At 55.6% G+C, this 57,199-nt stretch carries 54 protein-coding genes, 2 pseudogenes and 2 riboswitches (2 of these 58 only partly in view); of the genes and pseudogenes, 16 read left to right on the top strand and 40 right to left on the bottom strand.

The window, feature by feature from the left end:
* Window positions 1-157 carry the beginning of a 3'-5' exoribonuclease gene (locus tag KZX66_RS22440; RefSeq protein WP_181643153.1) on the bottom strand. It extends 308 nt beyond the left edge of the window, so the window shows 157 of its 465 coding nt (coding positions 1-157); its start codon is at window positions 155-157; its stop codon lies off the left edge, out of view.
* A gap of 466 nt (window positions 158-623) precedes the next feature.
* On the opposite strand from KZX66_RS22440, the gene KZX66_RS22435 reads away from it, so the two are divergent.
* Window positions 624-956: a hypothetical protein gene (locus tag KZX66_RS22435; protein ID WP_181643152.1), complete on the top strand. Its 333-nt coding sequence runs from the start codon at window positions 624-626 to the stop codon at window positions 954-956.
* 204 nt (window positions 957-1,160) lie between these two features.
* Here KZX66_RS22435 and KZX66_RS22430 read toward each other — a convergent pair whose 3' ends face one another.
* The 6 genes and pseudogenes from KZX66_RS22430 to KZX66_RS22400 form a co-directional block, all read right to left on the bottom strand.
* The gene (locus KZX66_RS22430; RefSeq protein WP_248083431.1) at window positions 1,161-1,523 is read right to left on the bottom strand and encodes a response regulator; all 363 of its coding nucleotides are present in this window, start codon (window positions 1,521-1,523) and stop codon (window positions 1,161-1,163) included.
* Window positions 1,524-1,547: 24 nt separating this feature from the next.
* Window positions 1,548-1,925, bottom strand: a pseudogene (locus KZX66_RS22425) (ATPase domain-containing protein); the annotation flags it as partial.
* Between the two features lie 37 nt (window positions 1,926-1,962).
* A complete protein-coding gene (locus KZX66_RS22420; RefSeq protein ID WP_181643150.1) occupies window positions 1,963-3,093 on the bottom strand; it encodes a HAMP domain-containing sensor histidine kinase in 1,131 nt (376 codons plus the stop codon).
* A gap of 388 nt (window positions 3,094-3,481) precedes the next feature.
* Window positions 3,482-4,342, bottom strand: a complete 861-nt coding sequence (locus KZX66_RS22410) for an SMP-30/gluconolactonase/LRE family protein (RefSeq protein ID WP_248083430.1) — start codon at window positions 4,340-4,342, stop codon at window positions 3,482-3,484.
* Between the two features lie 39 nt (window positions 4,343-4,381).
* Window positions 4,382-4,855, bottom strand: coding sequence for a DMT family transporter (locus KZX66_RS22405; RefSeq protein ID WP_248083429.1), 474 nt, complete (start codon window positions 4,853-4,855; stop codon window positions 4,382-4,384).
* Between the two features lie 11 nt (window positions 4,856-4,866).
* Complete coding sequence (locus tag KZX66_RS22400; protein WP_248083428.1) at window positions 4,867-6,264, bottom strand: amidohydrolase family protein; 1,398 nt, start codon at window positions 6,262-6,264, stop codon at window positions 4,867-4,869.
* 143 nt (window positions 6,265-6,407) lie between these two features.
* Between KZX66_RS22400 and KZX66_RS22395 the strand changes: the two genes are divergently transcribed.
* Window positions 6,408-7,319 carry a LysR family transcriptional regulator gene (locus KZX66_RS22395; RefSeq protein ID WP_248083427.1) on the top strand — a complete coding sequence of 304 codons (912 nt, stop codon included), beginning with the start codon at window positions 6,408-6,410 and terminating at the stop codon, window positions 7,317-7,319.
* Here the strand turns inward: KZX66_RS22395 and KZX66_RS22390 are convergent.
* Window positions 7,232-8,479, bottom strand: a complete 1,248-nt coding sequence (locus KZX66_RS22390; protein WP_248083426.1) for a CynX/NimT family MFS transporter — start codon at window positions 8,477-8,479, stop codon at window positions 7,232-7,234. The genes KZX66_RS22395 and KZX66_RS22390 overlap by 88 nt on opposite strands.
* Window positions 8,480-8,567: 88 nt before the next feature.
* Here KZX66_RS22390 and KZX66_RS22385 point away from each other — a divergent pair, with 88 nt between their 5' ends.
* From KZX66_RS22385 to KZX66_RS22375, 3 genes are all read left to right on the top strand, one after another.
* Window positions 8,568-9,362: a helix-turn-helix transcriptional regulator gene (locus KZX66_RS22385; RefSeq protein WP_248083425.1), complete on the top strand. Its 795-nt coding sequence runs from the start codon at window positions 8,568-8,570 to the stop codon at window positions 9,360-9,362.
* Window positions 9,363-9,821: 459 nt separating this feature from the next.
* A complete protein-coding gene (locus KZX66_RS22380; RefSeq protein WP_248083424.1) occupies window positions 9,822-10,016 on the top strand; it encodes a hypothetical protein in 195 nt (64 codons plus the stop codon).
* Window positions 10,013-10,339, top strand: coding sequence for a phosphotyrosine protein phosphatase (locus tag KZX66_RS22375; RefSeq protein ID WP_110625432.1), 327 nt, complete (start codon window positions 10,013-10,015; stop codon window positions 10,337-10,339). Before KZX66_RS22380 ends, KZX66_RS22375 begins: the two co-directional genes overlap by 4 nt.
* 169 nt (window positions 10,340-10,508) lie before the next feature.
* On the opposite strand, the gene KZX66_RS22370 is transcribed toward KZX66_RS22375, so the two are convergent.
* Window positions 10,509-10,703 carry a hypothetical protein gene (locus KZX66_RS22370; RefSeq protein ID WP_248083423.1) on the bottom strand — a complete coding sequence of 65 codons (195 nt, stop codon included), beginning with the start codon at window positions 10,701-10,703 and terminating at the stop codon, window positions 10,509-10,511.
* A gap of 27 nt (window positions 10,704-10,730) precedes the next feature.
* Window positions 10,731-11,810 (bottom strand): ArsO family NAD(P)H-dependent flavin-containing monooxygenase, encoded by a 1,080-nt coding sequence (locus KZX66_RS22365; protein WP_248083422.1) that lies wholly within the window; start codon window positions 11,808-11,810, stop codon window positions 10,731-10,733.
* Between the two features lie 196 nt (window positions 11,811-12,006).
* A riboswitch (Fluoride riboswitch) is annotated at window positions 12,007-12,068 on the top strand.
* A 43-nt stretch (window positions 12,069-12,111) separates the two neighbouring features.
* Here KZX66_RS22365 and KZX66_RS22360 point away from each other — a divergent pair.
* Window positions 12,112-12,516: a hypothetical protein gene (locus KZX66_RS22360; RefSeq protein ID WP_248083421.1), complete on the top strand. Its 405-nt coding sequence runs from the start codon at window positions 12,112-12,114 to the stop codon at window positions 12,514-12,516.
* Window positions 12,517-12,930: 414 nt separating this feature from the next.
* Here the strand turns inward: KZX66_RS22360 and KZX66_RS22355 are convergent, their stop codons facing one another.
* Both KZX66_RS22355 and KZX66_RS22350 read right to left on the bottom strand, forming a co-directional pair.
* Window positions 12,931-14,277 carry an MFS transporter gene (locus KZX66_RS22355; RefSeq protein WP_248083420.1) on the bottom strand — a complete coding sequence of 449 codons (1,347 nt, stop codon included), beginning with the start codon at window positions 14,275-14,277 and terminating at the stop codon, window positions 12,931-12,933.
* A 186-nt stretch (window positions 14,278-14,463) separates the two neighbouring features.
* Window positions 14,464-15,117 carry a GntR family transcriptional regulator gene (locus KZX66_RS22350; protein WP_248083419.1) on the bottom strand — a complete coding sequence of 218 codons (654 nt, stop codon included), beginning with the start codon at window positions 15,115-15,117 and terminating at the stop codon, window positions 14,464-14,466.
* A gap of 172 nt (window positions 15,118-15,289) precedes the next feature.
* Here KZX66_RS22350 and KZX66_RS22345 point away from each other — a divergent pair, with 172 nt between their 5' ends.
* The 3 genes from KZX66_RS22345 to KZX66_RS22335 all read left to right on the top strand — a co-directional run bounded on the left by KZX66_RS22345 (window position 15,290) and on the right by KZX66_RS22335 (window position 18,138).
* Window positions 15,290-16,159, top strand: coding sequence for an NAD(P)-dependent oxidoreductase (locus tag KZX66_RS22345; RefSeq protein ID WP_248083418.1), 870 nt, complete (start codon window positions 15,290-15,292; stop codon window positions 16,157-16,159).
* 32 nt (window positions 16,160-16,191) lie between these two features.
* A complete protein-coding gene (locus tag KZX66_RS22340; RefSeq protein ID WP_248083417.1) occupies window positions 16,192-16,833 on the top strand; it encodes a 4-carboxy-4-hydroxy-2-oxoadipate aldolase/oxaloacetate decarboxylase in 642 nt (213 codons plus the stop codon).
* 102 nt (window positions 16,834-16,935) lie between these two features.
* Window positions 16,936-18,138, top strand: a complete 1,203-nt coding sequence (locus KZX66_RS22335) for an alpha-hydroxy acid oxidase (RefSeq protein WP_248083416.1) — start codon at window positions 16,936-16,938, stop codon at window positions 18,136-18,138.
* A 133-nt stretch (window positions 18,139-18,271) separates the two neighbouring features.
* On the opposite strand, the gene KZX66_RS22330 is transcribed toward KZX66_RS22335, so the two are convergent.
* The 5 genes and pseudogenes from KZX66_RS22330 to KZX66_RS22310 form a co-directional block, all read right to left on the bottom strand.
* Complete coding sequence (locus KZX66_RS22330) at window positions 18,272-19,123, bottom strand: universal stress protein (RefSeq protein WP_248083415.1); 852 nt, start codon at window positions 19,121-19,123, stop codon at window positions 18,272-18,274.
* 11 nt (window positions 19,124-19,134) lie between these two features.
* Window positions 19,135-20,622, bottom strand: a complete 1,488-nt coding sequence (locus KZX66_RS22325; protein ID WP_181643202.1) for a SulP family inorganic anion transporter — start codon at window positions 20,620-20,622, stop codon at window positions 19,135-19,137.
* A gap of 400 nt (window positions 20,623-21,022) precedes the next feature.
* Window positions 21,023-22,663, bottom strand: a pseudogene (locus KZX66_RS22320) (methyl-accepting chemotaxis protein).
* Between the two features lie 667 nt (window positions 22,664-23,330).
* On the bottom strand, window positions 23,331-24,113 hold the full coding sequence (locus KZX66_RS22315) for a DUF4253 domain-containing protein (protein ID WP_242461404.1): 783 nt from the start codon (window positions 24,111-24,113) through the stop codon (window positions 23,331-23,333).
* A gap of 136 nt (window positions 24,114-24,249) precedes the next feature.
* Window positions 24,250-24,549 (bottom strand): hypothetical protein, encoded by a 300-nt coding sequence (locus tag KZX66_RS22310; protein ID WP_181643142.1) that lies wholly within the window; start codon window positions 24,547-24,549, stop codon window positions 24,250-24,252.
* Between the two features lie 203 nt (window positions 24,550-24,752).
* Window positions 24,753-24,814, top strand: a riboswitch (Fluoride riboswitch).
* Between the two features lie 143 nt (window positions 24,815-24,957).
* Between KZX66_RS22310 and crcB the strand changes: the two genes are divergently transcribed.
* The 3 genes from crcB to ppa are packed head-to-tail and all read left to right on the top strand — an operon-like array spanning window position 24,958 to window position 26,238.
* Window positions 24,958-25,341 (top strand): fluoride efflux transporter CrcB, encoded by a 384-nt coding sequence (crcB, locus tag KZX66_RS22305; protein ID WP_181643141.1) that lies wholly within the window; start codon window positions 24,958-24,960, stop codon window positions 25,339-25,341.
* A gap of 10 nt (window positions 25,342-25,351) precedes the next feature.
* On the top strand, window positions 25,352-25,705 hold the full coding sequence (locus KZX66_RS22300) for a DUF190 domain-containing protein (RefSeq protein ID WP_181643140.1): 354 nt from the start codon (window positions 25,352-25,354) through the stop codon (window positions 25,703-25,705).
* Between the two features lie 2 nt (window positions 25,706-25,707).
* Window positions 25,708-26,238 (top strand): inorganic diphosphatase, encoded by a 531-nt coding sequence (gene ppa, locus KZX66_RS22295; protein WP_181643139.1) that lies wholly within the window; start codon window positions 25,708-25,710, stop codon window positions 26,236-26,238.
* Between the two features lie 227 nt (window positions 26,239-26,465).
* On the opposite strand, the gene KZX66_RS22290 is transcribed toward ppa, so the two are convergent.
* Window positions 26,466-28,094, bottom strand: coding sequence for a methyl-accepting chemotaxis protein (locus KZX66_RS22290; RefSeq protein ID WP_248083414.1), 1,629 nt, complete (start codon window positions 28,092-28,094; stop codon window positions 26,466-26,468).
* A gap of 625 nt (window positions 28,095-28,719) precedes the next feature.
* On the opposite strand from KZX66_RS22290, the gene KZX66_RS22285 reads away from it, so the two are divergent.
* Entirely contained in the window at window positions 28,720-29,220 is a 501-nt protein-coding gene (locus KZX66_RS22285) for an LA2681 family HEPN domain-containing protein (protein WP_242461403.1), read from the top strand.
* A gap of 173 nt (window positions 29,221-29,393) precedes the next feature.
* Here the strand turns inward: KZX66_RS22285 and KZX66_RS22280 are convergent, their stop codons facing one another.
* The 14 genes from KZX66_RS22280 to KZX66_RS22215 all read right to left on the bottom strand — a co-directional run bounded on the left by KZX66_RS22280 (window position 29,394) and on the right by KZX66_RS22215 (window position 43,980).
* Complete coding sequence (locus KZX66_RS22280; RefSeq protein ID WP_181643137.1) at window positions 29,394-30,683, bottom strand: site-specific integrase; 1,290 nt, start codon at window positions 30,681-30,683, stop codon at window positions 29,394-29,396.
* Window position 30,684: 1 nt separating this feature from the next.
* On the bottom strand, window positions 30,685-31,662 hold the full coding sequence (locus KZX66_RS22275) for a hypothetical protein (protein ID WP_181643136.1): 978 nt from the start codon (window positions 31,660-31,662) through the stop codon (window positions 30,685-30,687).
* A gap of 43 nt (window positions 31,663-31,705) precedes the next feature.
* The gene (locus KZX66_RS26450; protein ID WP_248083413.1) at window positions 31,706-33,766 is read right to left on the bottom strand and encodes a tyrosine-type recombinase/integrase; all 2,061 of its coding nucleotides are present in this window, start codon (window positions 33,764-33,766) and stop codon (window positions 31,706-31,708) included.
* Window positions 33,767-33,769: 3 nt separating this feature from the next.
* Complete coding sequence (locus tag KZX66_RS22265) at window positions 33,770-35,761, bottom strand: hypothetical protein (protein ID WP_248083412.1); 1,992 nt, start codon at window positions 35,759-35,761, stop codon at window positions 33,770-33,772.
* Window positions 35,762-35,774: 13 nt separating this feature from the next.
* A complete protein-coding gene (gene tmk, locus KZX66_RS22260) occupies window positions 35,775-36,410 on the bottom strand; it encodes a dTMP kinase (RefSeq protein ID WP_110624300.1) in 636 nt (211 codons plus the stop codon).
* A 257-nt stretch (window positions 36,411-36,667) separates the two neighbouring features.
* Window positions 36,668-37,789, bottom strand: coding sequence for an endolytic transglycosylase MltG (mltG, locus tag KZX66_RS22255; RefSeq protein ID WP_248083411.1), 1,122 nt, complete (start codon window positions 37,787-37,789; stop codon window positions 36,668-36,670).
* A 1-nt stretch (window position 37,790) separates the two neighbouring features.
* On the bottom strand, window positions 37,791-38,606 hold the full coding sequence (gene pabC / locus KZX66_RS22250; RefSeq protein ID WP_248083410.1) for an aminodeoxychorismate lyase: 816 nt from the start codon (window positions 38,604-38,606) through the stop codon (window positions 37,791-37,793).
* Window positions 38,606-39,850, bottom strand: coding sequence for a beta-ketoacyl-ACP synthase II (gene fabF / locus KZX66_RS22245; RefSeq protein ID WP_248083409.1), 1,245 nt, complete (start codon window positions 39,848-39,850; stop codon window positions 38,606-38,608). Before fabF ends, pabC begins: the two co-directional genes overlap by 1 nt.
* 127 nt (window positions 39,851-39,977) lie before the next feature.
* On the bottom strand, window positions 39,978-40,214 hold the full coding sequence (acpP, locus tag KZX66_RS22240) for an acyl carrier protein (RefSeq protein ID WP_003175607.1): 237 nt from the start codon (window positions 40,212-40,214) through the stop codon (window positions 39,978-39,980).
* 191 nt (window positions 40,215-40,405) lie between these two features.
* Window positions 40,406-41,149, bottom strand: a complete 744-nt coding sequence (gene fabG, locus KZX66_RS22235; protein WP_094066820.1) for a 3-oxoacyl-ACP reductase FabG — start codon at window positions 41,147-41,149, stop codon at window positions 40,406-40,408.
* Window positions 41,150-41,173: 24 nt separating this feature from the next.
* Window positions 41,174-42,112, bottom strand: a complete 939-nt coding sequence (fabD, locus tag KZX66_RS22230; RefSeq protein WP_248083408.1) for an ACP S-malonyltransferase — start codon at window positions 42,110-42,112, stop codon at window positions 41,174-41,176.
* A gap of 126 nt (window positions 42,113-42,238) precedes the next feature.
* A complete protein-coding gene (plsX, locus tag KZX66_RS22225; protein WP_248083407.1) occupies window positions 42,239-43,249 on the bottom strand; it encodes a phosphate acyltransferase PlsX in 1,011 nt (336 codons plus the stop codon).
* A gap of 4 nt (window positions 43,250-43,253) precedes the next feature.
* Entirely contained in the window at window positions 43,254-43,436 is a 183-nt protein-coding gene (gene rpmF, locus KZX66_RS22220; RefSeq protein WP_008152339.1) for a 50S ribosomal protein L32, read from the bottom strand.
* 13 nt (window positions 43,437-43,449) lie between these two features.
* Entirely contained in the window at window positions 43,450-43,980 is a 531-nt protein-coding gene (locus tag KZX66_RS22215; protein ID WP_034120803.1) for a YceD family protein, read from the bottom strand.
* Window positions 43,981-44,085: 105 nt separating this feature from the next.
* Between KZX66_RS22215 and KZX66_RS22210 the strand changes: the two genes are divergently transcribed.
* The gene (locus tag KZX66_RS22210) at window positions 44,086-44,664 is read left to right on the top strand and encodes a nucleoside triphosphate pyrophosphatase (protein ID WP_248083406.1); all 579 of its coding nucleotides are present in this window, start codon (window positions 44,086-44,088) and stop codon (window positions 44,662-44,664) included.
* A gap of 72 nt (window positions 44,665-44,736) precedes the next feature.
* On the opposite strand, the gene KZX66_RS22205 is transcribed toward KZX66_RS22210, so the two are convergent.
* Genes KZX66_RS22205 through rluC form a run of 3 tightly spaced genes read right to left on the bottom strand, consistent with a single transcriptional unit; the run spans window position 44,737 to window position 47,352 of the window.
* Window positions 44,737-45,720, bottom strand: coding sequence for a S49 family peptidase (locus KZX66_RS22205; protein WP_248083405.1), 984 nt, complete (start codon window positions 45,718-45,720; stop codon window positions 44,737-44,739).
* A 23-nt stretch (window positions 45,721-45,743) separates the two neighbouring features.
* The gene (locus KZX66_RS22200; protein ID WP_248083404.1) at window positions 45,744-46,406 is read right to left on the bottom strand and encodes an HAD-IA family hydrolase; all 663 of its coding nucleotides are present in this window, start codon (window positions 46,404-46,406) and stop codon (window positions 45,744-45,746) included.
* Window positions 46,393-47,352, bottom strand: a complete 960-nt coding sequence (gene rluC / locus KZX66_RS22195; RefSeq protein ID WP_248083403.1) for a 23S rRNA pseudouridine(955/2504/2580) synthase RluC — start codon at window positions 47,350-47,352, stop codon at window positions 46,393-46,395. The genes KZX66_RS22200 and rluC overlap by 14 nt, the downstream gene beginning before the upstream one ends.
* 758 nt (window positions 47,353-48,110) lie before the next feature.
* Between rluC and rne the strand changes: the two genes are divergently transcribed.
* Window positions 48,111-51,323 (top strand): ribonuclease E, encoded by a 3,213-nt coding sequence (gene rne / locus KZX66_RS22190; protein ID WP_248083402.1) that lies wholly within the window; start codon window positions 48,111-48,113, stop codon window positions 51,321-51,323.
* Between the two features lie 63 nt (window positions 51,324-51,386).
* Here the strand turns inward: rne and KZX66_RS22185 are convergent, their stop codons facing one another.
* The 3 genes from KZX66_RS22185 to KZX66_RS22175 form a co-directional block, all read right to left on the bottom strand.
* A complete protein-coding gene (locus KZX66_RS22185; protein WP_248083401.1) occupies window positions 51,387-51,965 on the bottom strand; it encodes a nucleotidyltransferase family protein in 579 nt (192 codons plus the stop codon).
* Complete coding sequence (locus KZX66_RS22180) at window positions 51,962-52,948, bottom strand: XdhC family protein (protein ID WP_248083400.1); 987 nt, start codon at window positions 52,946-52,948, stop codon at window positions 51,962-51,964. The genes KZX66_RS22185 and KZX66_RS22180 overlap by 4 nt, the downstream gene beginning before the upstream one ends.
* A gap of 145 nt (window positions 52,949-53,093) precedes the next feature.
* On the bottom strand, window positions 53,094-54,425 hold the full coding sequence (locus KZX66_RS22175; protein ID WP_248083399.1) for a dicarboxylate/amino acid:cation symporter: 1,332 nt from the start codon (window positions 54,423-54,425) through the stop codon (window positions 53,094-53,096).
* Between the two features lie 338 nt (window positions 54,426-54,763).
* On the opposite strand from KZX66_RS22175, the gene KZX66_RS22170 reads away from it, so the two are divergent.
* On the top strand, window positions 54,764-55,762 hold the full coding sequence (locus KZX66_RS22170; protein ID WP_248083398.1) for an AraC family transcriptional regulator: 999 nt from the start codon (window positions 54,764-54,766) through the stop codon (window positions 55,760-55,762).
* Here KZX66_RS22170 and KZX66_RS22165 read toward each other — a convergent pair.
* Window positions 55,759-57,105, bottom strand: coding sequence for an ATP-binding protein (locus KZX66_RS22165; protein ID WP_248083397.1), 1,347 nt, complete (start codon window positions 57,103-57,105; stop codon window positions 55,759-55,761). The genes KZX66_RS22170 and KZX66_RS22165 overlap by 4 nt on opposite strands.
* Window positions 57,102-57,199 carry the end of a response regulator gene (locus KZX66_RS22160; protein ID WP_248083396.1) on the bottom strand. Its footprint extends 580 nt past the window's final position, so 98 of the gene's 678 nt are visible here — the last part of the coding sequence; its start codon lies beyond the right edge, outside the window; the stop codon is at window positions 57,102-57,104. The genes KZX66_RS22165 and KZX66_RS22160 overlap by 4 nt, the downstream gene beginning before the upstream one ends.

Here is a 57,199-nt window from a genome sequence, read left to right as displayed (position 1 = left end):
GCACGATTTTCTTTACGAAATCACTGCAGTCTTCTTCTTGCCAAGTATCGAGCAATTCGACGTAGAATTCGCGCCCGTCCTCGGCCACCAATGCGAGTGATATCAGCTCCGCTGCTGCTGAGAGCTTGGTAAACTCGCAATCAAGAAAGACCCTCACCTTGTTAGAACTCCGTAATGACTAGGGCTCGCTCGAATATGGCGCAGGAGGGGCAGCTATGGGAAATGGCCCTTGAGCATCTTGGCTCAGACGGACTCCTCCAAGCGGTCATAGAAATGTGGAGCCGCGCCGCCCCTCCACCCAGACCACTGGTTGAACACCTGTCCACCAATGAGGTGAGTCAGGACGTCTTGAGCATACTGAAAATTGCCCAGCAGCGGGTAGGTGCCATCGTGCCAGGTCGAACGCCTGATGCAGGCACAGTCACGCTGTACGCTCGTCACGCTAGCAACTTAGTTGATGGAATCATTACACTGCTGCCAAAGGCACAGCTTTCGCGAGCCTTGCGAGGCTCTTGTATTGAAATCGAATTGGGGATTTGACGTCCCAGCAGGCTCCCCGAACACCGGTCAGCAACAATCCTATTAGAACTTGCCCAGCGAAATGCGTCCCTTTGAGATGTTCTATGAACTCTGAATTAACTGAAGAAGAAATGCGTCGTGCTCTATTCGGGACGCCTCAGCCCGAAGAGCATGTGTCTGCCCCTCAAGTACAGGAGCATGTGCCAGAAGTATTGCCTACAAAGCCAGCACCTCCCCAGGTGAAGAAGAAAGCGGAAAAAGCTTTTACGCCTAGGCTGAAGGTCACTCTCAGGGTTGGAAACGAATTTGAGGGAAAAATGCACGAGTTGATTCACGAGGCTGATACGTTGAGCTCGTTGCTTGCTGAGCAAGAGGCCGTGAAAGCCGCTAGGAAGAAGTACAAGTATGTGGACGTAGTCTCGGTAAAGTCGATGTAGCCACGCCCAGGTTCGCACTCCCTCCAAGGCTCTTATAAGTGGCTTCAACGCTGCGGGTATCTAAATCGTTTGACGGTCGCACCATCACACTCACGCCGCTTATGTTGCAGATGAGCTATTGCGCTCATCCCAGTCGCTAAGCTGCCGCCGGGCTAGAGGGGAGCCCGGCTTGAGATTGCTATGGGTATGCACATGGGGCACTTACTAATCAGAGGCTAGTAGTTTTTTAACTTCGGCAATGATCAAGTCGATGTTGAATGGCTTTGCCAAAACTGCATCAAACCGATCCGATCTCTCCATACCGATGTGGGCCTGAGCTCCGCTCATCAGGATTATCGGCAATTGATTCGCCGAAGGCAGCGCTCGAACGGCAGTGGCGAACTCAAGGCCGTCCATGACCGGCATCATAAAGTCAGTAATGATCAAGGCAGGCCGCTCTCTATCCAGCACCTCGAGCCCTTTCTGACCGTTGATGGCCGTCACCACCATGAACCCCTCGTCCTCCAGCGCGAAACTGAGAATATCAGCGATCAAATACTCGTCGTCGACGACCAGGATGGTGGTCATGTTAAATTCAACCCGCACAAAAGCTTAAGATTTTGAACCGGGCGATGTCTCAGTCGAGACTGAAGGTTCATGTCTTGAAGCCTTTTTCAGGAAAACATCTTGATCACGGATGACGACCTCAAAACGCGAAGGGTCGTAAGAGCTGTCTCGTACTTTAAGAATGGAAAGCGTCCTGCTTAGTTCAGAGTGATTCTCATAGAATCGCATCAGCATCAGGTTGTCGACGATGCTGGACAGGTCAGAGTTTGGTGCGCTGACTTCTGAACCAAACAGATCGCGCATTTCCCAGGATGCAAATACCGTAACGCCCCTGGATCGCAGCTCGTTCATCAGAGCTCTGAAGAAGTCAGTAATGCGCGCCGGATTTGTCGAGACTCGTGTCATACCGCGAAGTCTATCGATGAGCAGCCATAGTGAAGCCTGGCTACCAAACACAAATTCAGCGTTTACCGGCAGGTACTTTTACCAGAAAAGTGGTTCCGTGCAGTTTGTCGGAGGTCACATCTATAGAGCCGGAGTGTGCGGCAACGATTTCGGAAGCGATGTAGAGTCCCAATCCCAAGCCAGCGCTATGGCGGGCATCAAACGTAGTTTTCTGAGAAAAGCGGCCCATGGGACTGAAGATAAACGGTAAAACATGCTCTGGTATTGGTTCGCCGCGATTGTGGACGACGAATACAACGCTCCCATCAGAACTATCGAGCGATACTTTGATAGGAAATTCATGGTCGCCATGTTGCACAGCATTGCTTAGTAGGTTGGAAAAAACTTGCTCCATTCGAGCGCCATCAAACTCACCTAGAGCTGACGCTTCTGCTTTAAATATGATGTCCGCGCTTGGGTGAAAGGTGCGGATCTCTTCTACTATGCGTATGCATAGCGGCTTTAAGTCAATCTCGACCTTCTTGACAGGAATTCCAGGGCCCATTTGGCAACGTGTTAGATCCAACAAGTCGCTAACAATTCGGCTGGCTCGCTTTACGCTGGTGAATATTCCCAGTGCAACTTTAGCCTCTCGCCCCTCAAAATTTTTCGAGCGCCGCAACACGTCTGCTCCCAGTAAAATAGCTCCCAGTGGGGTACGCAAATCGTGTCCCAGAATGCCTAAAAAAACGTTACGAGAGGCTTCCACTGCACGCGAATAACTAGCGATAGACTCGGCCAGCGCTTGATCAATTGCTCCGTTGAAGCGGATCATATCGTCCACATCCAAAAACGTTCCAGCCCTCATCTGCCCCAGCCATTGACTGAGCACGCTAGCCCTCAAGGCCCGATACTCCGATACCATCTGATCCAGTGTGAAACCTACCAGTAAGCGCGTTACCGCATGGACTTCGGCAGCCGTTTCCAACTGCTCCACAGGATCATTGTCTTGGGATTGGGAAATTCGCTCTTGCGGGGGCGGGGTTGTGCGAAGGTCTAGGGCAATTGCGCGCAACATCTGTTCTGCGTGATCACGCAGACCCTTTGAGTCCAATTCTTGGCCTGGCACCTCAATGGTTCTGGCGAAGTCTTCCCAAGACTGCAGAATGGGCTCCAGGTTTTTAATTATGAAGTCTGACAAGCGCATGCCGATGATCCTGATTGTAAATTCGTAGTCGAGCTCGAAAACGGAAATGAAACAGCATGGGCAGGATTAGACCACCGATTCAGTCATTTAGCATGCGCTCTAAGTAGATGCCCAATGGCGCAGGTCACTCAGATCGAGACACTGATCAATGCTGCGCAGAAGATGATTGGCTGGGATGTGATCTTCAAGGTTGAACGAGTAAAACAGTCGCTCCTGCCCACTCGATAACTGTTCCATCATGCTATGTGATCCCCCGCCGACCAATGAAGCAATTTTGCCGCAGGTCAAACAGGGGAGCTACTTTTACAACAGAATCGGCCAAACGCGGTCATTCACTGAAGTCTACCAAATTGGCATTAGAAAGGCCCTACAGGTCAGAACTCGCTATTCAGTTCAGTCGCCCAGTAAATCGCTCCTCTGGAAGCCCCGCAGCGACTACGGCTTCGGCTTTTATCAGCGCACCATCGGAATCTGTCGGCTTATCCATCCCCACCCGGGCGCTGGTGCTGTAAAGCGTTTCATAACCGGGGCCCGCTAAAATCGGGCAAGTGGTCTGTACGCATGGGGAGTCGATCACGCGGTCAATTTTTCCGTCGGGTGCGTAACGAACCAGTCGGCTACCGCCCCATTCCGCATTCCAGAGAAAACCCTGCGCATCAATACAAGAGCCGTCTGGAGCACCCTGACCATTGACTGTAGTGAATACACGCTGGTTTTCTAGCGACGGGTAATCGCAGCAGAAAATGCATCCTTGCAGGGAGTCCGCGTAATACATGGTGGAACCGTCCGGGCTGAAACAGATGCTGTTCGGGATCGCCACTGCGGGAAGGTCTAGAGTTTCTGTCTCGAGCGCTGCCGCGTTGAGCCGATGAAATCTGCCTATGGTTTGCACCTGCTCACCGGCGTCCATTGTGCTGAATACAAAGTTGCCCATACGATCGCAGCGGCCATCATTGATCCGGGTTGCGGCCACTCCAGGCGTGGCCGTAATTTTAGTGAAATGACAGGTAATCAGGTTGTAGTAGCCCAGGCAGGATGCCAGCCCCATCAGCAATACGTCTTCATCTGCCGTGAGGGCAAATGACCCCAATGGCTCCGGCTGTGGCCAGCGTTGCACTTCGCCGTTTACGGGATCCAGAGCAAGCAACTCGCAGGCCGGGATGTCAGTCCAGAACAGACGCTCCGTTCTTTCACACCAGACAGGGCACTCGCCAAGAAGGCTGGTGGTGTTGGTTAGGGTTTTAAACATGGTGGCGTCCTACGAAAAAGGATGGGGTAAACAAGGCTGTCAGTTGGAGAAAAGCGCTGACCACCTGTCACCGAACAGGGCGATGACCAGGCCTGTGAGCATCACCATCGACCCGGCCAACTTGACGAGAGATACCGGCCTTTCCGATGCCCCCATCAATCCGAAATGATCGATAACCAGTGACGAAATAATCTGCCCTGCGATAGCGAGGCCCAGCAGGGCTGATAGACCGATTTTTGGCGCAAGCACCACATAACTAAGCAAGGCACCGGCACCCAGCAGACCGCCCAGCAGGCTCCACCAGGGCTGGGCAGGTATAGCCGCCAGTGAGGCCACTATCCCGCCACGCATCAATGAAAATACGCCCAGGCATACCGCTCCGGCAGTAAATGAGAACAGCGCCGCCGCTACGGAATCTCCACCCACACCTTTAGCGAGTTGCCCATTCAGCGTGGTCTGCAGGGTTATGCCAAGTCCCGCGAAGACGGCCAGCAGGTAGTAAGCTGCGTTCATTTCGCGCCTCCTTACTTGGCTGACTCAAGCGGCATGAATGTCTCGGCAAAAATATCCGGCTGGTAGCCTGCGGCAGCAAACAGATGCTCACGGGATTCGTCGATTGCTGCACGCAGCCTTTCGCTGTCCACGCCCAGCACCTTGCCGCCGCGCTTGACGATGCGACCGCCAATGATGACCGTGTCGACATTGCTGCGTTCGGCCGCGTGTACAACGGTGCCGAATGCGTTGCCTGACGGGTAAAGGTTGATGTCCTGCGCGTTTATAAGGATCAGGTCGGCCTGTTTGCCGGGGGCCAGGCTGCCGACTTTGTCCTGCAATCCGGCACAGGTAGCGCCGTCGAGAGTGGCGGCTTTGAGCAGGCCATGAGCAGGTAGGGTCACCGGATGATGTTCTGCGCCGCAGCAGCGCTGCTGGTGCATGCCCATGACGCGCTGCAGGTAGAACGCCACCCGCATCTCCATGAACATGTCACCGCTGTAGGAGGTTTCGTTATCGACACTCAGCCCCGGGCTGATGCCGTGGCGCTGGGCCGACTGCATGGCGAACATTCCATCTTCAATGCCGTAGTGGGCATCTGAACGCGGGCATACGTTGACCCGAACGCCAGCCTCGCGAAGGATTTTCCAGCCGGCGTCCGGCAGCGCTGTGCAGTGGTTGAAGATGTTATCGGGGCGCAGCAGGCCCTCGCGATGCAAACCCTCCAACTCAGCTGCCATGTCCCCGCCAAAAAATTCGGTGATGATCGGCAGCCCCAGACGCCGGGCTTCAGCCCATAGCTCAGGCTCCAGCTGCGCCATCACGGCCAGCGAGAGCAGTGGGTTGTCGCCGTTCTTGACGTATTTTTCCTTCAGGCGCTCCAGGTTGCCGGGCCAGTGGGCTTTGTCCCACTCACCGGAAACTGGCGCACCGGAGGCGTGTACAGATCGGATACCAGCATCAAGTAGCGCCTCTACGGCAGCATCGGAGTGCGCGCCGGTGCGGCTGTTGTGCGAGTTATCGACCACGGTGGTGATACCGGCATCGATGCAACCCAACGCAGTCAGCAGGTTGCCGATATACATGTCAGCCGGGCGATAGTATTTGGCGAAAGAGAAGTGCGTAGCGTTGCAGTAGTCTTCCAGGGTTTCGGCATTCGGATTGATTCGACGCAGTTGCCCTTCCCAAGAGTGACGGTGCGTATCGACCATGCCCGGCATGGCAATCATGCCGGATGCCTCGATAACCATAGCGTCGCCGGCCTCGAGGTTTTCACCTATGGCCGTGATGGTGCTTCCTTCTATAAGGATATCGCCGCGCGCCAGATTACCGATATCGCCGTCCATGCTCAGCACAGTGGCGTTGCGAATAAGTGTGCTAGCGGCCGGAGCGGCCAGGGCCTGCACGATGCTGCGGTTGTATTCAGCCATTTCGGTACACCTCTTCAAATTTCGTTGGAAGAACTGTACGCAAGACGATACTGCGGGAAAAAGATGGTAAAACTGTTTTTATTGTTCAATTTATACGAATAATGAAGCCTTTCCCAATCACTGCTTTGAGGTCGATGACAGTCATGGATCGTATTCAATCAATGCAGATTTTCGTCCGTGTGGCTGAGGCTGCAAGCTTCATCCAAGCGGCGCAGACGCTCTCTTTGCCAGCCTCGACAGTTACCAGCAGCGTTAAGAATCTTGAGAAGTACCTGCAGGTGCGCCTGCTGAACAGAACCACTCGGCGAGTCAGCCTGACGTCTGAGGGGTCACAATATCTGGCGCAATGTCGGGAAATATTGGAGCTAATCGAACACACGGAAACCAGTCTGTCGGATTCCGTAAAACGACCGCAGGGGCGTTTGCGGGTCGATATACCGGGTGGCATTGCACACTTCATCGTCATGCCAAACCTGCAAGACTTTTACAGGCGCTACCCGGATATCTACCTGATGATAGGCGTCAACGATCGGCAGGTTGATCTGGTTCAAGAGGGTGTCGATTGCGTTATTCGTACAGGCGAGCTCGATGACTCAACGCTCGTTGCGCGCCCACTCGGCCGGTTTCGCTGGGTGACCTGTGCGTCTGTAGCCTATCTCGAAAAAAACGGTATTCCGCAAACACCGCAAGATTTGTCTCACCACCGGGCCATCCATTACTTCTCGGGCCGCGCAAGACAAGCAGGTGAAATGCGCTTCGCCCGTGGCACCGAAAAGATCTCAGTCCCGATGAACGGCACAGCGGCTGTCAACGAGACTGGGCTTTACATCAAAATGTGCCTTGAAGGCTTCGGGCTGGTACAGCTCGCTGAGAACGTGGTCAGCGAGCATCTACGAGAAGGGCGGCTGATCGAAGTGCTTGCTGACTGGCAGCCCGCATCGGTTCCTGTGCACCTGCTATACCCGCATCAGCGCTTCCTATCGCCAGCTGTGAGCGTATTCGCTGACTGGATTGCTGGGCTTGTTCGCGACGATGATTCAGCAGGTTCAAGTTGAACGTTGCGCCCGGCCAGCATGCCGGTGAATGCGCCGGCTAAGGAGATTGCGGCTATGATCAGCAGCGGTGCTGTCCAGCCACCAATCCAGTCGTGCATTTGGCCCAGCAGCAAGGGGCCTGCGGCTGCCATCAGGTAGCCGACGCACTGGGCCATTCCTGAAAGTGCCGCCGTGTCACCGGCATTTTTTGTGCGCAAGCCGATGAAGGTCAGGCCGAGCATCATGCTGGCGCCAGAGCCGAAGCCCAGGAGCGCGGCCCACAACATGGCGTAGCCTGGCGCATAAATGAGCCCGATCAGGGATAAGGCGGTTAACAGGCTGACGGTAGCGGCTGCAAGTCTCTGGTCTTTGAGACGGCGAAGTGTGGCCGCCAGAATCAAGCCGGGAATGGCTGTGGTTAGTTGAAGCGTGCCGTGTACCGTACCTGCTTGCTCGGAGGATATTCCATGGTCTATCAAAATGGTCGGCAGCCAGCCGACAGCGACATAAAAAGGCATCGCGTTTAGCCCCATGAACAGCGTGACCTGCCATGCCAGCGGCGAACGCCAGACGGCCACGGTTGGCGCTTCTTTCGAACCGGACAGATTTACGTGTTTGTGTTTTTTCAACTGCGGCAGCCACACCACCAGCGCCAACAACGGGGCTGCGACCAACAAACTCAGTGCAATCGGCCATCCCCATGATTGGGTCAGCGGAATTATCACGGCTGAACCGACAGCGCCTGCTGCGCCCATCGTGATGGAGTAAGCGCCGGTCATGGACGCCATTTTCGTTGAGAAGTCGCGTTTGATCAGGCCGGGCAGCAGCACGTTGCCCAGTGCGATCCCGGTGCCTATCAATATTGTACCGGCGTACAACGCCCAGGCACTGCCTGCGGAGCGGAGCAGAATGCCCGATGAAATGACCAACAGTGCACCAAAAAGCGTGCGCTCGATTCCGTACCTGCGGGCGACCGACGCGCTGAGCGGAGAGAAGGCGGCGAAGGCAAATAATGGAAGTGAAGTAAGCAGGCCTAGAGCTGAGGCGCTCAAGCCAAAAGCATTCTGGATCAGCGGCAAAACGGGCGCGATGCTGGTAAAGGGAACGCGCAGGTTCACTGCGATAAGCAGAATGCCTGCGACGAGCGCGATGGCATGCCACTTGTTTTTTGTATCTGACATATTCTTTATCTGTCCTCTTAAAAGAAGACAACTGTAGAGAACTTCAGAACCGTATAATATAGACATTAAGACACCTAACACCTAAATTATGCCAAGCTCAAAAAATGTCGTTACCTCGCCGGAAGATTTCGATTCAGATCTTTTCGCTCAGGCAGCGATTGCCCTAAAGATTGCGCCCGAATTGAGTTACTCAGGTGTCAGCTCGCATGACCACCGTAAAGGTCAGTTGATCCTGTCTTTGCACGGTGCGGTGAGCTGTAAGGTACAAGATGCACTTTGGCTTGTGCCTCCTCAACATGCGGTATGGATCCCAGGCGGCACGCCGCACAGCTGCCGCGTAACCGAGAGCGCCCGTACCTGCTTTCTGTTTGTTGAGCCAGGCGCGGCAGCCATGCCTGAAGCGTGTTGTACTGTTGCAATCACTCCCCTGGTACGGGAGATGATTCTGCATCTCGCTGAACAGGAACCTGCTTACCGTGACGAGAGCAAGACAGCGCGACTGGTTGCAGTGCTGCTTGAGCAGCTTTCCGATGCCCCGCTGAAAGAGTTGCATTTGCCGATATCAGACCACCCCAAGATCAAACAAATCGCGGATACGCTCTTTGCAGATCCTGGAGACAGAACCACTTTGCGCGAGTGGGCTACTCGGCTTGCAACCAGCGAACGAACACTGGCGAGATTGGTAGAAAGTGCGACGGGGCTGAGCTTCGGACGTTGGCGCCAGCAACTGCACTTGATGATCGCACTGAGTCATTTGGCAGAGGGTGTCTCCGTGCAGCGTGTGGCGGGCATTCTGGGCTATGACTCTGTTAATGCCTTCATAACGATGTTCAAGAAAGCCTTGGGTAAACCGCCTACACAGTATTTTTCCTCGCTGCGTTAATGCTCCGGTGGCTGAGACAGAGCACCGAGGTTGTAGAGTGATCACTCTATGTCCGCTTCTGGCCGATTCTGTTGAAAAAGTCGGCCATGGTTTGCGCATCAGAAAAGTACGCGTCCGAGATTGAAATCTTTACTTTTGGCAGAGGCTTCCGGACTCGGATTTCACGTAGCAGCGTGCAAAAAAGGTGTTTTCGCCAGTCAATGATCAGGCAGTTTGGGCAGACCGACTTTTTCAACAGAATCGGCCGATTGCTGCCCCTCACGACAGGCAGCAATCGACCCAGGGCAGCCTTTCGGCACCGGCAGAAGTCGGCCGTTTGGCGCTGAGACTGCCTACAGTCATTAGCTGCTGCTAGTATCCAGCGCTCAACCTATCTAGCCCCTGCACCGATTCACGTTTACTATATTTCCAACTCGTATTACTGCGGCTGCTGAACCCGGTACTCACGAGGATATAACGATGAAAAGAACCCGCGCCTGGAGACGTATGCAGGCCCGTAAATGCAGAGGCGACAATACGGTTCGTCCGATGGAGTTCAAGCCAGAAAAGAATTGGAAACTGATGTGCACCCGTGCAGCCAAACTGTACAGAGCACACCAACTCGGGATGAGCTATCCCATCCGCACAACCCGCCAACTACTGGATCAAGAGTGACTAACCTCCTGTTCGTCTGTAGCCGTAACCAATGGCGTAGTCCTACTGCGGAAGCGATCTGGCGCCGTCGTCCCGGCTTTAATGCCCGTTCAGCAGGAACCAGTCCAAATGCACGTAAACCTATCAGCCCAGCGGATATTCGCTGGGCTGATGTGATCTTTGTCATGGAACGCAAACACCTTAATCGTCTTCAGGCTGAATACGCCCGCCTTCTTGAACACAAAAGGCTCCACTCTCTCGATATTCCAGATGATTACCGCTACATGGATCCTGAACTGGTGGGCATGCTTGAAGACATTGTTACGTCATACCTCACCACGTAGGCTTCATGCGGAACGACTCTCGCAGGAATGGTCGCGGATAAACACACCGAGCGACGCCGCCATGACATTGGCCGTTCCATCGCTTCGCCCTGCCAATATTGCGCGGGTGCGTTCAGGCGTGAAATGGGAGTTGAGCATGCCCATCAAGAACAAGATGCCGTCAACAGCATCAACACTTTGGACGTGTCGTAGAAAAAAACTGTAAGGCGCCTCCAAGGTGGCTATTCCGATCAACTGGAGGCGCTGCGACCAAAGCCTCTGAAACAGAAATAAGGGCTTCGTACAATCCGAACCAGGCAAGCGCTGCTGCCGCTAAAAACAGGCGGGGATTTCGCGCAGGCCAGCGCACGATCATTTCGTTCATGCCCTCTACTCCTGAGGCTTAGGCGCGCTAGGCCATGGATGGATCGCCAAGACAGGTCGCGATCTCATTGACGGTGCTGCGTGCGGTGCGTGTGACACCAATCAGCGTCGCGGAAGCCGAGCCTGTCCATTCGCCATAGCCCACCAGCCATAGTCTTGGCTCGTGGATCGAATGAGTGCCTTCGACCTCGACACGGCCTTCGGTGTTGATCACCCCCAGCGGCTCCAAGTGCTGAAGTGCGGGCCTGAATCCGGTACACCAGATGACAACATCCACGGCAGTTTCAGATCCGTCGGCCCAAATAACGCCTTCACGAGTGAAACGTTCAAATGGGCGTACAGATTTTAAAGCTTCGCGTTCACGGGCTTCTATAACGGGCGGTACCATGACAATGTCGCCCAACCCGCCGATGGGCTGGTCAATGACGCGCCCCTCCTGTTGAGCTTTCAAGCGCTGAGTAGCCCGTTCGAACAGCACCCGTCCATCCACTTCATCAGGCAAAAACACAGGTTCAGTAAGCGTTACCCAAGTAGTCTCAGCGACTTTGGAGACTTCCGCCAAAATCTGCGCGCCTGAATTACCACCCCCCACCACCAGAACCTTCTTGCCAGCAAACGCTTGCGCTTCAACATAGTGCGCGGAGTGAAGCTGACGACCGGCGAATAGCTCGGCATTAGGATAGTGAGGGATATACGGATTGCTCCAAGTACCGGTAGCGCTGATTACAATCTTGGCATCCCAATACTTGGCGTCAGAACGTACTCGTAAGCCAGACTCTATACGCTCTACAGAAATAGCCCGAACCGGGCGTTCAATCGGGAATTGGTAGCGCTGCTCATATTGGCTGAGATAGTCGATCACATGATTTCGTGTTGGGTAGCCTTCCTGCGCTGGAGGCATCATCCAGCCAGGCATCGAACTCCAGGTGGAGGGTGAGAATAAACGCAGTGAGTTCCAGCCATGCCGCCAGGCACCACCGGGCTCTTCCTCTGCGTCGAGGATGACAAACGACAGTTGCGTTCGGCGCAGAAAATACGCCACTGCCAAAGCAGACTGCCCCCCGCCGATAATGACTACGTCTAGTTTGTCACGGGCCGAATGAGTCATGGGGGGAAACCTTAAGTCGATGCTGAACTGTCGCCAGTATAGAGACCCAAGAACGAATCCAACCTGATCTCGATCATCTGTTGAACATGCTAAAGCTGCCGTAGGTCAGGTCACTATGACAATAGAGGCAGCGTCTCTATAGGCCGTACTGATTTCGGTGCGTGGAGGTTGAAGTTATCGGTACTGTTGCTATAGGATCCTCTCAGGAGATGGCATTCCTCCTTTAACCGCCTTCGTGCTGATGATGCCTACGTGAACCCTTGACTCCTGGCCACAGCCAAGTACGTCGCGCGAACCCATCGTGTTTGCCACGGACACGCAGCTATGTTTACGGTATTGCACCGCTGGGGAAGAAATAGCTGTAATCCATTTTCCCCTAGTTAAAAAAATTCAGTTCGGCTCACCAAACGACGAGGCTTTGGGTGGTCATCCGCTTATTGGACTTGGCCTAAAGCATTACCAAATTCATCGAATAGATAATTCGACTTGGCTAGCAGAGCTTGAGCAGAGAAACGCCATTCATCCGCGACACGATAGACAGCGGTTTCTAAAAGATGCCAACCACTATGTCTTCACTTTTCAGGACTCTACCCTGGAATGCATCGTAATTGAGGGGCAGTTCTGGCATCCAAAAGTACAAGTCTTTACCTCGGAGCAGAAGGCAAGGGATGCCTGGCGCGAACTGAAAAATGACGTGGGCCCATGATCCCAGTGAGCGCATGATCCCAATAGTTACAAGTGGATGCCCGCTTTGGGCCGATTTCCGCCCCTTACGACGGACAGAAATCGGCCAGAAGCAGCCTGTCACGATGGGCTGCAATTGGCCAACAAGCTCAGCGCAAGATCACCTCTGCGCATCAACGCCATCGCTGCCAAGCTCAAGCGCCTTCCCCTCAGCCTGTGCACCAACTCTGGCTAACTCTGCAACGCGCCCAACTTGCTGTCTTGAGCCACAGGCGAAGGCTGGGATCGGGTTGTGCTGCATCTGCTCGATGAAAGTTTGATCGCCTCTGTTGAAGTGGTGATGGTGCAGTTGGAGAGTGAAGACATTCGCGGTGGTGGCAAGGGGATGTGGTGAGGGAGCCCGCATCCGCGATGCCATGACTTGGTAACCCAAGCCCTACGATTGTGCAGAGCCCGTCACCACCGGCACTGGCTCAGGCTCAGCAATGGTCAGCAGCACCAGGAAGCTGGCGAACGAGCCGATGGCCATAAACAGGAACACCTGCGACCAGCCATAACTGTCGAGCAGCAAGCCCACCAGAAACGGCGCCGCTGCGCCGCCCAACTGCCCGCCCATGTTGACGATGGAGCTGGCAATCGGGAAAGTCTTCTTGGTCGCCAGGCCCATCGGGTAAACCATGTAGGACGAGTAGCCAATGCTGATCAGAGTGCCGGTAAGGAACAGCAGTGCAGCGTAAAGCGTCGGGTCATTCGGCGAGTTGATCAGTGCATACATGGTGCCCACCGTCGCCAGTGCTGAGAGCATCATCCCGGGCTTGCGCCGCTTGCCAAGCACGCGGTCGGACAGAATCCCACCGAGCAGGTTGCCGCAGATCGCGCCCACCCATGGCGCAGCGGAGACAAAGCCCATGTTCATGATCGAGAACTGCTTGACCGTCATCAGGTAGGTCGGGATCCACGACAACAGCACCATGGTGATCCCCACCTGGAAGCTGTAGCTCAGGGCGCAACCGACGACGTTCCAGGAACGAAACAACTGGCGACTGGTGTCGATGGGCTCCACCTGCCGGACGCGGATAAAGGCATCCAGACGTTTGAATTGCCGCTGGGCCCCTTCGGTTTTCTGGGTGATGACGTTATTGGTTTCATCGGTGATATGCGCCAGCTCGGCGGCGTTCACAAAACGGCTCTGCGCCGGCTGGTTGGCGACGAGGAAGTACCAGGCGATGGACAGCACAATGCCCGGCACGGCGAAGATGTAGAAGATCTCGCGCCAGCCCCACATCGCCACGATGGCGACGCACAACGGCGGCACGATCACCGGCCCGAATTTCACCGCTGCGAGAAAAATACCGGTAGCGGTGCCCTTCTCTTTTGCCGGGAACCATTGGTTGATGGTCGAGGCGATACCAATCGGCAGCGGCCCTTCGGCAATGCCCAGGGCAAAACGATAAATCTTCAAGGCCAGTACCGAATTGACCGTACCCATCAAGGCGGTGAACACCGAGGTGGCAATCATCGAAAACGAAAAGATCTTGCGCACCCCGAACCGGCTGGAGGCAAAGCCCGAGGGGATTTGCGCCAGGGCATAGGCCAGCAGGAACACACTCAATAACGCGCCGGCTTCGGCGTTGGTCATCGGGTATTCCTTGCGAATAAACGGCAAGGCTACGCCCAGGTTGGCGCGGTCGGCCGAGGCCACGGTGTACACGAGAAAAAACAACCCTGCGACGACCCAACGAAAGCGCGAGGGTTTTTCGGTGGTGGAGTCCTGATTACTCATACGGGATACCTGATTTTATTATTGGAATGTGCCGTGTGTGCCGAATCCGGGGTACAGGCTCCCGCCGAGGCTTGAGTGAAGCCTCGCGTGGTGTGTTTCTTCGCGTCCTTGTGAAGGTCAGGCAGGAGTCATTGCCCGGTCTCGTGGCGCCGACTCTAACGCATATTGTTTTAGTTTTGTATTTTTTTATCGACGGACTAGCGACTCGCTGCGCCGCGCCATAAAGCGCAGGTAGGCCATGCGAATGTGGGCTTGCATGGCAAGCCTGGCCAACTCGCCGTCGTTTTGCTCGATGGCGTAGGTGATGTCCAGGTGCTGCTGCAGGCTGCGCTCAAGATCTGCCGGGCGGTAGAGGAAAAACGAGCGGGTAATGACCGGCATGTCGATCAGGGTGGAGAGCATCGACTTGAGCCGCTGCGAGCGGGCGATTTCCACGACCTGACCATGAAATGCACGGTTGGCTTCCTGAACACGCAGGGTCACATCCGCACCTTTACCGGCGATGGCGGCGGCCATTTGCGCGTTGATCCGATGCAGCTCGGCCACGTCTTCAGGAGTCGCGCGCTGGGCGGCCAACATGGCGGCATGGGGTTCGAGCAGCTCGCGAAAGCTGAACATCTCTTCCAAGTCCCATTGAGTCCAGCCCGCCACGAAGACCCCGCGGTTGGCCTCAATCACTGCCAACCCATCATCCACCAGTTTTTTCAAGGCGGCCCGAACCGGCGTGCGGCTCAATCCGAACTCCTTGCCCAGCGGCTCTTCCTTGAGTTGTGTGCCGGGCTCGTACTGGCCGGCGATGATGCGGTTTCGCAGGGTCTCGTAGATGAGATCGTTGGCCATTGTGCCCTTCTGATCAATTGGATTTCAGGGGTTCTACCTCGGACGCTTACGCCATGCAAGCAGTCGATTTCACAGCTGCCCCTCATCTACCACTCAGGTACTTTGTACAAAAATCGTTTGCAATCGGGCAAATTGTATTTTAATTGTATTGCCACCTGAATGCGGAGGCGACATGAAAATAACAATCGTAGGGCTAGGCGAAGTGGGTCGCTGCTACGCCCAGGCCTTGGCAAACAACACCACCCTGGAACTGTCGTTCTGTGAGCAGCGCATTGCTCCGGCGGCGCAAAGGCTGGCCGACGAGTTGGGTATCTCGATTCACCCTAAGGTGGGTGCATGGCTGGGCGAGTCCGACTGCGTGCTGTCCTGCGTGGTCGGCACCCAGTCCCTGGAAGTCACCCGCGAATGCCTGGCCCACCTCAAGCCCGGCGCACTGTTTGCCGACTTCACAACCGCCGCTCCCGAACGCAAGCGCACCGCCGCTCACGAAGCGGTGCAGCAGCAGGTCGACTATGTGGACGTCGCAATCATGGGTGCCATCGCCTACCTGCGGGAAAAAACCCCGTTGCTGTGTGCCGGTGCCAAGGCCGATGCCTTTGTCGAACTGTTTCTCGCCGCTGGGGCCACTGCACGCGCCCTGCCGGCCAGCCAACCCGGTGACGCCATCACCCTCAAGATCCTGCGCAGCGTATTCACCAAAGGCATGGAAGCACTGGCCGTAGAAGTGCTGCTGGCTGCCGAACGCCAACAACTGCGCCCCGCCCTCTACGAGGTGCTGGCCGATATTGACCAGGCGCCCTTGCCCGATTTCCTCGAAATGCTCGTGTCCACCCATGTGGTGCACGCCACGCGGCGGCTGCACGAAGTCGAGGACGCCGAGCGCCAGCTGGCCCTGCTGGGCATTGGCAGCAGCGTGCTGGACGGCGTGCGCCAGCGCTTCAGCCATAGCAGTGAAGGCTTGGCCGTAGAGCCGATTACCGAAGAACGACCGAGCCTCAGCCAAGCGCTGGATTGGCTGGCTCGCCACACCCCTGCCGCCTGACATCGACCCTCAATAAAAAAACGGAACCCACAATGCCTATCACCCAAGACCAACTCGACGCCCTCAAACAACTGGGCACTGCCACTATCCACGAAGCACAGGGCCAGACAGGCGCACTGGACAGCGGCCTGCGCCCGGTAGACCCCAGCGTGCGCATGGCGGGCCCGGCCCTTACGGTCGACTGCCGTCCCGACGACAACCTGGCCATCCACTACGCCCTGACCAAAGCCAAACCCGGTGATGTGCTGGTGGTGGACGCCAAGGGGTTTATGGAGGCCGGCCCCTGGGGTGACCTGCTGACCCTGGCTTCACAAAAGCTCGGGATCGTCGGCCTGGTGATGAACGGCGCCGTACGCGATGCCAATGCGATCATTGACATGGGCTTCCCGACCTTCTCGCGCGGCCTGAGTATCAAGGGCACCAACAAGTGCCAGCCGGGCAAGGTTAATGTCCCAATCGTGATCGGCGGTGTCGCCATCAACCCGGGCGACATCATCGTCGGCGACCGTGACGGCTTGGTGGTGGTGGCACAGGATCGCGTCGACGAAGTGATTCGTTTGAGCCGCAGCCGCGAGGACAAGGAAGACGGGATTCGTGCAGGACTTGAGGCAGGTAAAAGCACGGTCGATCTACTTGGCCTAGCGCCGACCCTGGAAAAATTCGGCATGCGTTGATACCTGGTGAATAAGCCGGAGCCGCCCACGCAGCGGCGCCGGTCGATGTGCATAATAAAAAGCGTCACCTGGAGTGACCTGACACGCCAACGGAAACTCATCATGTCCAAACGACTGCGAGATTGCCTTTCCCTCCACGATTTTGAAGAAGCCGCCCGCAAAGTCCTGCCCCGCCCTCTGTTCGCCTATGTATCCGGTGCCGTAGAAGATGGCCTGTCCCTCAGTGCCAATCGCGCATCGTTCGCCCGCTATGGGTTCAAGCCGGATGTACTGGTGGATGTATCCAAACGAGACATGTCCGTCGAGCTGTTCGGCCAGCGCTTCACTGCGCCCGTGGGCATCGCACCAATGGGGCTTGCGGCCCTCACGGGTTATCGCGGTGATGTGGTACTGGCCCAGGCAGCCGCCGAGGCGAAAGTGCCCTGCATCATGAGCGGCTCCTCGCTGATTAGCCTGGAGGAGGTCATGGAAGCCGCGCCAGGCACGTGGTTCCAGGCTTATCTGCCCGGCGCCCAAGACCAGATCGATGCACTGATCGCACGAGTGCAACAGGCCAAGGTGCAAACCTTGATCATCACCGTCGATACCCCCGTGGCCGCCAACCGTGAGAACAACGTACGCGCCGGATTCTCTACGCCGCTTAGGCCGAGCCTGGGCCTGATGTACCAAGGCATTAGCCACCCACGCTGGCTGTTCGCGACATTCTTGCGCACTTTGCGACAGCATGGCATGCCGCATTTCGAGAACAACTACGCTACCCGCGGCGCGCCGATTTTGTCCTCCAGCGTGCTGCGGGACTTCTCCGATCGCGGGCATTTGAATTGGGATCACATCACGCAAATCCGAAAGCAATGGCGCGGCGCGATGATTATCAAAGGTGTCTTGAATGCCAGCGATGCCGCGCGCTGCCAACGCCTGGGCATGGACGGGATCATCGTTTCCAACCACGGCGGGCGCCAACTCGATGGCAGCGTTGCGCCGTTGCAGGTATTGCCGGAGATCTTAGCTGCCGCGGGTGAAATCGTCGTGATGCTCGACAGTGGTATTCGTCGCGGCACCGACGTGCTCAAGGCATTGGCGCTGGGGGCGAAGGCCACATTTATCGGGCGACCGTTCAACTACGCCAATGCGGTAGCCGGTAGACAGGGGGTCGATCATGCCCTGGGACTGATCGTTGAAGAGATCCGGCGGGACATGGGGCTACTCGGTGTGACCCGCCTGGATGGGATTCGGCTCGACCATTTGGTGGTCAACGGAGACAGCCAGTGCTTTGGGCCGCTAATGAATAGAGCGAGCGATGCGTGACGGAGATTGCTTGAGCCCTGTGGGTTAACGTGCGTTAGCAGCCAGGTTAGTTGACGTGGCCCACCACCAGCGTTTCGTAGCCTAACCGCAGTGTTTCCAGAGTGTTGGAAACACTGCGGTTAGGCGTGTCACTTCAGCGGAGCAGCAATACAGGCATGGTAGCTGTGCGGAGCATCGTCGTAGTTGTGCTACCGACCAGAAATTGTTTGATGCGCGAGTGCCCATAAGCGCCCATGACTAGCAGATCAATTCCATGCTCGGCTTGATAAACGTGCAACGCTGCTTCCACTTCTCCTTGCACGATCTGAGCTTGGACGACAAAGCCAGCACTAATGAGCGTGCTCTGGGCTTTCTCCAACGCTTCTCGGTTGGCTTCCGAGCCAGCGCCAACCATAACGAGATGAATCGGTAGATTTGTGCAGAGCGGGCTCGCGGAAAGCAGTTCAACGGTTTTGTGGGCTGTGGGGCTGCCGTCAAAAGCGAGCATTACTTTTTCTGGCTTTTTATAGCCGTTGCTCGTGATCAAAATTGCACGGTGAATTGTGCGCACGACAGATTCAATCTGGCTGCCAAGGCTGTGCACTCCACGTGTGCTGTCTTCACCCACTCGTCCAATGACCAAGAGTCGAATATCGTCCTGAAGGTCAACTAGGCTTTCTATCAAGTGTCCGTGGCGCTGCTTTAGCTCAGGAAATGCAGCTCCGCAAATGACCGTTCGCTCCCTGGCCTTTTCAAGCATGTGTTGACCTTGCTCCAGAGCAAGCCTGGCGCGCCGGGCATCCAATGTAGCCAGCTCCTCCAGCAGATGCTCTCGACTGCCAAGGCCGATATTGCCGCTCAGGTCTGCAGATGCAGGGTATTTCTCCTCATCCAATACGTGCAGCAAGGTAAGGGGCGCGTTAAGTTGTAGCGACGCCCATGCTGCGTAATCGCAGACCGACAATGAGGATTGTGAGTTGTCGATGCAGGCCATTACGTGGGTCATTGTCGTTCTCCTTAGTGGCTCATGAGCTTGTCGATGGCACCGGGTTTGTCATGCACGCCGAAGCGCTCAACGATTGTGGCGCTGGCCTCATTGAGACCGAGCACTTCTACCTCGGCGCCCTCGCGGCGGAACTTAATAACCACCTTATCCAGCGCTGCGACGGCGGTGATATCCCAGAAATGCGCCTGCGTGAGATCGATGGTGATCTTGTTGAGCGCTTCCTTGAAGTCAAAAACTTCAGTGAACTTGTCTGCAGAGCTAAAGAACACCTCGCCCATGACGTGGTAAGTCCGATGCGACTCCGTCTCTTCCAGAGTGGTCTTGATATCCAGGTAGTGCCCGACCTTATTAGCAAAGAACAGCGAAGCCAGCAGCACACCTACCATTACGCCGTAGGCCAGGTTGTGAGTGGCCACGACGACCACGACAGTCGCCACCATGACGAGGTTGGTCGACAGCGGATGCTCTTTCAGATTGCGCAGGGAATCCCAGCTAAAGGTACCGATTGACACCATGATCATGACTGCTACGAGTGCGGCCATAGGGATTTTTGAGAGCCATTCTCCAAGAAATACCACCATCAGCAGCAGGAAAACGCCGGCACACAATGTCGAGAGACGGGTGCGGCCACCCGATTTCACGTTGATGATTGACTGGCCGATCATCGCGCAACCCGCCATGCCGCCAAGCATGCCGGCAGCGATGTTGGACACACCCTGGCCTTTGCACTCGCGTTTTTTGTTGCTGGTGGTATCGGTCAGATCGTCGACAATGGTCGCGGTCATCATTGACTCGAGTAAACCCACTACAGCCAAGGCAGCCGAGTACGGGAAAATGATGCGCAGGGTTTCAAAAGTCAGCGGAACTTCAGGCCAGAGGAAGATCGGGAGCGTGTCAGGCAGTTGGCCCATGTCACCGACGGTGCGGATATCCAAACCGAGGTAAATGGCGACGGCAGTCAGCGTCAGGATGCACACCAACGGTGACGGAATCAGCTTGCCGATCTTAGGTACGTATGGGAACAGGTAGATGATCCCGAGGCCCGCTGCCGTCATGGCGTAGACATGCCAGGTGACATTGGTCAGCTCAGGCAATTGCGCCATAAATATCAGAATCGCCAATGCGTTTACGAAGCCGGTGACTACCGAGCGTGAAACAAAGCGCATCAACGAGCCAAGCTTCAGGTAGCCGGCAAGGATTTGAAGTACCCCACAGAGCAACGTGGCTGCAAGCAGATACTGAAGTCCGTGCTCTTTAACCAGAGTAACCATGAGCAGTGCCATGGCGCCGGTAGCCGCCGAGATCATGCCGGGACGACCACCGACAAAGGCGATAACAGCACAGATACAGAAAGAGGCGTAAAGCCCGACCTTTGGGTCAACGCCGGCGATGATGGAAAAGGCGATGGCTTCGGGGATCAGCGCTAGTGCGACCACGATTCCCGCGAGCACATCTCCACGAACGTTAGAGAACCACGTTTTTTTGAGTGATTGCAGCATCAGAATATCCAAGGCAATGCACCGAACGCACACCAGGCGAATGGCGAGCGCGTCGATACGAATTCATATTTTGAGGATTATTTGGCTGTGTGCTTTGGGTGTGAGAACCGGGCATACAGCAGAACGCACCGCGAGCGGAACAGGCGGATACGAGGTATTGCGAGGGGGCCTAGCGCTAAGGCGGCGTAGGCTGCCAGTAGATCGTTTGGAGTACAGTCATGCTGATGTTCCTGTAGCTCAAGGGTAAGACTGCGCAATAAGTATACAATTGAGTGAACTTTGATTGCCACCCGCCGACTCGCTTTGGTCGGTTCGAGTTGAGTTATACCTATTGGCAATCCCGTGCTTGTGTAACGTAGGGTGAAAAGTGCGCCAGCAAAAGCGCACTTTCCTGCGGGATCTACAGCTTAAATTTGGCTACCAACTGGTTGAAGGACACTGCCAGCCTCGAGAGTTCGTGGCTCGAGGCATTTGTCTGATGCGCACCTGTAGCTGTTTGAGCTGACAGGCTTTGAATGTTGACGAGGTTACGATCTACCTCACGAGCAACCTGTGCCTGTTCTTCTGACGCGCTTGCGATAACCAGGTTGCGTTCTGTGATTGCAGCTACACCCTCCGTGATTGACTCCAGAGCAATGCCTGCAGCCTGCGCAAGCTGACGTGTGTTATTTGCCTGGCTCTGACTCTTGGTCATGGTTTCTACTACAGAAGTAGCGCTTGTCTGAGCAGCGTTAATCATCCCCTCGATTTCAATAGTCGATGATTGGGTACGATGAGCTAGAGCCCTTACCTCGTCAGCTACTACTGCAAATCCGCGACCTTGCTCGCCCGCTCGTGCAGCTTCAATGGCCGCATTCAGAGCTAGGAGATTGGTTTGGTCAGCAATCGACCTGATGACCTCAAGCACCTTGCTAATTTCTTTCGTCTGATGAGCAAGCTCTTGAACCTGCGAGCTCGATGAGTTGATTTCCCCAACCATTCCTTCAATCGCTACAACAGCTTCTCCAACCTTACTTTTGCCAGCCATGGCGTCTTGATTGGTTCTTTGCGATATTTCTGCTGTAGAAACGGCATTGCGAGCGACTTCATCTACCGCAGCTGTCATTTCATTCACAGCGGTAGCAGCCTGTTCGATTTCACTGTTCTGCTGAGTAAGACCCCGTGTGCTCTCGTCCGTTACGACGCTCAGCTCTTCTGCTGCCGAAGCTAGCTGATCTGATGCACTGGATATATTTTGAATTGTGCTTCGAAGGCTCGCCTGCATCTCATCAAGGGAGGACAGTAATTTCCCGGTTTCGTCCTGGCTACCTGCGTCAATACGTTGCGTAAGATCTCCACCTGCAATACGCTCTGCAGCCGATACTGCATAGGAGAGTGGCCGGGTAATGAGTCGCGTAATAAGAACACCCAGGCCCATTGCCAGGACGAACGCGATTACCATACCTACAATCATCGTTAGCTTAGAACTTTAAATAAGCGCATCGCTTTCACTTCGGAGATCGTCCGCTTGATCATTGTTAGATGCAATTATCCCTAACATCTCTTTCTCAGCGAAACCGTACTTATCGCTGACGTCTCCTATCAGTTGCAATCTCGCCCTTGGCAAATCCCCCGACATCAAAACATTTGCGAACTGCTCTCCCGCTCTAATATAAGCAGGCCAATCCCGTTCAAAGTTATCACCTAAGGCCTTTTCGTCATCGCGCAGCGGGGTGCTACGATAAATAGCAAATGCTTTCTCTACAGCACGCTGGCGGTCAGACAATGATTTTTGAGTGGTTGCGAGTTCCCCCTCAGCTGCACCACTAGATTTTTGTGCCAGCAACAAGTATAGGTCTCTATTATGATAAATTACTTGCTGCAGGGCCTCATTTACCTTGTTAATTGAAGTTATATTATTGCTAAATACAGATGAAATCGCGTCGCCCAGCCGTGAGTTGCCGTTCATCCCGACGAGCCCAATCGCGATAGTTATCAATGCGCATATCAAGAATGATGTGGACAGTTTTTCCGCAAGGCGCAAGTTCAAAAACCAAGTCATAGAGCTTTCTCTTCATAGGGGAGATATGGTCAACCTTGAGGCGTGCCATTGATCAGGGAAGGTATCGGCAGGCAAGTATGTTTATTGAGCTTTTTTCTCACGCACAGCTCAAATAGATTGCTTTTTATATTTATTACCATAAGCATAGGTGATGTTAATTTTGATAATAATTCGCGCTTCATTTGTTAGGTTTGTTGAATGTCCACTGAGAACAACTTGACAGAGTTAGCTTCTCGCCCATTGAAGGCCGCCTTTCCCAGCTTGGTGCGAAGCAATCTGAATAACTGATGCCTCTCTGATCCTTTCACTAGATCGAGACAGCTGGGAGTCTGTGGGCGCCAATCCAGCTTAACTACAGGACGTCGGAAAGCGCTGAGTAACCGAAGCAAGCGGAGCGCGCAGGCTGGCACAGCCGAAAGCGTGAAGGACGGACGCCCGCAGGGCCGAGATACAGCGGGACGCGGGAGCTCGGTTTACGACAGCCTGCCCGCGCAAAGCGGCTCGCCAAGAGACGTAAGTCAGTCAGATCTTTCTTGACTCAGTAGCACTATCGTCGCGGGCCGAACACAACGTGAAAAGCAACTACCCTCCTAAAGACAGCCAAATTCCCCCAGACCTCTCACAAGTTCTGGCCTCTATTCAGCCAGGCTTTTGCTGCGCACGGAGATCATTCCACGTAACGGAGCCACAAATGCGTCCGACCGGAGATCGCCTGTGCAACTGCGCAAACGCGCGCTTGTCGGTCTTCATCGCTAGTGTTATAGAGTGCACAGAAGTCTTTGGCTACTACGTTCGCTAGGGGTGTATCAGGCGGCTCAGAACGAATGAAGCCGATGTGAGAAGCACCTACTCCCATCAACTCATAGCCATGTGTTTCTGAAAAGTGACGCGCAACCGCAAAGTTTTTCGCTGGATCCAGATCTGAAGTGAAATAGCCATTCGGAAAAGCCGCAAGTGCCTGGCAAGACTGCTGAACGGGTACCAGGAGAGCTGAAAGGGGCTGCTCTAGAAGAGAAATAGGGTCGTTCTGGTAAGCGATCCACTCCTGCAGGGCCTGCTCATTGAGTGTCAAACCATGAGCGCAAGCATCTTCGAAAGATGTGGCTGCTACCAGGTTCATGAAATTGCGATAGCAAATTGCAAACTCCGCTTTCGTAGTCGGATAGCCTATGTATTCACCCTGCTCGAAGCACTCTGGAGGTAAGCCCGCTACGTCCTGTTCCGATGCATCGTCCATCCCTAAATTATTGCGCGCATGCCCCGAGGTGTAGCGAGCTTGGTGCAGATCATCGAGCGAGATCAGGAGTTTAAAGCCTGGGTGCGCCTTAGCAATGTTACGACGAGCTTCGGTCAGATCGTCAAAGCTAGTAATCCCGCTCACGCCGTACTCATCGCATGTACCTACAGACGGGTTTTCACGCATGCCATTACCGCGAAATTCGATATCCATAAACCGTGGCCTGCTCCATGGTGTTACTGAATTGAGTGAGTAATCCTAAGCGCTCCAGGATCATCATCGGAAGATACGCTTCCAAGCGACAGCTGGCCTTGGATTAACTCCCCATGAATGCCCGATGCTCCTTTTCTTATTGATGAGTGTCCGCCTCCCCAGCGGGATAAAACTCGCCCTCCTTCCCCATGTTTTTCAGCCGTTCGCGCACAATTACCTCAACGCTGGTCACTGCGGTTTGATCGTCAGAGTCGACCAACTGCAAGCACAGGCGTCGGACGTTCTGATCGTGGGTGCCCTCGCTCATTATTTCGTGGGTGAAGACTTGTTTGCCACGCCATAGGCATAGCTGGATATGCGTCCCGCCGAGCCATATTTCGTTGATTGATCTTAGGTCGGTGGTAGCCAGTTGATCGACGGTAATTTTCTTATCCATCGCGCTGTGACTTACCCATGAGTAGATACAAGTAGACTTACAGGCACAGCGGAACGGGAATATGCCTGAAACTTAGATCTGTCTTGCTTGGTGCGTCATTAGGAGAGTCAGCATGCCCTTCAAATATTAGTCGGATGATACTGTGGATACCTCGCCAGTGTACTGCTAAAGACAACTTGAACCCTTTGCATGCGGTGTTATAGGATGAAAAAGGAGATGGCATTCCTCCTTAAAACCGCCTTGTGCTGATGATGCCTACGTGAACCCTAGACAGGGAGCGTAGGTGTGGCTCCCTGTCCCCAATCTAGGACAGGATATGACTTTACCCTTCAAGCGTTTCTTATCTTTCCGCTCCCGCGCAAGCCGGTTGGCCGTTAGTCCACTCAGATCTGATGAGGTGGGCCGGCCATGCTGAAATCACTTGTACTTATCGCCGTTGGCGCTTCACTTGGAGCCTGGTTGCGTTGGCTTTTGGGGATGAAGCTGAATGCTCTGTTTCCTACGATTCCTCCAGGCACTGTGGTCGCGAATATGGTTGGGGGTTACATCATCGGCTTGGCCATCGCCTTCTTGGCCGCATCTCCGACACTAAGCCCAGAGTGGCGTCTCCTGATCATCACGGGTTTCTGTGGCGGGCTTACCACCTTTTCTACATTTTCAGCCGAAACGGTTGCCTTGATTCAGGAAGGCAGACTGCTCTGGGCGCTTGGCTCAATTTCGTTGCACGTCATAGGTTCGTTAGCGATGACCGCTGCCGGGCTTCTGTCCTACCAAATGATTGGTACTCGCTGAGGAGTTAGAAATGAAAGGCTATATGGTCGTTTTCTTCACCCAACAGAACCGTCGCTACCAAGGAAAGATGCTCGGCGAATGGATCGTCGATGTGGCTAAAGAGATGGGGTTACGCGGCGCCACGCTCTGCACTGGAATTGAAGGGTTTGGGCACACCGGCAAACTGCATTCATCACATTTTTTTGAGCTGGCTGATCAGCCCACGGAAATTCGCTTGGCAATCACGGAAGATGAGGCAGCACGGTTGTTCACACGACTGGACTCCGAGGAGATTTCGGTGTTTTTCACTAAGACGCCAATCGAGATGGGCACTCTTGGAAAAACGCCCTCCAGCGCAGCCCCTTCCAAAACTTCGGAGCTATGAACATGAGCTACACAGATATTCCAGCTGGTAACGCCATCCCCGATGACTTTTTCACCGTTATCGAGATTCCTGCAAACCATTCGCCGATTAAGTACGAGGTGGACAAGCCTAGTGGACAGATCTTCGTTGATCGCTTCCTTAGCACACCGATGTTCTACCCGGCCAACTACGGGTTTATCCCGAACACGCTGAGCGAAGATGGTGATCCGCTGGACGTCCTGGTGGTTTGCCCTTACCCGGTATCGCCTGGCGTTGTCATTCGTAGTCGTCCAGTGGGTGTGATGTATATGACAGACGAAGCCGGAGCGGATGCCAAGGTGATTGCAGTGCCTCATGACAAACTCAGTTCTATGTACAGCGACGTCAAGGAGTGCTCAGACCTCCCTGCGTTACTCCTCGCACAGATCCAGCACTTCTTCGAAAACTACAAAGCATTGGAACCGGGTAAGTGGGTGAAGATGGGCCGCTGGGGCAGCGCCGATGAAGCGCGGGAAGAGATTCGCAAGTCGGTAGCTGCGTATATCCCCAAATAGGCTTACTCCAGATTCAATTAGAGCTCTCACGCTGCAGACGGAGGGCTTTTGAGGACGGTCACAACCATTCCGCTTTCGCCAGGATGACAACGGAAAGGTGAAAATCAAAGAATTATCCTACCGGTGCTCCGAAGACCCGGAACACCGGATTTCTACTTCAAAGTTGCGAGCTGCCTGGTAGATGTCGTTAGTTTAAGAATGCAACCCTCCAGTAAAGAAGGCTATCACTACATTTGAAATTGCTTAACCAGCCTGTTCAATTCGACCGCTAGTTTTGTGAGTTCGGACGTTGCAATAGCTGTCTGACTTGAGCCCTCTGCCGCTTGATTTGAAAGATCACGGATACTCACCAGGCTGCGATCTACCTCCCTTGCAACCTGGGCCTGCTCTTCCGACGCGGTCGCAATCAGGACGTTGCGCTCAGTAATATTGTCGATAGATTCGGTAATCTCCACCAACGCGGAACCAGCGCCTTGAGCAGTGTCCAGAGTTTTCTGGGCTTGGGTGTTTGTGTGAGTCATTGCAGACACAGCAGATCCAGTACCTTTTTGAATTGAGCTGATCATCTGCTCAATTTCACTGGTTGATTGCTGAGTACGATGAGCTAATGCTCGGACTTCATCAGCGACTACTGCGAAGCCTCGACCAGCCTCACCGGCACGAGCGGCTTCGATAGCCGCATTCAACGCAAGAAGATTGGTCTGTTCGGCGATAGCGCGTATCACATCCAAAACCTTGCTGATGTCGGTGGCCATTATGGCGAGCCCTTGTACCTCTTGGGATGCGTCTTCAACATTTGCGACCATCAAGCTAATGGCCTGTACGGTTTCATCGACGCGTGCACGGCCAGCCAACGCGGCGGAGTTGGATCGATTGGCTGCTTCAGAAGCTTGCGAGGCATTCCTAGCTACCTCTTCTACCGCTGCACTCATCTCAGTGACGGCAGTTGCTGCCATTTCAACTTCGTTATTTTGACGCAGCATGCCTTTATTTGCGTCTTCGGTGACAGCATGCATTTCTTCAGAAGTCGACGCCAACTGATTGGAGGAATCAGATATCAAAGAAAGGGTATTTCGCAGACCATGCTGCATAGCGCTTAACGCCCGCATGAGCCTGGCCACCTCATCGTGCCCTTGAGCTTCAATAACTCCGGTGAGATCGTTTTTAGCTATGCGCTCAGCAATGGCTAATGATTGACTGATCGGGCTGGTAATACTTCGGGTATACATCAGAGCTAGTGCAATAGCGGCCAAGGTGCTGATCAATATAAAACCACCAACGATCAATTTAGCTTGTTCATAGGTTTGGCTCGCCTCCTCCCCTGCTCGTTTAGCCTTACTATTGTTAACTTCTATCATTCCTTTGATATCGCCCTCAACAGCGTCAGCAGATTGTTTCATCGACTCGCTGGAAAGCTTGACTGCTTCGTCTAAATTTCCAGAAGAAATTAGAGATAGGTATTGATCTTGTAACACCTGATAGCTGGTTAAGCTTTTTGAAAGCTCATCAATTTTCTGCTTGCCCATCGAGGTTACAATAAGCGGTTGCAAATTCGACAGAGAATTCTGAATATTAACTCTAGCCCTCTTCAATTCCTCCAAAGCTTGAGCTTTACGGCTCTCTGGCTCTACGGGGTTTCGCAACCGTGCGTTGCTACCTCTAATACTTACGAACTCCCTGTCAATTACGCCAAGTATGAATATGCTGGGTACGACATTCGTCTCAACGAAGCTTTCAGAATCCTTCAAGCTTGACGCCTGTTTGAGAGCGATCATCCCCAGCGCAATAATCATCAGGCAAAAGAAACCGAAGCACAGAGCCGAGCGTGGAGCAAGGTTGAGTTTGCGCAATATCATAATGAGAGCCTCGTTTGAATTGTCAGCTATGTCGTCACTCGTTAGGCGCGCTTAAGTACCGTTCATCGGGTAGTGCAATGCAACCCGTAAAGGTTGGCTTTATATTCGGAATATTATGTTTCTAGTTGTAACTACCGCAGTGCCATCTCGAATTTCCGAACGAAATAGGATTCGGTAATTTTTTATTTCAGGGATATAAAAACACAAACAGCGCAAAAAATTACAAAGCCGTAACTGAATGACTAGGCATTCTTATTCGTATTTCAGATCTACGCTTTAGCAATCAACCAACGAGATAGTTTTGCACTTGCTTGACGTAAATAGCCGTACCGCGCTCGCGCGCGTCCTTCAACGGTGGCACCACTAGAATGTCGCCCAGTCCTTAAACGGGATGCTCATACTCAACCGAGTCCTGTAGCGCCTAGCCCAAAGCGCAAGCGGAGCGCGCCGGCCCACGACGGGCCAAAGGCTTGAGGATGAACGCCCGGAGGGCCAAAACCTGGCGCAGTCAGGGTTTGGTTCACGCCAGCCGAACCCCGAAGGGGGCAAGCTCAAAGCAGAAGCAATCTGAATATCCCTCGAACTACTATGCAGGAAGGTCGCCGAAGGTCTCGCGAAGTAGGCTTTGCATCACTACAGAGGCAGCGCTTTCGAAAAAATGCTCCTGGCTACTGATGGCGGCTATAAACCGCTAGCGGCCAACGTTGAAGCGCTAGCAGGTGAGTTAAGTGACCCGCTATCGCGGCCTGAGCACATCGACCCATTCATCAAATGGGTGGAGGAGGAGCGCCTGACGTTAGCCCCAACTGTCGAGCTCGTCGATCCGTCCTTGGGCAAGCTAGATTGGCTTACCCTTCCAGGAATTCTCGAGCGTGAGATAGATATGGGGGGGAGCCCGCCGCCATTGTTCGCCATGTTCAATATGCTGAAGAGCGATTTTGTTCTCGCACGGGATTTGGCATGGCGTGCAAGTGATGGAAGCGTTTGGCCGAAAACAGGGCAGTTTGCAGACACTCTCGACTATGCAATGTATGGCCCTGATACCTCGGCACTCATACTGGCGCATCGAACAGCCCTTGTACGCCGCACCATGGTGGTCAGGATGAAGATGTTGACTAACGCTTGAGCTTATAGGCCATTACCGCAAGCGGAGCGCGCCGGCCCTCTGGGCCAGAGGCTTGAGGATGGAAGCCCGTAGGGCCAAAACCTGACGCAGCCAGGGTTTGGTTTACGACAGCCCTACCCCGAAGGGGGCAAGCCCAAACCAGAGACAATGTGAGCCATCCCGGGATCCCGATCTTAACTTTTGAATACTGGCGCGCTTAGAAACTCACTGACAGTCTGATCCGCGTTGATGTAGAGCTCGTTCACGTAGCCTTCGTGCGCGAGCAACAGAACACGTGCTACATCAACATAGTGATCGTAGGTAGTATGCAGGTGAGCGTGGCCCATCTGCGCTTTCAGCACTTCCATTGCAGCGATGTCTTTTACTTCACTAAGCTCACCCAGCAATCCCGACCCAAATCGCTTGATCAAAAACATGGTTGGCCACCAATGCCTGCTGTCATAGAAGCAAACATCAGAGCGCATTTTCGAACCATTGCTTATAGCCCGCACTTTCGCAGCACTGGAGCGAGTCGCTATCATCCTAGGTGTCACAGGCTCCCCAGCGGCATTCAAAAACAGAATCGAAGGTGGGCAAGGCTTACCATACTTTTTGGTGTATAACTCTGCCCTAGGCGGGTAGAGCGTATTCGTATAGTTATCGGCTAAAGCTTTGAGATCACCTTGATGAATCCTGATGGTACGGTGCTTTTTGCCTTTACTAAAATAGATTCGGTATTCAACGGTTTCTTCATCGAACGTCATGTTTTCATGTGGCTGGATATGCCGATTAAAGCCATTGCCCGCATAGGGGAAATCACATAGATCCATAGGGCGCATCGCGGTGCCCAGCGCAAGCATGAACATCGCTACGTAGACCGGGTCATGGAACCCACCAACGAAATCCCTGATCTCCTGGTTAGTGATAAGTGAATAGCTTTGCTTCTGTCGCCAATCACGATCCAAGGCTTTAATGCCTTTACCATCCAATGCAACGCGCGCCTCACGTTTGATATAGCTGAGCAAATCATTGTTCTTAAAATTAGGCTGCCAGGTTTTTAGCTTGAAATTTAAGCAACTAGAATAGCCTTCCGAATCCAACCAGTAAAAGAATCCGTAGACGAGTTTACCCTCATCAATGATCGTAGCTGTACTAGGCTTCAAGGACTGTTTTGCCTGACGCTTAATCGCTCGATGAACCTGCCAATTTTTCAAATCATCGTTGTCTACGAGCGCATGATATTGATAAAGCTCTACCCCTTCATACTTAGCAGTGGTAGACAAATATCGATAGAACTTGGCAATTAAATGGGAGTATCTATTAGATGTGTCCTCGGACTGTGCCGTGACAGCGCGAAGGTAAAGATTAGCATGGCTTAGAAGCACACGCTTTTGCCCGCTTTCCGCAATCAGTATGTAGTGAGTGGTTTCCTTACCCGACAGTGGGCACGCATAGGTAATTAGCTTTCTGGAGATCTCAAGCATCTCAATCTCCTTGGGCAATTTTAGACACCACTACACGATCAAAACCATCCTGAATACTAGGCAGCGGCTCTTTATCGAAGCTTCGAAATTCAGGAGCGGGAATCTGGCCATACAAAAAGCCGCGCTGGGCTTTGATAGTTGCCTCGCTGTCACAATACGGAACGAATATCTCGAGTGGCCTTGCATCGACCAAACCACGGACGAAGTCCCGAATTTCGGATCTGGATGCAAGAGGCAAATCAATTACTACAACAGCGTCATCCTCTGGACGAAAGTTCTTCTCGACAAACTTATCGAACGACGAAATGAAACGATTCTGAAAAATCACAACCCTGACAAGACCTTTCTTCAGGAATTTTTGTAGCTTCTCCTTTAGCTTACTGACTGCGAGAGTCTTATCTCCGTAATAACCAGCCAGGTCTTGAGTCTCTGAATATCTGGCCACAGCATCCCGAGTATCTAACTGGAACTTCATAATCATGGACTCAGGCTTGCCCTGCTGCTTTACAGCGCTGCTCAAACCACGGTTTTCTGATAGTTCGAGTTCCTTCTCTAAGAGATTTCGCTTGAGAATCTCATTATGGAGCGCTTTCTTCTTTAGTTCGTTAGTAAGCTCTCGGGAGTGATGGATTAGCACGTCACCATTCATGAGGGTCGTTAAAAGATTCCCCTCAAGCTTCTGGTGCTCTTTCTGCTGGTTTTCCTTAACATACCTCAGCTCGGCTTGCGCCTCTCTAACCAATTTCTGGCACTGGATGATTGTTTTACTGGCATCAGCTTGGTCTCCGACCAGCAACTCATCAACATTCCTGGCCCCAGTCAGATACGGCTTGAGATGGCTATAAAATTTATGAAAAGCCTGGCGGGAGATTTCCGCGCGGGCGCAAACCTCGATCATAGTAAGGCGCTCTGAAGAGCCGCTAAGGTAATGATCACAGATGATTTTTTTGAGCCGCTGTTCAGTGCTAACTGCAGTCATTATCGCTTTCCCCTGTTCTTCTGTCGTTTACGTGAACGGCTGATCATGATTGCGAAACCTCACGCTCGATAACAGTTGGTTTAGGGTGCAGCAACTCTTCAAGCAGTTTCTCATTAATGCTGATCTTTTGATCCAGCTCAAATTGGGCGGCGTAACTGAGCTTTCTAGAGGATGACCTGATCGTCTTGTAAAACTTTAAATTCTGTTCGATAGAACCTTGAGCAGAACCTAGCACTAAATTGCGAGAACAATGAATATGACAGCTCGATACGTCCGGGCTTACTGGATAAATCAGATTCGCCCGATTAGCGATGCACGGAGGTAGAGACTCGCCTGCATGAATAAGTCCGCTCATACAAAACGTACTAAGCGTCGTACGTTGAACCAAGACAGCCTCACCGCCTTGAAACATATGAGAGACATACTCGAGAACCGTAAGCTTCAAAAGTTTCCCGACAAAAATGTCCGGCCTACCAGCCATGCGACCAGCAAGACCATTGGCAGCCTCTCCAGCATAAACGCCGGAATTGATAGATTGGAGAATATCAACAAAATCTTTGGCGAAGTGCTCTCTCAAGGTCTCGACAACAGATGAAACCAAGAAGGGATTCCTTGCAATATACCGTAGCCCCATGACATAACTTGAATGACCAAAAAGCATCCGAATAATATCAATATTACGTTCGGATTTATTAATCAATATTTCAGCAATCGTTTTTCTAAAACGATGAATATGGAGACCGTCAACACCAACCTCCGCAGAGAGATTAACGGCAACCTTAGTGATCATCCTGTCAACTTGATTCATCTCATGGGTCGGAATCACAGGCTGGAATAAGTACCCCTTGAGCATGTACTTATCAAACTCTCTAAGCTTCTTATAAGACGCAATCGCATCTCCTAAGTAGTCAGGGAGAGGGATCTCATCAGCTTCCCCAAAATAATTGGGATCGTCACTGGTTTTAAACCTGACGAAAGAAACATACCAGAGACCGTCACTTTTTTTCTTGTAAACGTCGTCAAACTGAAGCGGAGCCAGCTCACGCCTGCGCAGCCCTGTCATTAGACCGAAGAGAATGAAGATCGCGTTTCGCACCCTATCTACAGCGTACATAAACCCTTTACGCCAAGTGTACAAATTCGTGTAATAGGACAGAACTTTACCGCCACTACCCGTTTGTTTTATTTTCTGAGGAGTGTGCGAAAACCCAACTATCACAACGCCGTCTACTTCTTTACCAACCACTGCCTCAAATTCGAGATCGCGTTTACCATAACTATAATATTTTTTATCAATCTCCGGCCGAACCTTGCAATAGTCTAACACCTCATTAATTACCGGAATGCCTTTATCAATCCAATAGAAAGAATAGGTTAATAGGTCACGTAATTCGTCTTCCGAAAAAGGCTTCCAGCCTACGAGCGAAATTCGAATCACCTCCTGAATATCTTTTCGACGCGCTATGGTGTCAACATCGTTCAAATCTACCTGTAGGCAGAACTCTTCAGGAATCAGCCTTTCGACGGACAAAAAAATCCAGAAATTGATATGGAAAAATAGTAACCAATAAGCGCGCATCACTCCAGAGTCCCGAGCATCATCTAATGCAGCATTCAAAAGTCCTGCAGTGATGACGGCGATATGTTCTGGAGAAGCGTTTAAAAAATTCGCTTCAAAAATATGCCGCTGCACATAACGAAAACCATCGCTATAGGTATCAGTTGATCGAAAACTCCGAATGGTACCAATCGGATGAAAATGGGGTATGAAGTGATAACAAATAGCTCGCTTCAACTCCTGCAAGTCTTCCCGAGCACGATCAATATAAACTACAACATCCTTAAAACCTTCAGAACGCAACAACACCCATCGCATTTCGTTGTAACTGGAATATTCTGAAACGGGGAAACACCCATCAGGCGACACGGCCAGCTTCGTCACCAGCCCACTCAGTTGCTGCTTGCAAACTCCCTCAAATCCACCATGAGACGCCTCATACAACTCCGAGAAGTATGCATCGGCCGCATCAGACGCTTCGCGCTCAATCTCATCCAAAACGGACTGGAAAGAATCATCGTCATCTTGAGCATTATTTTTAGACACAAGTTAATCCTCAATGTAGGCGATGAGCGAGCGCATATCGAACGGGAGTAATGCCTCGTATGCCCTCATGTAAACAAGTGCTTCAGCAATCGCAGATTGGTTGCCCCAAATGCTAAGGAGATACTCCAAAATCTCAATTTCATCTTTGTGCACCTCAAGGCGTCCTTCGTCCGCCTCGACGGCGCGCTGAAGTGTTGATAACCGCTCCATTAGGAAAGGTAATGAGTCTCCAAGTACGTAGATTCGGCTGCAAAACAAGCACTTATCTAAGCGAGTACAACGCTCATTCTTAAATAGCTCAACCGCCTCTGGATAGTCTGGCTTACTGGAATCTATACAAGCCCACAGTGCACGCTCATGCCCCATGATCGTAAAGATACGAAAGGTGGGATCAGCCGACTTCGCCCGCACAGTGCTACCGACAATTCCGTGAAACTTATTACTTCGGAATTTTTCCATCAACTCTTCCTGAATGCTCCGATAGCGCACCTTTCTATCGTTGATAGCCATGGCTGAACTGTCGTAATGAGCACTCGTGGTTTCAAGGCTGGAATGGCCGAGTTGCAGGGCGGTTAGCGATAAAGGATGCTTGGTTTTTTTGGCGTTGTAGTATTCCCACGTCACCCTAAGCCGCCCCTCCAGGTCAATCGCGCTTTTAAGTGGCACACCGGCGTCAACCAGTTGGTGTTTGCCCAAAAACTCAGCGACACCAATGTTCCAATATTTCTGATTTTTCAGCGAGTTTACTCTGATATCAGGGCCGGACTCTTTGATTTGCCAGTCAGATTCATGCTCAGATAGACATAGGAATATCGACCGTCTCAGCGGATCATCCAGGGCGAAACTGTCCGAGCTATTCACAACTTCAGCGAGAGGTTCTGACAGAGTCTTAGCAAGCTCCATCAAGTTAAAAATGGAGTACCTATCTGATCTGGTTGACATTGCTTTTGCGAGTTTTGGAGACGCATAGTTTTTGTTAGCCGATTGGGATTTTTCTTTTTCAGACACAACAAGAACCACATCAGAATGCGCAACCTCAGACATAGGGTGCAGAAAGTGATTTTTATCGATGGCTATAACTGTCTCTTTGTTCCAACTCGACTGTCGCTGAATGAAAAGCCCCAGAGCTGCTTGATTTTGTGCAGTAGGATAATACATTCGCACCAGATCATCATAAGCAATTGAGTCTGGTGTTTGCTTTCTGAGAATGGAATAACTATAAGGCAGACAGCAACTTAATACAAATTCGCTAGGACTGATTATTGATTGTACATATGGTATTTTTCGGATTTTTTTGCGCAATTCCGTAGAGTCGGATTTAGTAACCCTAAATGGGTAACCATCCAACATAAGAGTCTTCAATGCTCGCGCAGGATCAATAACCCATTCTGATTTTTTACTGATCAACAAGAGCTCTGAGATCAAAGGACGGATTTCGTCCAAGCGATATGGTTCAGCGAGTTCAACCTGCTTGCGAAACTCAAGCATGAATCGCATATTATCAACTTCCGACCGCATCGATTCATAAAAACTGGCGTCGGCCGCCTCATCGAGTGGCTCTCTCACCTGAGTTTTAATCAATACGCTAGGCAACGTTAACAGTGGAAGGCCATCATCGTTGTGGTTTGCCACTTTTAAAACTGCGGATCTTATGCTTCTCGCAGGATAGAGAGTTTGGCCATTGCGCCGCAACCTATCCATAAAAAGCTTAAACTGTTCAACACCGATATCCCCAACCCCCTTTAGATGAAGGTCAGGGTGGAGCTTATTATTGTGATCTTGCCTGAAATCTAGAAAATCCTTTATCGCCGAACGCAGAGCATACCCTTTCGAATAACTGACATCTGGTACATATTTTATAAACACGTAGTGAAAACCGCAGCACAAAGCATCCGTAAAACTGAACAGCGGATGCTCTATATAATTTGCGAGGATGACCTTTGCATCTGCGGACGTCGCTGATAGCTCAGCGTGATACATGGAGAGGTATCGCATATATGGCTCCTTGTTATACCAAGCGAGCCAACAACTCCTCTACTACCGCTCTTATGTCTGCAGCAACAGCCTCAAAACTTTGAGAGGCGTCCACAACCGCAAAGGTGTCTGGATTTTCCTGGGCTTGGACTAGAAAGCCATGACGAGCACGCGATAGGAACTCAGCCTTCTGCAACTCCATCCTGTCCAAGACCTCTCCCCGGCCGGCGACACGCTGCATGCCTACCGCAGGATCGATATCTAAAATGATATTCAAGTCAGGCTTGAAGCCACCCAGAGCGATCTCATTGATCGCCAGTACACGATCCAATGGCAGGCCTCGACCAAAGTGCTGAAATGCGATGGTGGCGGGTGTGAAGCGGTCACAGATCACAATCGCTCCACCCTCAATGGCTGGGATGATTTTCTCTTGAAGGTGCTGAGCCCTAGCAGCGGCAAACAGAAGCAGTTCAGTCGTATCGCAAAGCTCAGGGGTGGATGGATCAAGTACCACCTCCCTGATCTTTTCTCCAATCGGAGTTCCACCAGGCTCACGCGTCACTAAAACGTGATGACCCGCCTCGCTCAACCACCCGCTGAGATGCTTGATCACCGACGATTTACCAGCTCCGTTATTACCGTCGCAGACGATCAGGCATCCATTTGACATTGAGATTCACCACTGCAGAAAGACTTAAGTGGTTTACATGATGGAGACGAGTCAGATAGGCGTCAAGGACTAAAACGTACGTGCAATAAGGACTGTACGCCTTATCACCAGAATAATTACCCTATGTGGGTAGTTTACATTTTTCTATAGGAGACTATAACGACACTGGTTTACGTTGACTCACCAAGAGATATAAGGCGCCTTCCGGGCCTTCCAGGGTAATAAACAAGCCAGTCACAGGCAGTCCTTAGTCAGAGTCATTGCGGGCTTTGCGGTGCGGCGGTGTCCGGCACGGGCTCGGCGGGTGCATCAGCGGGCGGCACGACGTCTTCGGCAGGTTTGACCACCGGTGCCGGGCTGGAACGGTAATCGGCACGGCGCTTGAGCTGGAACTCACGCACCGCAGCATTATGCGCATCCAGGTCATCGGAGAAAATATGACTGCCATCACCCCGTGCCACGAAATACAGGCTGCTGCCCGGCACCGGGTTCAGCGCGGCATGGATCGCCTCGCGACCGACCATGGCGATCGGCGTCGGCGGCAGTCCGGAGACCATGTAGGTGTTGTAAGGGTTGGCTTCTTTGAGGTGGGCGCGGGTCAATTTGCCGTTGTAACGCTCACCCAGGCCGTAGATCACCGTGGGGTCGGTCTGCAGCAGCATGCCGATCTTCAGGCGGCGAACGAACACGCCGGCAATCTGCCCCCGTTCTTCCGGTACACCGGTCTCTTTCTCGACCAGCGAGGCCATGATCAGGGCTTGGTAAGGGTCGGTGTACGGCACATCAGCGGCGCGCTTGCTCCACTCTTGGGCGAGCACGTCGTCGAGGCGGTTGTAGGCTTTTTTGAGGAATTCGACGTCGGTCATGCCACGCACGAAGCGGTAGGTATCGGGAAAGAATCGCCCCTCAGGAAACACGCCGGGGTGGCCCAGCTTGTCCATCACTTCGCTGTCGCTGAGGCCCGAGAGGCTCTGCACGATTTTTTCATGCTTGGCCAGCGCCGCGCGCACCTGGCGGAAGTTCCAGCCTTCAACCAGGGTCAAACTGTATTGCACCACTTCGCCACGCTGCCACAGGCCGATCAGGCCTTGGGCGGTCATGCCGGGGGTCATGCGGTATTCGCCACTGTGCAGGGGCTGGCCGTCGAGATTGAAACGCCAGTACAGGCGCAGCCAGAAAGCGCCGTCGAGCACGCCGTCGGCTTCGAGGCGATTGAAGGTGCCGGTGGGGGTAGCCCCCGCCGGCACATCAAGCAATTGCTCCTGGGTCAGATTCAACGGCTGCTTCAAAGCAGCGTCGTATTTCCAGGCAGCAAAGCCCAACAGCAATGCCGCCGAGAACACGCAGATCAGCAGCAGTACAACCAGTTTTCGTATCAACTTAAATATCCAATAGTGCGCGAACAATGCCCTGCAGTTTACGGGTGAGCGGCCCAACCGACCAGCTCATCGCTGCGCAGCTGCGCACCGGCCAAATGCCATAAACGCTGTTGCATACAAAGACTTCGTCGGCCTGCTGCAACTGCTCGACAGAAATGTCGGCCACGGCCACCGGGATGCCCAGCGCCTCTGCCTGGGCCAGGATCTCGGCGCGCATCACGCCGGCAACACCGCAACGATTCAGATCGGCGGTTAGTAACAAGCCGTTACGCACCAGGAACAGGTTGCTGAATACACCTTCGATCACCCGTCCGGACATATCCAGCATCAGCCCTTCGGCGTGCTCGATATCCCGCCATTCGGCGCGGGCAATTACCTGTTCCAGGCGATTAAGGTGCTTGAGGCCCGCCAGCAGCGGCTGCTCGGCTAAACGGGTCGCACACGGAAACAGGCGGATACCTTCGATTCCATGGGCGGGGGGATAGTTAGCAGGCGGACTGCCCTGCAGAATGCGACGCACCGGCGCGTCAGGGTTGATGCCATAACCGCGCAGACTGTCGCCACGGGTAAGAATCAATTTGAGAACGCCCTCGCCAAGCGCGTCGGCGTAGGCCAGTACTTCGCTGCGGATCAACCCTTGGTCCGCGGCCAACGCGAGGCGCATGCAGCCCTCATGGAGGCGCTGCAGGTGGCGGTCGAGCAGTACAGACTGCCCGGCCTTGACGGCGATGGTCTCGAACACACCATCGCCATACGCCAGGCCGCGATCTTTCAGCGGAGCACTGTCCGCCGGCTGACCGTCGACCCAGCTGTGCATCACTCGGCGAACCGGCGGAACACCAGGGAACCGTTGGTGCCACCAAAGCCGAACGAGTTGGAGATCGCCACGTCGATCGGCATCGGTTGCGGCTCATGGGGCACGAAGTTCAGGTCGCATCCTTCATCCGGCTCGTCAAGGTTGATGGTCGGCGGAGCAACCTGATCCTTGATGGCCATGACGCTGAAGATCGCCTCGACCGCGCCCGCCGCGCCCAACAGGTGACCCGTCATGGATTTGGTGGAACTGACCGCCAGCTTGTAGGCGTGCTCACCGAACACCGACTTGATGGCCTCGGCTTCCGCCAGGTCGCCGGTCGGTGTCGAAGTGCCATGAGCGTTGATGTACTGCACCTGGTCCGCATTGACCTTGGCATCGCGCAGAGCGTTGGTGATGCAGCGCGCAGCACCGGCACCGTCAGACGGTGGCGAGGTCATGTGGTAGGCATCACCGCTCATGCCAAAACCGATCAGTTCGGCGTAGATGGTGGCACCGCGCGCCTTGGCGTGCTCCAACTCTTCCAGGACCAGCGCACCGGCACCGTCGGCCAGCACGAAGCCATCGCGGCCCTTGTCCCATGGACGGCTGGCACGGGCCGGCTCGTCATTGCGGGTCGACAGCGCTCGGGAAGCACCGAAGCCGCCCATGCCAAGGCCGCAGGCCGCCATTTCGGCGCCACCGGCGATCATCACGTCAGCTTCGTCATAGGCGATGTTGCGCGCCGCCATGCCGATGCAGTGAGTGCCCGTGGTGCACGCCGTCGCAATCGCGTAGTTAGGCCCCTGCGCACCCAAGTGGATGGACAGGAAACCGGAAATCATATTGATGATCGAGCCAGGCACGAAGAACGGTGAAATTCGACGCGGGCCGGAATCATGCAGCGTGCGGCTGGTTTCTTCGATATTGGTCAGACCGCCAATACCCGAGCCCATGGCCACGCCGATGCGCTCACGGTTGGCGTCGGTGACTTCCAGGCCGGCGTTACGCACTGCCTGAAAACCGGCTGCCAGGCCGTACTGAATGAACAGGTCGAGTTTGCGGGATTCCTTGATCGAGAGATATTCCTCGACATTGAAGCCCTTTACCGAGCCGCCAAAACGGGTGGAATAGGCAGAAAGGTCCGTGTGTTCGATCAGACCAATACCACTGCGGCCAGCCAGAATGCCCTGCCAACTGCTCGGCACATCCGTACCCAGTGGCGACAACATACCCATACCGGTGACTACGACGCGTCTACGCGACACAGCACTCTCCTTTTTCTAATGACGACACTTTGCTTCAGAGCCTACTGTTCATCCGCGCTAAAGAAAAAACCGCACGCCGTTACAGCAGTGCGGTTTTTCCCTAACAGCAAGCGACGACTACAAACTATTACGCCTGGTGGCTGGTAACGTAGTCGATAGCAGCTTGAACAGTAGTGATTTTTTCAGCTTCTTCGTCCGGGATTTCGGTCTCGAATTCCTCTTCCAGAGCCATCACCAGCTCAACGGTGTCAAGGGAATCGGCACCCAGGTCTTCAACGAAGGAAGCAGTGTTGACCACTTCTTCTTCTTTAACGCCCAGTTGCTCGGCAACGATTTTCTTGACGCGCTCTTCGATGGTGCTCATACCTTGTTTAACTCCTAATGGACAAATTCAGGCAGCTGGCCAGTGGGTAAGTGTATAGAAAGCCATTTCAGCTTTTCAACTGAAAGCTTCACCCTGTACCCGCCAGACCACCTGCCTATAAATTAAGTTGCAGCTTTATAACGGATTTTAGACAGCTCGTATGACATTTTTTTGAAGCGATCCGTCACAATTTAGCTCATGTACATCCCGCCGTTAACTGGGATTGTAGCCCCAGTCACGTATGCCGCACCGTCGGATGCCAGGAAAGTGACCACATTCGCGATCTCTTGAGCCTGACCCAGACGGCCCAGCGGAATCTGCGTCAGCAGCGCTTCACGCTGTGCTTCCGGCAGTTCGCGGGTCATGTCGGTGTCGATGAACCCTGGGGCCACCGAGTTGACTGTAATCGACCGCGAGCCGACTTCACGCGCCAATGCACGGCTGAAACCTTCCAGACCGGCCTTGGCGGCTGCATAGTTTACTTGGCCTGCGTTGCCCATGGCACCCACTACGGAGCCAATATTGATAATTCGGCCCCAACGCGCCTTGGTCATGCCACGCAAAACGCCCTTGGAGAGGCGGAACAGACTGTTCAAGTTCGTATCGACCACGTCGTACCACTCGTCGTCTTTCATGCGCATCATCAGGTTGTCGCGGGTGATACCGGCGTTATTCACCAGAATCGACGGCGCGCCGAACTGTGCGGTGATCTGGGCCAGTACCGCCGCCACGGACTCATCGCTGGTCACGTTCAGCTCAAGGCCGGTGCCTTGAACGCCGTTTTCCTTCAGGGTCGCAGCGATACGCTCGGCACCCGAAGCAGAAGTGGCGGTACCGATCACGACGGCACCCTGACGGCCCAGTTCCAGGGCAATCGCCTGGCCAATGCCACGGCTCGCGCCGGTAACCAGTGCAACTTTACCTTGCAGACTCATGCAGGCTTCTCCTAAGTTCGGGGGTCAGGCCAGCGCCGCACGAGCGGCAGCGAAGGCATCCGGGGTATTGAGGTTGGCAGTCGACACGCCCTCGGCGCAGCGCTTGTTCAGGCCGGCCAGGACTTTGCCCGGGCCGCACTCGACCAGTTCAGTGGCGCCCTTGGCGGCCAGGGTCTGAACCGATTCAACCCAGCGTACCGGCTTGTAGAGTTGCTCCAGCAGGTCGCGCTTGAGCGTCTCAAGGTCGGCAGCCACGGCCGCACTGACGTTCTGCACCAGCGGGATCTGCGGCGCTTGCCAGTTAATGGCGGCAATGGACTCGGCAAAACGTTCGGCGGCCGGACGCATCAGTTCGCAGTGGGACGGCACGCTTACCGGTAACGGCAACGCACGCTTGGCGCCACGGGCCTTGCAACCCTCGATGGCACGCTCGACAGCCGCCTTGGCGCCCGCGATCACCACCTGACCAGGGGAGTTGAAGTTCACCGCGCTGACCACTTCACCCTGAGCCGCTTCGGCACAGGCTTCGATCACGACCGCGTCGTCCAGCCCCAGGATCGCGGCCATGCCGCCCTGCCCGGCCGGAACGGCTTCTTGCATCAGTTGACCACGACGCTCGACCAGCTTGACCGCCTCACCCAGGGTCAGGCTGCCCGCCGCTACCAGGGCGCTGTATTCGCCCAGGCTGTGACCGGCCACAAATGCCGGACGCGCGCCGCCTTCGGCCAGCCACAAGCGCCACAAGGCGATCGAAGCGGTCAGAATGGCCGGCTGGGTTTTGTCGGTTTGATTGAGCTGCTCTTCCGGCCCTTGTTGGGTAAGCGCCCACAGGTCGTAACCCAGGGCCTCGGAAGCTTCCTTGAAAGTGTCCAGGATCAGCGGATATTGCGCGCCCAACTCGGCCAACATGCCGAGGGACTGCGAACCCTGCCCTGGAAAGACGAATGCGAGGGATGTAGACATGTAACAAGCCCCTAATGATCTGGTCGTCAAAAATGGTCGCTCCTACGGTGGGAGCGAACGAAACTGACAGATTGGATGGTCAATTGAACTGGCCGGTCACATTTAAGCACTCCCGGGCCAATTCGCCTAAGACAACAGATCCTCAAGACGGCCGTGCAAACGGTGCGGCAGGTTCTCCTGGATCTCGATCAAGGCCCGTGCAATCGCACTCTGAAAGCCTTCCACCCCGGCAGACCCGTGGCTTTTCACCACAATGCCCTGCAACCCCAGAAAGCTCGCGCCATTGTGTCGCGCCGGTGCCAGGTCAGCCTGCAATCGCCGCATCAACGGCAGAGCCAAAGCCCCTACGATGCGCGATGCCAGATTCTGCTTGAACAAAGCTTCAATACGCGTGGCGATCATGGTCGCCAGGCCTTCGCTGGATTTGAGCAGGATATTACCGACGAACCCGTCGCATACCACGACATCCGCTTCGCCGCGGTACAACCCATCACCCTCGACAAAGCCGACGTAGTTCAAGCCGCGCGCGCCCTGCAACAACGTGGCGGCAAGCTTGACCTGCTGGTTGCCCTTGATGTCTTCGGTACCGATATTCAGCAAGGCCACGCGCGGGCGGGCCACGCCGAGCGCTTCAGCGGCCACCGAGCCCATCACGGCGAACTGGAACAGGTGCTCGGCACTGCAATCCACATTCGCGCCCAGATCCAGCAACTGGCAATAGCCTTTCTGCGTCGGGATCGCCGCAACCATCGCCGGCCGGTCAATGCCCGGCAACGTCTTGAGCACGTGCCGCGACAGGGCCATCAATGCCCCGGTATTACCGGCACTGACACACGCTTGCACCTTGCCGTCACGCAACAGCTCCAGGGCCACACGCATCGAAGAGTCAGGCTTGCCGCGCAGGGCTGTCGCCGGTTTTTCATCCATGGTGATGGCTTCGCTGGCTGGCGTAACCGTCAGGCGCACGCGATCCACCGCCGGATGGCTGGCAATCAATTCTTCAAGGAGTGAGGGTTGACCGACAAGGGTCAGGTGCAGCGAGGGCGTAGCTGACAGGCTGGCAATGCAGGCCTGAACAATGCTGCGGGGACCGAAGTCCCCGCCCATTGCGTCAATCGCGATGACTTGAGCAGACAAGTGATTACTCGTCAGCGCCCTTGTCGATCACTTTACGGCCACGGTATACGCCTTCTGGCGATACGTGGTGACGCAGGTGAATTTCACCGGTGGTTTTTTCTACGGACAGAGTGCTTGCCGTCAGGGCGTCGTGCGAACGACGCATGTCACGGGCAGAGCGGGATTTTTTGTTCTGCTGAACAGCCATAATTGATTAACTCCTAAACGTTTGGGTCACGCTTTAACTGCGCCAATACACTGAACGGGTTGGACCGCGTTACCTCGTCCTCGCTCGGCTCGGCCTCGTCATCAAGGCCCTCCGGCTGCTGGCATTCTTCCGGATGATGAGCAGGCACAATGGGCAAGGCGAGCAGAAGCTCCTCCTCGATCAGTGCATGCAGATCCAATGGATCTTCGCCCAGTTCCAGCACGTCATAACCTTTCGGCAACGACTGGGTATTCGCACCCTCTTTCACCACGGCGTAACTGCATTCGCTGTGGATCGGCAGGGTGACCAGCTCAAGACAACGCTGGCAAACCATTTTGACTTCGGTGTCGATAATGCTGTGGATTACCACAGACTTACGTTCATCTCGTTCAAAAACGAATTTGGCCTGCACCGTACCGACAGTGTCGGAAAGCGGGTCGCAGAGTCTCTCCAAATCGGCCAGCAGCACCTCACCTTGAAGGGTGGTGCCACGATCAGCCAATTTGCGCGGGTCAACGTGAGGTGGAATCGGGTCATTCAACATAGGCGCAGCATTATAGGGATGCCCCCGGCCATGTCAAAGGAAATTCAGCCCTGTGCGTCAGCCGGTCGCCCCGCTAGAATTCTGCGCTGCCCTGAGGAGACGCCCATGCTGCCTTTATTACTCGCTTCCAGCTCGGTTTATCGCCGGGAATTACTGAGCCGCCTGCACCTGCCGTTCATCTGCGGTTCGCCGGATATCGACGAAAGCCATCGCGCAAATGAGTCGGCCATGGAGCTGGTCAAGCGCCTCGCCGAGGAGAAAGCCCGCGCCCTCGCCGACAACTATCCAGGCCACTTGATTATCGGCTCAGACCAGGTCGCTGCATTGGAAGGCCGCATTATCGGCAAGCCACACACCTTTGAAAACGCCCGCGAGCAGTTACTGGCCGCCAGCGGCAAGCGCGTGAGCTTCCTCACAGGCCTGGCGCTGCTGAACAGCGAGACCGGGCAATGCCAGGTGGACTGCGTTCCTTTTACCGTACACATGCGCGAACTGGACGGAGCGCGCATCGAGCGCTATCTGCGCGCCGAACAGCCCTACGACTGCGCGGGCAGCTTCAAGGCCGAAGGGCTGGGCGTGAGCTTGTTCCAAAGCACCGAAGGGCCGGATGCGACCAGCCTTGTCGGCCTGCCACTGATCCGACTGGTCGATATGCTGCTGAGCGAAGGCGTGCAAATCCCTTAGGCGCACCCTGAATGCCAATGTGGGAGAGAACCTGGCCCCTTCCCACATTTTGAGCTACCGCTGGCTTGGATATCAGCGCAGGGTGGGGCCCTGGAAGCCCATATACAGCGCCAGCTTTTCAGCCACGCTGGCACCCAGCTTCTTGGAGAAACGATCAAACGGCGACTCCTCAACCGTAAAATCCACCAACTCCTTCTCGCCAATCACGTCGCGCGCCACCGAACTGGCACTGCCCAATCCATCGATCAACCCCAGCGGCAAGGCTTGCTCACCGGACCAGATCAACCCGGAAAACAGCTCCGGATGGTCTTTATCCTTCAGACGATCGCCGCGCCCCTGCTTCACGCTGGCAATGAACTGACGATGGGTGGTGTCGAGCACGCTCTGCCAGAACTGGGTTTCATCCGCCTTTTGTGGCTGGAACGGATCAAGGAACGCCTTGTGCTCGCCCGACGTGTAGGTACGACGCTCAACACCCAGCTTCTCCATGGTGCCGACAAAGCCGTAACCGGCCGCCGTCACACCAATGGAGCCCACCAGACTGGCCTTGTCGGCGTAGATCTGATCAGCAGCGCTGGCGATGTAATAAGCACCCGAGGCACCGAGATCGGAAATCACCGCATACAGCTTGGTATCCGGGTGCAGTGCGCGCAGGCGACGAATTTCGTCATACACATACCCTGACTGCACCGGGCTGCCGCCAGGACTGTTGATGCGCAGGATCACGCCCTTGACCTTGGGATCTTCAAACGCCGCACGCAGACTGCCAACGATGTTATCGGCGCTGGCCGGTTCCTTGTCGGCAATCACGCCACGCACTTCGATCAGCGCGGTGTAATTGGCACCACGGCTCGCGCTTTTTTCCATGTCCACCAGCGGACTGAACAGCGCCAGCATGAGCAGCAGGTAAGTGAAGGTCAGCAGCTTGAAAAAGATCCCCCAGCGCCTTGCGCGACGCTGCTCCTGCACGCTGGCCAGGAGGGTTTTCTCCAGCAGCTTCCAGCTCTTGTCGTCACCGTTGTCGGCCTTCTCGGGCGCTTTCCACTCGTCACTCATGTGCCATCAACCCCAGCTAAGACTTATCGGGCCTGGCTGAGCCAGGCCTGCAATTGCGAAAAATGATCGATCGTGACCCTGGGCTCGTATGCCTGCAACGCCTCGGCGGATTGGGCGCCATAGCTGACCGCCACACTGTCCATGCCGGCGTTGCGCGCCATCATCAGGTCAAAGGAGGCATCCCCCACCATCAGCGCCTCACGTGGCGACACACCACAATGCGCCAGAATCTGCTCCAACATCAGAGGATGAGGCTTGCTGGCGGTTTCATCCGCGGCACGGGTGATATCGAAATAGTTTTCCCAGCCATGGGCCTTGAGCACGCGATCCAGCCCGCGCCGCGCCTTGCCGGTGGCGACCGCCAGGTGATAACCCTCGACTCGAAACGCCTCCAGCGATTGCACAACACCTTCGAACAACGGCGAAGGCTCGGCCTCCAGCGCAATGTAGTGCTCGGCGTAATGCTCGCGAAAGACTATCAACTCAGCGTCACTGATGTCGGGATACAGGGTGCGGATCGCCTCCGGCAAGCCCAGGCCGATGATGCCCTTGACCGCCAGGTCGCTGCACAACCCAAAGCCTGAACGGGTGGAGGCCACGTGCATCGACTCAACGATGCGACCAATGGAGTTGGCCAGCGTCCCGTCCCAATCAAAAATCAGCAGTTTGTAGTCAAGGCGCGACACTCAAGCGCTCCACAGTCTTGGCCCACATCTCGTCGACCGGCGCCTGCAGCTTCAACTCACCACCATCCGGCAGCGGCACGGTAAGCATGTAAGCGTGCAAGAAAAGACGCTTGCCACCCAGATCACGGATTTCCTTGGAGAAACCTTCGTCCCCGTATTTGGTGTCGCCCGCGATGCAGTGGCCTGCATGCAGGGTATGCACGCGAATCTGGTGGGTGCGCCCGGTCACGGGCTTGGCCTCGACCATGGTGGCGAAGTCGCCGAAGCGGCGCAGCACCTTGAACAGGGTCAGGGCTTCTTTGCCCTCCTCGTCCACTTCGACCATACGTTCGCCGGAGCGCAGGTTGCTCTTCTGCAACGGTGCGCGAACGCTCTTGATCGAGCTGGCCCAATTACCACGCACCAACGCCATATAGCGCTTGTCCACGCCATCGCCGCGCAGGGCGGTGTGCAGGTGGCGCAACATGCTGCGCTTTTTGGCGATCATCAGCAGGCCGGAAGTATCGCGGTCCAGGCGATGGACCAACTCGAGCTCCTTGGCGTCCGGACGCAACTGGCGAAAGGCTTCGATCACGCCGAAGTTCAAACCGCTGCCACCGTGCACCGCGATGCCGCAGGGCTTGTTGATCACGATCAGCTTGCTGTCTTCGAAGATGATCGAGGCTTCCAGGCGTTGCAGCAGGCCCTGTGCCAGCGGAACAGGCTCATCACGTTCAGGCACGCGAACCGGCGGCACACGGACGATATCGCCCGCCTGCAGCTTGTACTCGGGCTTGATCCGGCCCTTGTTCACGCGCACTTCGCCTTTACGCAAGATGCGGTAAATCAAGGTCTTGGGCACGCCTTTGAGCCTGGCCAGGAGAAAATTGTCGATGCGTTGGCCGGCATATTCCGGCGAGACCTCAAGCAGCTGGACGCTGGGGGTCTGGGGGGCGGTAGTGGTCATGGCGGCGATGATAACAATTTTTTATGGAATTGAAGCACTTAATCATTGCTGCTATAGTCGCGAACGCCGCCAAAAGCGGCCTGGACAGAGGACTTGCGGCAAACTGCCGGCCCTGACCATCGCAATTCATCAGGACGCGAGGCCGTCCTACGGGGCTTTCGCCACCGTGGAAGGCTCAAGATTGTAACAAGCGCAGGTGACATGAGGCCTGAAGCGAGTGCAGAAAGCAGAGTGAATACTCGCCTTCTGCGCCGATATTTACGGCCAGTTCACAAAGTGCAGTCAGTCTTGAACCAGACCACGGCGAATGCTTCGGAAACAACGCCTGTTAAGAGCTGAGTGAGAGCGCAGTCGCCTTCATTCAGTCTTGTTTAGCCATGAGCGTGGACTCCCCATTGGAGAACACGGTAAATGCCAACCCGCTGCGGATTCTGCGCGCGGCAGCACCCGAATTATCAGGGATACGTGTAGGGTGGAGATGCACAACCGTCGGACCGTGTAGCACTAGGCTTATATTTAGACGCTTCATCTCGTCCACAGTCGCCGGTTGATTCCTCCTCCTGACCTTAGCTTTTGTTGAAGCGGTGCCTTTGTCACCGCCGCTAACAAGCAGGACGCGTCCGTCGCGATGCCCGCCCAATTGGCTGGTTTTGCTGGACACTGGAGTGGCCAACCACTCTTGACGCACCTGACACCGACCGTGAGAAGTCGTGTGTGCCGAACGCCGTTTCCGGCAGCCCGGAAACCGACGGTACAACATGAAAAGAATGCTGATTAACGCAACTCAACCCGAAGAGTTGCGTGTTGCACTGGTAGATGGCCAACGCCTCTACGACCTGGACATCGAATCCGGTGCACGCGAGCAAAAGAAGGCCAACATCTATAAAGGCCGTATTACTCGCATCGAACCAAGCCTTGAGGCTGCCTTTGTCGATTTCGGCTCCGAGCGCCACGGCTTCCTGCCCCTCAAAGAAATCTCCCGCGAATACTTCAAGAAAGCCCCCGAAGGCCGCGTGAACATCAAGGACGTCCTGAGCGAAGGCCAGGAAGTCATCGTCCAGGTCGAAAAAGAAGAACGTGGCAACAAGGGCGCAGCCCTTACCACCTTCATCAGCCTGGCCGGTCGTTACCTCGTCCTGATGCCGAACAACCCACGTGCCGGCGGTATCTCCCGTCGCATCGAAGGCGAAGAGCGCAACGAACTGCGTGAAGCGCTCAACGGCCTGATCGCACCGGCCGACATGGGCCTGATCGTGCGCACTGCCGGCCTGGGCCGCAGCAGCGAAGAAATGCAGTGGGACCTCGACTACCTGCTGCAACTGTGGACCGCCATCAAAGAAGCGTCCCTGGATCGTTCCGCGCCGTTCCTGATCTATCAGGAAAGCAACGTGATCATCCGCGCTATTCGCGATTACCTGCGCCAGGACATCGGCGAAGTACTGATCGACAGCGTTGAAGCCCAGGACGAAGCCCTGACCTTCATCCGCCAGGTGATGCCGCAGTACGCCAGCAAGATCAAGCTCTACGAAGACAGCGTTCCGCTGTTCAACCGTTTCCAGATCGAAAGCCAGATCGAAACCGCTTTCCAGCGCGTGGTCGAACTGCCTTCCGGCGGCTCCATCGTGATCGACCCGACCGAAGCCTTGGTGTCCATCGACATCAACTCGGCGCGTGCGACCAAAGGCAGCGACATCGAAGAAACCGCCCTGCAGACCAACCTGGAAGCGGCTGAAGAAATCGCCCGCCAGTTGCGCCTGCGTGATATCGGCGGCCTGATCGTGATCGACTTCATCGACATGACCCCCGCCAAGAACCAGCGCGCTGTAGAAGAGAAAGTCCGCGAATGCCTGGAAGCTGACCGCGCTCGTGTGCAGGTCGGCCGCATCTCGCGCTTCGGCCTGCTGGAAATGTCCCGTCAGCGCCTGCGCCCATCCCTGGGCGAAAGCAGCGGCATCGTCTGCCCGCGTTGCAACGGCACCGGCATCATCCGTGACGTTGAATCGCTGTCCCTGGCGATCCTGCGCCTGATCGAAGAAGAAGCCCTGAAAGACCGCACCGCCGAAGTCCGCGCGCAAGTGCCGATCCCGGTTGCAGCGTTCCTGCTCAACGAAAAACGCAACTCGATCACCAAGATCGAACTGCGCACCCGTGCGCGTATCGTGATCCTGCCGAACGATCACCTCGAGACGCCGCACTTCGAAGTGCAACGCCTGCGTGACGACAGCCCGGAGGCCCACAGCGGCCAATCGAGCTATGAAATCGCCGCTGCCGCTGCCGAAGTGGAAGAAGTCCAGCCAGCCGCCGCGACCCGCACCCTGGTTCGCCAGGAAGCAGCCGTGAAGACCGCGCCAGCCCGTGCCAATGCACCGGTACCGGTTGAAGCCGCCGCTCCGGTTGCCGCGCCGGCCACCCTGCCCGAGCCAAGCCTGTTCAAGGGCTTGGTGAAGTCGTTGGTCAGCCTGTTCGCCAGCAAGGAAGAGCCTGCCGCTCCGGTCGTGGTTGAAAAACCAGCGTCCGAGCGTCCGGCACGCAACGAAGAGCGTCGCAACGGTCGCCAGCAGAGCCGTAACCGCAACGGTCGTCGTGACGAAGAGCGCAAGCCTCGCGAAGAGCGTGCACCGCGTGAAGAACGCGCGCCACGTGAAGAGCGTGCACCTCGCGAAGCCCGTGAAGACGCACCGACCGTGGCCCGTGAAGAACGTGCACCGCGCGAAGAGCGCGCACCGCGCACACCACGCGCCCCACGCGAAGACCGCAAGCCACGTGGCGAGCGTGAAGAGCGCGTGCGTGAACTGCGTGAGCCCCTGGACGCCGCGCCAGCCGTTGCTGGCGCAGCCGCCGCCTCCACCGAAGAACGTCCGGCTCGTCAGCCACGTGAAGAGCGCGCTCCCCGCGAAGAGCGCCAACCGCGCCCGCCGCGTGAAGAGCGTCAACCACGCGCCGAACAAGCCGCTGCCGCCAGTGAAGAAGAGGAAGTACTGACCGGCGAAGAGCAACTGCAGGAAGACGGTCAGGAAGGCGCCGAAGGCGATCGTCCACGCCGCCGTTCCCGTGGTCAGCGTCGTCGCAGCAACCGTCGTGAGCGTCAGCGTGATGCCAACGGCAACGTGATCGAAGGCTCGGAAGAGACCGGCGAGAACGCAGAAGCTGCCACCGGCGAACCGTCTGGCGCCGAACTGGCTGCCGGCCTGGCCGTTACCCCTGCCGTTGCCAGCTCGGTCATCAGCGCCCCGGCTGAAGCCCAGGCTCACGAACAGGCTGAACGCGCCACTGCCGCGGTTGAAGAAACCGTTGCCGCACAAACGCCGGTTGCCGAGACTCCAGCGGTTGAGACGCCTGTCGTTGAAGCCACTACCCCGATCCAGGCACCAGTGGTTCCGGAAGTAGAAGTAGCACCGCTTCGCGACGCCCAGCCGGAAACCGAGGCTGTTGTCGCTGAACCTGCGCCAGCGGTTGAGCCTCAGCCAGTGGTTGAGACCGTTGCTGAAACGCCGGTTGTTGAAGCCCCGGTTGTCGAAGAAGCCGCCCCGGCAGTGCGTGAAGTTCGCGAAGAACAGACCGCCTTCCAATGGACCGCCGAACCCGCCGCCCCGGTTGAAGCACCCGCACCTGCGCCAGTCGTAGAAGAAGCACCTGCACTGGTTGCCGACGCGGTTGAAGTGGCCCCGGTAGTGGTTGCCGAACCTGCGCCGGTAGTTGAAGCGCCGGCCGTTGCTGAAGTCGAAGCGCCTGCGGTTGAAGCCCCTGCTGTCAGCGCCCTGACCGAAAACGGCCGCGCGCCGAACGACCCACGTGAAGTGCGTCGCCGTCGCAAGGAAGCTGAAGCCGCCGCTGCAGCAGCTGCCGCCGCTCCAGTCGTAGTCGAAGCATCCGCCCCGGTTGCTGAAACCGTGGTTGAGCAAGCGGACGCTGAAGCAGTGCTAGAGCACAAGACCCAGGAAGAAGAGCACGAGCCTAAACCCCTCGTCTGATTCCATCGGCCACTAAAAAGCCCCGCCTGAGCGATCAGGCGGGGCTTTTTAGTGCGTGCTTGGTCAGCGGTAATGCAATAACGCAGGCACATCCACGTCCCACAACACACCCGGATCATCCACTGGTACTTCCTTCACCGACGACTGCGTAAACAGCGGTTTGGCGCCGCGATCCCCCGTCAACGCCATCAAGGCAGGCCCGAAGGCGTGAGCAAACGCAACTGGATGTCCATACCGCCCGGCATGCAGGGGCACATTGATGCCTTCCAGGGCATCAATCACCCGCTCAATGGTCGAGGACTGAATAAACGGCATATCCCCCAGTACCACCAGCCAGCCATGCGCCGTTGCACTGGCCGCAACGCCTGCGGCAATACTGTCGCCCATGCCGGCCGATTCCAGCAGCAAGACCTGGCAGCCGTAAGCCTCGGCGAACCGAATGACTTCCTTACGCTCAGGCGAGGTCACCACCCAGCGTTCCACCACACTCGGCGGCAAACTCACCAGCACCTGTTCGATCACCGGGCGTGTCACGCCGTCACGACCGACGCAGGGCGCCAGCAACTTATCCTGATCCTTCCCCGCCTCGGCGCGAAACCGGCTGCCCTGCCCTGCCGCCAGCACAATCGCCGCAAGCGTCACTCGGCCAGCACCGGCAGGGGCTTCTTCTGCATCGGCGCCACACCGTTTTTGATCGCGACAATTTCCGCCATCAGCGACAGCGCGATCTCCGCCGGTGTATGGCTGCCGATATGCAATCCGATCGGCCCGTGCAGCCGCGCAATCGCCTCTGCCGATAAGCCCAGGGCAGCCAGGGTTTCCCGGCGTTTCTGAGTGTTGACCCGCGATCCCAACGCACCGATGTAGAAGGCACTGGAGTTCAACGCGGTCAGCAAGGCCATATCGTCAAGGCGCGGGTCATGGGTGAGGCAGACAATCGCTGTACGCTCATCGGTCTGGATAGTGAGTACCGCTTCATCCGGCATGCCCGGTACAAAGCGGCCATGCTGCTCCTCCCAGCCGTACACGAACTCTTCACGCGGGTCGCAGATCAGCACCTCGAAATCCAGCAAGCGCGCCATTTCGGCCACGTAACGTGACAGTTGCCCGGCACCGATCAACAGCAGACGCCAGCGCGGACCGTAGATCGCTCGCAAACGTTCGCCGTCAAAACTCACCACATCGGTCTTGCTCGCGCCGCTCAAGATAACTTCGCCGGTGGTCAGGTTCAGTTCCCGGGCGACAATCTGATGGTCCTCACAGCGCGCCAGCAACTGCGCGACCCACTCCCAATCGTCCACGCGCTCTTCGGTCAGGCGCAACGTCCCGCCGCACGGCAAGCCGAAACGCGCCGCCTCATCGCGGGTGACGCCGTAGGTCACCAACTGCACGGGCGGGCCGTCAGCGGCCAGGCGGCCATCCTGTAGACGGGCGATCAAGTCATCCTCGATGCACCCACCCGAGACCGAGCCAATCACCACGCCATCGCCGCGCAAGGCCAGCATTGCCCCCGGCGGGCGTGGGGCACTGCCCCAGGTCTGGACCACGCTGTACAACACCACTCGCTGCCCGGCGCGGCGCCATTGGAGCACGCTGCGCAGGACATTCAGATCCACACTGTCCATCACGCCTCCTGCCAGCGTTGTTGATGACATATTTATTTACTGTAAAGCAAAGTCGCTCAAAAGTGCCCGCGCAGAAACGCAAACGCCCCGAACCAGTCGGGGCGTTTGTGGGTAACGGTCAGCGTAAGTTCACGCCATCAGCCGTTTACTTGACGGCCGGTGCAGGGCCTTCGGCTACGCCGAGGTCATCGACTTCGCGGGTTTCGGAAATACCGGTACCGCCGGACGCCAGCTCGCTTTGCAGCTTGTCGGTGTCCAGCTCCTTGACCCACTTGGCCACAACGATGGTGGCAACGGCGTTACCCACCAGGTTGGTCAGCGCGCGGGCTTCGGACATGAAGCGGTCGATACCCAGAATCAGCGCCAGGCCGGCAACCGGCAGATGGCCAACCGCCGACAGGGTTGCCGCCAACACGATGAAGCCCGAACCGGTTACACCGGCAGCGCCTTTGGAGGACAGCAGCAGCACCAGCAACAGGGTGATCTGGTGGGTGATGTCCATGTGGGTATCAGTCGCCTGAGCGATGAACACGGCCGCCATGGTCAGGTAGATCGACGTACCGTCCAGGTTGAACGAGTAGCCAGTCGGGATCACCAGGCCGACCACGGATTTCTTCGCGCCCAGACGCTCCATCTTGATCAGCATGCGTGGCAGTGCGGACTCGGAGGAGGAAGTGCCCAGCACGATCAACAGCTCTTCACGGATGTAGCGGATCAGCTTCAACACGCTGAAACCGTGAGCGCGGCAGATACCACCCAGCACCACCAGCACAAACAGAATGCAGGTGATGTAGAAGCAGATCATCAACTGGCCCAACTGCACCAGCGAACCCACACCGTAGGCACCGATGGTGAAGGCCATGGCGCCCAGGGCACCGATTGGCGCGAGCTTCATGATCATGTTGATGATGTTGAACATCACGTGGGCAAAGCGATCGATGAAGTCCAGCACCGGCTTGCCGTAGGCACCCAGGCGGTGCAAGGCGAAACCGAAGATCACCGAGAACATCAGCACTTGCAGGATGTCGCCGTTGGCGAACGCGCCGACAATAGTGTTAGGAATGACGTTGAGGATAAAGCCAACGATGCTCTGGTCTTTACCGGCCGTCACGTAAGCCGCGACTTTGGAAGCGTCCAGGGTCGCAACGTCGATGTGCATGCCGGCGCCCGGTTGCACAACGTTGACCACGACCAGGCCGATCAGCAGGGCGATGGTGGAGACGATTTCGAAGTACAGCAGCGCGTAGCCGCCGGTTTTGCCGACCGATTTCATGCTTTGCATGCCAGCGATGCCGCTGACAACGGTGCAGAAGATGATCGGGGCGATGACCATTTTGATCAGTTTGATAAACCCGTCACCCAGCGGCTTGAGCGCCACACCGGTTTGCGGGTAGAAGTGACCGAGCAAAATACCGATAACGATTGCAACGATCACCTGGAAATACAGGGATTTGTAGATTGGCTGACGAGTCGTCATTGCAAAATTCCTCAATCGTCCCGTGTGGCAAATATCCGCCATTGCCCACGACACTTGAATTGCGAACCCTCCTGCACTGGAGGGATTTGTTGTTTGCGAGACCTGTAGGACCAGGCCTGCGCTGTAGTCCTTATCGCAAACGCCGTGCCACTTCTCCGAAAACCGCCAAAGGCCTTTAGACATCAGGGTTGTGGGTTTTCGGACGTCCTCCCAAGCCCCAATCAGTTGGCGGATTTCCGCCGCACCAACCCATCACGTCCTACAATTTGGCGGATATCCGCCTTGTCGCCCAGCCCGACGGTGACTAACATCCGCGCTTCCATGGACGAGGGCCCCGCATGCGTGAACGTACCATCGCCAGTCATTACGCCCGAGCAGCCCTCGGCGGTGCGCGTCGGGTCGGCTACGATTGCTCGGAGTTGCTGCAGCAGGCGGGTATCACCCCGCAATTGCTCAGCGAACCCCGCGCCCGCATCGCCCCGGAGCAATTTACCCGCCTGCTGCAAATGCTCTGGCTGGCGCTGGACGACGAATACCTGGGATTCGCCGATGGCGTGAGTAAGCGCGGCACCTTCGCCATGATGTGCCACGCACTGATCCACTGCCGCACCCTGGAGAAGGCTCTGGAACGCGGCTTATTATTTTATGGCTTATTCCCACAAGGTCCGCGCTGGCAGCTGACACGGGAAGGCGAAATGGCGCGCCTGAGCCTGGACGACTCACCGCTCTGGGACCCGGATCACTTCCTCAGCGAGTGCTTGCTGGTGATCTGGCATCGCCTGGGCAGTTGGCTGATCGGCCAGCGTATCCGGTTGCATCAGGCCACATTCAGCTACCCGATGCCGGCCCACGCCGCTGAATACGACCTGCTGTTTCCCTGCCCTCTAGTATTCGGCGCACCGATCAGCAGCCTGGTGTTTCCCGCTCGCTACTTGAGCCTGCCACTGTTGCAGGACGAACGCACCCTCAAGCATTTTCTTGAGCGCTCCCCCGCCGACCTGCTCTCACGCCCGGACGAAGGCGATAGCTTGAGCAGCCAGTTACGCCGCTTGCTCAGCCGCGACCGAACGCCGTGGCCGGACCTGGAAGCCGTCGCCCAGCATCTGCACATCAGTCCGCAAACCCTGCGTCGGCATCTGCGCGAGGAAGGCACCAGTTTTCAGGCGCTCAAGGATGAGCTGCGGCGGGACATCGCCATCTACCACCTGGGGCGTGCGGACTTGTCGTTACAGGAGATCGCCGAGCAGTTGGGGTTTTCCGAACCGTCGGCGTTTCATCGGGCCTTCAAGAAGTGGACAGGGCTGACCCCCGGCGCCTATCGCGCGCAGGAACACTAGAGTGCGGGGAAGTGAATCTTGAATGCGGCGCCGCCCAGCGGCGAATCCCCCAGCGTCAGCCGCGCACCGTAACTTTCGATGATGTCCTTGACCACTGCCAGCCCGATACCCTGACCAGGGTGCTGGCGGTCCAGCCGTTCACCGCGCTGCAGAATTCGCGCACGTTGGTCCGGCGGCACGCCTGGACCGTCATCCTCGATGCACAACTCGATGCCTTCGAGGCTTTCCACCAGGCTGATACGCACCTCGCTCAGACACAGCCGATAGGCGTTTTCCAGCAGGTTGCCGAGCAACTCAAGCAACGCGCCCTTCTCGATCGGCACATCACAGGCCTGCGGCAAGTCAAAGGACACCGCCACGTCTTTGTCGCGGTACACCTTGCCCAACGTATCGCAAAGGCTTTGCAGTACCGGCTCCAGGCGAACCTGATGGCGTACCAGGCCGCTTTTGCGCAGGCTGGCGCGCTGTAACTGGTAGCCGATCTGCTGGCTCATGCGCTCGATCTGCGATTGCAGCACCCAAGCCTGATCGCGCTCTTCGCGGCGCTGGGCCATGTCTTCGCTCACGCCCTGCAACACGGCGAGCGGGGTTTTCAGACTGTGGGCCAGGTCATCCAGCGAATCGCGGTAACGCGCGCGCTGCTCCCGCTCGCTGTGCAGCAAGCGGTTGAGGGAACCGGTAAGGCGCAATAATTCGCGAGGGTGCTGCTCGGAGAGGCTTTCGCGGGTGCCGCCTTCGATCTGGTCAAGCTCCTGGCTTAAGCGTCGCAACGCTTGCAGGCCCCAGGTCAGGCCCAGCCACAGCAAGGTCAGCAACACCAGCAACGCGGCACCGAAGCCCAGGTAAAGGTTTTCGCGCAGGCCTTCGAGGGTCAGTTGGTATTCGCGCACCGGTTGCAGGGCCACGATACTGAACGCCGCGCTCTTGCCGCCGAGCAACCTGACCTCGACGTCATATACGAAGAACTCCTGGCCGTCAGCCTCGCGGATCCGCGCAAATTCGTTACCGCGCCCGTCGTAGCGCGGCTTGTAGTTGATGTTTTCTTCGCGAGTCGCCCGCGAGCGCCATACCAGGTGGCCTTCACGGTCGTAGATATAACCGAGCAGCCGACTATCGGCGAGGTTGAAGCGCTCGTCGGGCAACTGCGCCGGCATCTGCAGGCGATTGTTTTCGATCCGCGCGGCGGAAATCAGGGTGGTCACGTCCGACGCGAGGCGTTGTTCAATGGAGTCCTGCAACGCCAGGCTGAACGCACCTTGCATGGCGGGCAACAAGGCCAGCATAAACAGCACGGCCAAGGTGGCGGCCGCCAGCATCAGGCGCACACGTAAAGAACGAATCAACGGCAGCGCTCATTGAACAGGTAGCCCAGGCCGCGCACGGTGTCGATCGGCTTGAACCCGGCCGGACCTTCCAACTTGCGACGCAGGCGGCCGA

Origin of the sequence: Pseudomonas sp. EYE_354, from assembly GCF_023148575.1 — a bacterium.
GTDB lineage: Bacteria > Pseudomonadota > Gammaproteobacteria > Pseudomonadales > Pseudomonadaceae > Aquipseudomonas.
This window is presented reverse-complemented; position numbering and strand designations above follow the sequence as displayed.

Excerpts from the sequence above, each read along its gene's own strand:
- KZX66_RS22275 (WP_181643136.1), bottom strand. The coding sequence starts at position 31,662 with ATGACTGCAGTTAGCACTGAACAGCGGCTCAAAAAAATCATCTGTGAT.
- KZX66_RS22355 (WP_248083420.1), bottom strand. The coding sequence starts at position 14,277 with ATGAGTAATCAGGACTCCACCACCGAAAAACCCTCGCGCTTTCGTTGG.
- rluC (WP_248083403.1), bottom strand. The coding sequence starts at position 47,352 with ATGACCACTACCGCCCCCCAGACCCCCAGCGTCCAGCTGCTTGAGGTC.
- KZX66_RS22325 (WP_181643202.1), bottom strand. The coding sequence starts at position 20,622 with ATGCTGCAATCACTCAAAAAAACGTGGTTCTCTAACGTTCGTGGAGAT.
- KZX66_RS22435 (WP_181643152.1), top strand. The coding sequence starts at position 624 with ATGAACTCTGAATTAACTGAAGAAGAAATGCGTCGTGCTCTATTCGGG.
- KZX66_RS22300 (WP_181643140.1), top strand. The coding sequence starts at position 25,352 with ATGAAAGGCTATATGGTCGTTTTCTTCACCCAACAGAACCGTCGCTAC.
- KZX66_RS22420 (WP_181643150.1), bottom strand. The coding sequence starts at position 3,093 with ATGCGCTTGTCAGACTTCATAATTAAAAACCTGGAGCCCATTCTGCAG.
- KZX66_RS22350 (WP_248083419.1), bottom strand. The coding sequence starts at position 15,117 with ATGGCCAACGATCTCATCTACGAGACCCTGCGAAACCGCATCATCGCC.
- tmk (WP_110624300.1), bottom strand. The coding sequence starts at position 36,410 with ATGTCAAATGGATGCCTGATCGTCTGCGACGGTAATAACGGAGCTGGT.
- KZX66_RS22280 (WP_181643137.1), bottom strand. The coding sequence starts at position 30,683 with ATGCTTGAGATCTCCAGAAAGCTAATTACCTATGCGTGCCCACTGTCG.
- KZX66_RS22385 (WP_248083425.1), top strand. The coding sequence starts at position 8,568 with ATGCCAAGCTCAAAAAATGTCGTTACCTCGCCGGAAGATTTCGATTCA.
- KZX66_RS22400 (WP_248083428.1), bottom strand. The coding sequence starts at position 6,264 with ATGGCTGAATACAACCGCAGCATCGTGCAGGCCCTGGCCGCTCCGGCC.
- KZX66_RS22205 (WP_248083405.1), bottom strand. The coding sequence starts at position 45,720 with ATGAGTGACGAGTGGAAAGCGCCCGAGAAGGCCGACAACGGTGACGAC.
- ppa (WP_181643139.1), top strand. The coding sequence starts at position 25,708 with ATGAGCTACACAGATATTCCAGCTGGTAACGCCATCCCCGATGACTTT.
- KZX66_RS22335 (WP_248083416.1), top strand. The coding sequence starts at position 16,936 with ATGTCCAAACGACTGCGAGATTGCCTTTCCCTCCACGATTTTGAAGAA.
- pabC (WP_248083410.1), bottom strand. The coding sequence starts at position 38,606 with ATGCACAGCTGGGTCGACGGTCAGCCGGCGGACAGTGCTCCGCTGAAA.
- KZX66_RS22430 (WP_248083431.1), bottom strand. The coding sequence starts at position 1,523 with ATGACCACCATCCTGGTCGTCGACGACGAGTATTTGATCGCTGATATT.
- KZX66_RS22180 (WP_248083400.1), bottom strand. The coding sequence starts at position 52,948 with ATGGACAGTGTGGATCTGAATGTCCTGCGCAGCGTGCTCCAATGGCGC.
- KZX66_RS22330 (WP_248083415.1), bottom strand. The coding sequence starts at position 19,123 with ATGACCCACGTAATGGCCTGCATCGACAACTCACAATCCTCATTGTCG.
- KZX66_RS22175 (WP_248083399.1), bottom strand. The coding sequence starts at position 54,425 with ATGACGACTCGTCAGCCAATCTACAAATCCCTGTATTTCCAGGTGATC.
- KZX66_RS22380 (WP_248083424.1), top strand. The coding sequence starts at position 9,822 with ATGAAAAGAACCCGCGCCTGGAGACGTATGCAGGCCCGTAAATGCAGA.
- KZX66_RS22370 (WP_248083423.1), bottom strand. The coding sequence starts at position 10,703 with ATGAACGAAATGATCGTGCGCTGGCCTGCGCGAAATCCCCGCCTGTTT.
- KZX66_RS22340 (WP_248083417.1), top strand. The coding sequence starts at position 16,192 with ATGCCTATCACCCAAGACCAACTCGACGCCCTCAAACAACTGGGCACT.
- KZX66_RS22170 (WP_248083398.1), top strand. The coding sequence starts at position 54,764 with ATGCGTGAACGTACCATCGCCAGTCATTACGCCCGAGCAGCCCTCGGC.
- KZX66_RS22410 (WP_248083430.1), bottom strand. The coding sequence starts at position 4,342 with ATGTTTAAAACCCTAACCAACACCACCAGCCTTCTTGGCGAGTGCCCT.
- KZX66_RS22265 (WP_248083412.1), bottom strand. The coding sequence starts at position 35,761 with ATGCGATACCTCTCCATGTATCACGCTGAGCTATCAGCGACGTCCGCA.
- KZX66_RS22210 (WP_248083406.1), top strand. The coding sequence starts at position 44,086 with ATGCTGCCTTTATTACTCGCTTCCAGCTCGGTTTATCGCCGGGAATTA.
- crcB (WP_181643141.1), top strand. The coding sequence starts at position 24,958 with ATGCTGAAATCACTTGTACTTATCGCCGTTGGCGCTTCACTTGGAGCC.
- rne (WP_248083402.1), top strand. The coding sequence starts at position 48,111 with ATGAAAAGAATGCTGATTAACGCAACTCAACCCGAAGAGTTGCGTGTT.
- KZX66_RS22290 (WP_248083414.1), bottom strand. The coding sequence starts at position 28,094 with ATGATATTGCGCAAACTCAACCTTGCTCCACGCTCGGCTCTGTGCTTC.
- acpP (WP_003175607.1), bottom strand. The coding sequence starts at position 40,214 with ATGAGCACCATCGAAGAGCGCGTCAAGAAAATCGTTGCCGAGCAACTG.
- rpmF (WP_008152339.1), bottom strand. The coding sequence starts at position 43,436 with ATGGCTGTTCAGCAGAACAAAAAATCCCGCTCTGCCCGTGACATGCGT.
- KZX66_RS22215 (WP_034120803.1), bottom strand. The coding sequence starts at position 43,980 with ATGTTGAATGACCCGATTCCACCTCACGTTGACCCGCGCAAATTGGCT.
- KZX66_RS22395 (WP_248083427.1), top strand. The coding sequence starts at position 6,408 with ATGGATCGTATTCAATCAATGCAGATTTTCGTCCGTGTGGCTGAGGCT.
- fabG (WP_094066820.1), bottom strand. The coding sequence starts at position 41,149 with ATGAGTCTGCAAGGTAAAGTTGCACTGGTTACCGGCGCGAGCCGTGGC.
- KZX66_RS22345 (WP_248083418.1), top strand. The coding sequence starts at position 15,290 with ATGAAAATAACAATCGTAGGGCTAGGCGAAGTGGGTCGCTGCTACGCC.
- KZX66_RS22390 (WP_248083426.1), bottom strand. The coding sequence starts at position 8,479 with ATGTCAGATACAAAAAACAAGTGGCATGCCATCGCGCTCGTCGCAGGC.
- KZX66_RS22315 (WP_242461404.1), bottom strand. The coding sequence starts at position 24,113 with ATGGATATCGAATTTCGCGGTAATGGCATGCGTGAAAACCCGTCTGTA.
- KZX66_RS22310 (WP_181643142.1), bottom strand. The coding sequence starts at position 24,549 with ATGGATAAGAAAATTACCGTCGATCAACTGGCTACCACCGACCTAAGA.
- KZX66_RS22365 (WP_248083422.1), bottom strand. The coding sequence starts at position 11,810 with ATGACTCATTCGGCCCGTGACAAACTAGACGTAGTCATTATCGGCGGG.
- KZX66_RS22405 (WP_248083429.1), bottom strand. The coding sequence starts at position 4,855 with ATGAACGCAGCTTACTACCTGCTGGCCGTCTTCGCGGGACTTGGCATA.
- fabD (WP_248083408.1), bottom strand. The coding sequence starts at position 42,112 with ATGTCTACATCCCTCGCATTCGTCTTTCCAGGGCAGGGTTCGCAGTCC.